52 protein-coding genes and 2 pseudogenes (1 of these 54 running past the window's edge) are annotated in these 57,671 nt (G+C 51.0%); 7 read left to right on the top strand and 47 right to left on the bottom strand.

The genetic code is table 11. The features are described from left to right. The 6 genes from EDD73_RS09115 to EDD73_RS09090 all read right to left on the bottom strand — a co-directional run. Positions 1-971, bottom strand: the 5' portion of a protein-coding gene (locus tag EDD73_RS09115) for a BaiN/RdsA family NAD(P)/FAD-dependent oxidoreductase (RefSeq protein WP_131919478.1). It extends 304 nt beyond the left edge of the window; 971 of the gene's 1,275 nt are visible here — the first part of the coding sequence; it begins with the start codon at positions 969-971; its stop codon lies beyond the left edge, outside the window. A gap of 13 nt (positions 972-984) precedes the next feature. Then, positions 985-1,578, bottom strand: coding sequence for a cob(I)yrinic acid a,c-diamide adenosyltransferase (gene cobO, locus EDD73_RS09110; RefSeq protein WP_131919477.1), 594 nt, complete (start codon positions 1,576-1,578; stop codon positions 985-987). Positions 1,579-1,590: 12 nt separating this feature from the next. Continuing rightward, positions 1,591-2,340 (bottom strand): pseudouridine synthase, encoded by a 750-nt coding sequence (locus EDD73_RS09105; protein WP_243116859.1) that lies wholly within the window; start codon positions 2,338-2,340, stop codon positions 1,591-1,593. Positions 2,341-2,501: 161 nt separating this feature from the next. Then, a complete protein-coding gene (locus EDD73_RS09100; RefSeq protein ID WP_131919476.1) occupies positions 2,502-2,768 on the bottom strand; it encodes a hypothetical protein in 267 nt (88 codons plus the stop codon). 328 nt (positions 2,769-3,096) lie between these two features. Next, a complete protein-coding gene (locus tag EDD73_RS09095; RefSeq protein ID WP_131919475.1) occupies positions 3,097-3,639 on the bottom strand; it encodes a spore maturation protein in 543 nt (180 codons plus the stop codon). Beyond that, on the bottom strand, positions 3,633-4,229 hold the full coding sequence (locus EDD73_RS09090; RefSeq protein WP_165876427.1) for a nucleoside recognition domain-containing protein: 597 nt from the start codon (positions 4,227-4,229) through the stop codon (positions 3,633-3,635). The genes EDD73_RS09095 and EDD73_RS09090 overlap by 7 nt, the downstream gene beginning before the upstream one ends. Before the next feature lie 187 nt (positions 4,230-4,416). On the opposite strand from EDD73_RS09090, the gene EDD73_RS09085 reads away from it, so the two are divergent. After that, positions 4,417-6,663 (top strand): transglycosylase domain-containing protein, encoded by a 2,247-nt coding sequence (locus EDD73_RS09085; protein WP_131919473.1) that lies wholly within the window; start codon positions 4,417-4,419, stop codon positions 6,661-6,663. A gap of 93 nt (positions 6,664-6,756) precedes the next feature. On the opposite strand, the gene EDD73_RS09080 is transcribed toward EDD73_RS09085, so the two are convergent. The 19 genes and pseudogenes from EDD73_RS09080 to lysA form a co-directional block, all read right to left on the bottom strand. After that, positions 6,757-7,161 carry a response regulator gene (locus EDD73_RS09080; RefSeq protein ID WP_131919472.1) on the bottom strand — a complete coding sequence of 135 codons (405 nt, stop codon included), beginning with the start codon at positions 7,159-7,161 and terminating at the stop codon, positions 6,757-6,759. Further along, the gene (locus EDD73_RS09075) at positions 7,155-9,119 is read right to left on the bottom strand and encodes a hybrid sensor histidine kinase/response regulator (protein WP_131919471.1); all 1,965 of its coding nucleotides are present in this window, start codon (positions 9,117-9,119) and stop codon (positions 7,155-7,157) included. The genes EDD73_RS09080 and EDD73_RS09075 overlap by 7 nt, the downstream gene beginning before the upstream one ends. Before the next feature lie 17 nt (positions 9,120-9,136). Next, positions 9,137-9,607 (bottom strand): chemotaxis protein CheD, encoded by a 471-nt coding sequence (locus EDD73_RS09070; protein ID WP_131919470.1) that lies wholly within the window; start codon positions 9,605-9,607, stop codon positions 9,137-9,139. Between the two features lie 9 nt (positions 9,608-9,616). Beyond that, positions 9,617-10,645: a protein-glutamate methylesterase/protein-glutamine glutaminase gene (locus EDD73_RS09065; RefSeq protein WP_131919469.1), complete on the bottom strand. Its 1,029-nt coding sequence runs from the start codon at positions 10,643-10,645 to the stop codon at positions 9,617-9,619. Positions 10,646-10,752: 107 nt separating this feature from the next. After that, positions 10,753-11,565 carry a CheR family methyltransferase gene (locus EDD73_RS09060; RefSeq protein WP_131919468.1) on the bottom strand — a complete coding sequence of 271 codons (813 nt, stop codon included), beginning with the start codon at positions 11,563-11,565 and terminating at the stop codon, positions 10,753-10,755. A gap of 78 nt (positions 11,566-11,643) precedes the next feature. After that, the gene (locus tag EDD73_RS09055; RefSeq protein WP_131919467.1) at positions 11,644-13,347 is read right to left on the bottom strand and encodes a methyl-accepting chemotaxis protein; all 1,704 of its coding nucleotides are present in this window, start codon (positions 13,345-13,347) and stop codon (positions 11,644-11,646) included. Between the two features lie 18 nt (positions 13,348-13,365). Next, positions 13,366-13,857, bottom strand: coding sequence for a chemotaxis protein CheW (locus EDD73_RS09050; protein WP_131919466.1), 492 nt, complete (start codon positions 13,855-13,857; stop codon positions 13,366-13,368). Between the two features lie 34 nt (positions 13,858-13,891). Then, positions 13,892-16,000 (bottom strand): chemotaxis protein CheA, encoded by a 2,109-nt coding sequence (locus tag EDD73_RS09045; protein ID WP_131919465.1) that lies wholly within the window; start codon positions 15,998-16,000, stop codon positions 13,892-13,894. A 302-nt stretch (positions 16,001-16,302) separates the two neighbouring features. Then, positions 16,303-16,740, bottom strand: coding sequence for a GerW family sporulation protein (ytfJ, locus tag EDD73_RS09040; RefSeq protein ID WP_131919464.1), 438 nt, complete (start codon positions 16,738-16,740; stop codon positions 16,303-16,305). A 139-nt stretch (positions 16,741-16,879) separates the two neighbouring features. After that, positions 16,880-17,104 (bottom strand): annotated as a pseudogene (locus EDD73_RS15460) (DUF2953 domain-containing protein); the annotation flags it as partial. Positions 17,105-17,478: 374 nt separating this feature from the next. Continuing rightward, the gene (locus EDD73_RS09030; RefSeq protein ID WP_131919462.1) at positions 17,479-18,108 is read right to left on the bottom strand and encodes a cyclodeaminase/cyclohydrolase family protein; all 630 of its coding nucleotides are present in this window, start codon (positions 18,106-18,108) and stop codon (positions 17,479-17,481) included. A gap of 59 nt (positions 18,109-18,167) precedes the next feature. Beyond that, positions 18,168-19,019 carry a bifunctional 5,10-methylenetetrahydrofolate dehydrogenase/5,10-methenyltetrahydrofolate cyclohydrolase gene (locus EDD73_RS09025; protein ID WP_131919461.1) on the bottom strand — a complete coding sequence of 284 codons (852 nt, stop codon included), beginning with the start codon at positions 19,017-19,019 and terminating at the stop codon, positions 18,168-18,170. A 24-nt stretch (positions 19,020-19,043) separates the two neighbouring features. Continuing rightward, positions 19,044-19,904 (bottom strand): alpha/beta fold hydrolase, encoded by an 861-nt coding sequence (locus tag EDD73_RS09020; RefSeq protein WP_131919460.1) that lies wholly within the window; start codon positions 19,902-19,904, stop codon positions 19,044-19,046. 6 nt (positions 19,905-19,910) lie between these two features. Then, positions 19,911-20,477, bottom strand: a complete 567-nt coding sequence (gene scpB, locus EDD73_RS09015) for an SMC-Scp complex subunit ScpB (RefSeq protein ID WP_131919459.1) — start codon at positions 20,475-20,477, stop codon at positions 19,911-19,913. 4 nt (positions 20,478-20,481) lie between these two features. Then, entirely contained in the window at positions 20,482-21,219 is a 738-nt protein-coding gene (locus EDD73_RS09010) for a segregation and condensation protein A (RefSeq protein WP_131919458.1), read from the bottom strand. A gap of 3 nt (positions 21,220-21,222) precedes the next feature. After that, positions 21,223-22,230 carry a tryptophan--tRNA ligase gene (gene trpS, locus EDD73_RS09005; protein ID WP_131919494.1) on the bottom strand — a complete coding sequence of 336 codons (1,008 nt, stop codon included), beginning with the start codon at positions 22,228-22,230 and terminating at the stop codon, positions 21,223-21,225. Between the two features lie 33 nt (positions 22,231-22,263). Next, positions 22,264-22,893, bottom strand: a complete 630-nt coding sequence (locus tag EDD73_RS09000; protein WP_131919457.1) for a site-2 protease family protein — start codon at positions 22,891-22,893, stop codon at positions 22,264-22,266. After that, positions 22,886-25,561 (bottom strand): CBS domain-containing protein, encoded by a 2,676-nt coding sequence (locus EDD73_RS08995; RefSeq protein ID WP_243116858.1) that lies wholly within the window; start codon positions 25,559-25,561, stop codon positions 22,886-22,888. Before EDD73_RS08995 ends, EDD73_RS09000 begins: the two co-directional genes overlap by 8 nt. A gap of 126 nt (positions 25,562-25,687) precedes the next feature. Beyond that, positions 25,688-27,067, bottom strand: a complete 1,380-nt coding sequence (lysA, locus tag EDD73_RS08990; protein WP_320055181.1) for a diaminopimelate decarboxylase — start codon at positions 27,065-27,067, stop codon at positions 25,688-25,690. A 198-nt stretch (positions 27,068-27,265) separates the two neighbouring features. Here lysA and EDD73_RS08985 point away from each other — a divergent pair, with 198 nt between their 5' ends. Next, complete coding sequence (locus tag EDD73_RS08985; protein WP_131919456.1) at positions 27,266-28,264, top strand: delta-lactam-biosynthetic de-N-acetylase; 999 nt, start codon at positions 27,266-27,268, stop codon at positions 28,262-28,264. A 79-nt stretch (positions 28,265-28,343) separates the two neighbouring features. On the opposite strand, the gene EDD73_RS08980 is transcribed toward EDD73_RS08985, so the two are convergent. From EDD73_RS08980 to EDD73_RS08915, 15 genes are all read right to left on the bottom strand, one after another. Further along, on the bottom strand, positions 28,344-28,637 hold the full coding sequence (locus EDD73_RS08980) for a hypothetical protein (protein ID WP_131919455.1): 294 nt from the start codon (positions 28,635-28,637) through the stop codon (positions 28,344-28,346). A gap of 21 nt (positions 28,638-28,658) precedes the next feature. Continuing rightward, positions 28,659-29,423 carry a TIGR03915 family putative DNA repair protein gene (locus tag EDD73_RS08975; RefSeq protein ID WP_131919454.1) on the bottom strand — a complete coding sequence of 255 codons (765 nt, stop codon included), beginning with the start codon at positions 29,421-29,423 and terminating at the stop codon, positions 28,659-28,661. Between the two features lie 24 nt (positions 29,424-29,447). After that, complete coding sequence (gene queC / locus EDD73_RS08970; RefSeq protein ID WP_131919453.1) at positions 29,448-30,140, bottom strand: 7-cyano-7-deazaguanine synthase QueC; 693 nt, start codon at positions 30,138-30,140, stop codon at positions 29,448-29,450. Positions 30,141-30,219: 79 nt separating this feature from the next. Beyond that, positions 30,220-30,471 carry an FmdB family zinc ribbon protein gene (locus EDD73_RS08965; protein WP_131919452.1) on the bottom strand — a complete coding sequence of 84 codons (252 nt, stop codon included), beginning with the start codon at positions 30,469-30,471 and terminating at the stop codon, positions 30,220-30,222. Between the two features lie 20 nt (positions 30,472-30,491). Further along, complete coding sequence (locus EDD73_RS08960; protein WP_131919451.1) at positions 30,492-31,802, bottom strand: glycosyltransferase family 39 protein; 1,311 nt, start codon at positions 31,800-31,802, stop codon at positions 30,492-30,494. A gap of 2 nt (positions 31,803-31,804) precedes the next feature. Beyond that, positions 31,805-34,273: a Lon protease family protein gene (locus EDD73_RS08955; protein ID WP_131919450.1), complete on the bottom strand. Its 2,469-nt coding sequence runs from the start codon at positions 34,271-34,273 to the stop codon at positions 31,805-31,807. 126 nt (positions 34,274-34,399) lie between these two features. Beyond that, positions 34,400-34,972 carry a rod-binding protein gene (locus tag EDD73_RS08950; protein WP_131919449.1) on the bottom strand — a complete coding sequence of 191 codons (573 nt, stop codon included), beginning with the start codon at positions 34,970-34,972 and terminating at the stop codon, positions 34,400-34,402. A 118-nt stretch (positions 34,973-35,090) separates the two neighbouring features. After that, positions 35,091-35,795 carry an ABC transporter ATP-binding protein gene (locus tag EDD73_RS08945; protein ID WP_131919448.1) on the bottom strand — a complete coding sequence of 235 codons (705 nt, stop codon included), beginning with the start codon at positions 35,793-35,795 and terminating at the stop codon, positions 35,091-35,093. Beyond that, the gene (locus EDD73_RS08940; RefSeq protein WP_131919447.1) at positions 35,779-36,561 is read right to left on the bottom strand and encodes an ABC transporter ATP-binding protein; all 783 of its coding nucleotides are present in this window, start codon (positions 36,559-36,561) and stop codon (positions 35,779-35,781) included. Before EDD73_RS08940 ends, EDD73_RS08945 begins: the two co-directional genes overlap by 17 nt. Continuing rightward, the gene (locus tag EDD73_RS08935) at positions 36,542-37,528 is read right to left on the bottom strand and encodes a branched-chain amino acid ABC transporter permease (RefSeq protein WP_131919446.1); all 987 of its coding nucleotides are present in this window, start codon (positions 37,526-37,528) and stop codon (positions 36,542-36,544) included. Before EDD73_RS08935 ends, EDD73_RS08940 begins: the two co-directional genes overlap by 20 nt. A gap of 10 nt (positions 37,529-37,538) precedes the next feature. Then, on the bottom strand, positions 37,539-38,420 hold the full coding sequence (locus EDD73_RS08930) for a branched-chain amino acid ABC transporter permease (protein ID WP_131919445.1): 882 nt from the start codon (positions 38,418-38,420) through the stop codon (positions 37,539-37,541). A 260-nt stretch (positions 38,421-38,680) separates the two neighbouring features. After that, positions 38,681-38,845: a hypothetical protein gene (locus tag EDD73_RS14895; RefSeq protein WP_165876426.1), complete on the bottom strand. Its 165-nt coding sequence runs from the start codon at positions 38,843-38,845 to the stop codon at positions 38,681-38,683. Beyond that, on the bottom strand, positions 38,842-40,137 hold the full coding sequence (locus tag EDD73_RS08925; RefSeq protein WP_131919444.1) for a Ger(x)C family spore germination protein: 1,296 nt from the start codon (positions 40,135-40,137) through the stop codon (positions 38,842-38,844). The genes EDD73_RS14895 and EDD73_RS08925 overlap by 4 nt, the downstream gene beginning before the upstream one ends. Further along, positions 40,124-41,227 (bottom strand): GerAB/ArcD/ProY family transporter, encoded by a 1,104-nt coding sequence (locus EDD73_RS08920; RefSeq protein WP_165876425.1) that lies wholly within the window; start codon positions 41,225-41,227, stop codon positions 40,124-40,126. The genes EDD73_RS08925 and EDD73_RS08920 overlap by 14 nt, the downstream gene beginning before the upstream one ends. Before the next feature lie 7 nt (positions 41,228-41,234). Further along, positions 41,235-42,629, bottom strand: coding sequence for a spore germination protein (locus EDD73_RS08915; RefSeq protein ID WP_243116862.1), 1,395 nt, complete (start codon positions 42,627-42,629; stop codon positions 41,235-41,237). A 12-nt stretch (positions 42,630-42,641) separates the two neighbouring features. On the opposite strand from EDD73_RS08915, the gene EDD73_RS15275 reads away from it, so the two are divergent. After that, on the top strand, positions 42,642-42,851 hold the full coding sequence (locus EDD73_RS15275; RefSeq protein WP_243116864.1) for a hypothetical protein: 210 nt from the start codon (positions 42,642-42,644) through the stop codon (positions 42,849-42,851). A gap of 453 nt (positions 42,852-43,304) precedes the next feature. Next, a complete protein-coding gene (locus tag EDD73_RS08910) occupies positions 43,305-43,853 on the top strand; it encodes a hypothetical protein (protein WP_131919441.1) in 549 nt (182 codons plus the stop codon). Between the two features lie 134 nt (positions 43,854-43,987). Here the strand turns inward: EDD73_RS08910 and EDD73_RS08905 are convergent, their stop codons facing one another. The 4 genes from EDD73_RS08905 to asnB all read right to left on the bottom strand — a co-directional run bounded on the left by EDD73_RS08905 (position 43,988) and on the right by asnB (position 49,378). Continuing rightward, positions 43,988-44,851: a pentapeptide repeat-containing protein gene (locus EDD73_RS08905; protein WP_131919440.1), complete on the bottom strand. Its 864-nt coding sequence runs from the start codon at positions 44,849-44,851 to the stop codon at positions 43,988-43,990. A gap of 357 nt (positions 44,852-45,208) precedes the next feature. After that, entirely contained in the window at positions 45,209-46,393 is a 1,185-nt protein-coding gene (locus EDD73_RS08900; RefSeq protein ID WP_131919439.1) for an ABC transporter substrate-binding protein, read from the bottom strand. A gap of 190 nt (positions 46,394-46,583) precedes the next feature. Next, positions 46,584-47,393 (bottom strand): hypothetical protein, encoded by an 810-nt coding sequence (locus EDD73_RS08895; protein ID WP_131919438.1) that lies wholly within the window; start codon positions 47,391-47,393, stop codon positions 46,584-46,586. A 137-nt stretch (positions 47,394-47,530) separates the two neighbouring features. Then, the gene (asnB, locus tag EDD73_RS08890) at positions 47,531-49,378 is read right to left on the bottom strand and encodes an asparagine synthase (glutamine-hydrolyzing) (protein WP_131919437.1); all 1,848 of its coding nucleotides are present in this window, start codon (positions 49,376-49,378) and stop codon (positions 47,531-47,533) included. 166 nt (positions 49,379-49,544) lie between these two features. Here asnB and iorA point away from each other — a divergent pair, with 166 nt between their 5' ends. The 3 genes from iorA to EDD73_RS08875 all read left to right on the top strand — a co-directional run bounded on the left by iorA (position 49,545) and on the right by EDD73_RS08875 (position 53,716). Next, entirely contained in the window at positions 49,545-51,473 is a 1,929-nt protein-coding gene (iorA, locus tag EDD73_RS08885) for an indolepyruvate ferredoxin oxidoreductase subunit alpha (protein ID WP_131919436.1), read from the top strand. Then, positions 51,474-52,121, top strand: coding sequence for an indolepyruvate oxidoreductase subunit beta (locus EDD73_RS08880; protein ID WP_131919435.1), 648 nt, complete (start codon positions 51,474-51,476; stop codon positions 52,119-52,121). A 293-nt stretch (positions 52,122-52,414) separates the two neighbouring features. Further along, a complete protein-coding gene (locus tag EDD73_RS08875; RefSeq protein ID WP_131919434.1) occupies positions 52,415-53,716 on the top strand; it encodes a phenylacetate--CoA ligase family protein in 1,302 nt (433 codons plus the stop codon). 201 nt (positions 53,717-53,917) lie between these two features. On the opposite strand, the pseudogene EDD73_RS08870 reads toward EDD73_RS08875, so the two are convergent. From EDD73_RS08870 to EDD73_RS08860, 3 genes and pseudogenes are all read right to left on the bottom strand, one after another. Further along, positions 53,918-54,244, bottom strand: a pseudogene (locus EDD73_RS08870) (IS66 family transposase); the annotation flags it as partial. A 710-nt stretch (positions 54,245-54,954) separates the two neighbouring features. Next, positions 54,955-55,509 carry a DNA-methyltransferase gene (locus tag EDD73_RS15610; RefSeq protein ID WP_423244902.1) on the bottom strand — a complete coding sequence of 185 codons (555 nt, stop codon included), beginning with the start codon at positions 55,507-55,509 and terminating at the stop codon, positions 54,955-54,957. A gap of 221 nt (positions 55,510-55,730) precedes the next feature. Further along, a complete protein-coding gene (locus EDD73_RS08860; protein WP_131919432.1) occupies positions 55,731-57,563 on the bottom strand; it encodes a Spaf_1101 family AAA-like ATPase in 1,833 nt (610 codons plus the stop codon). Between the last annotated feature and the right edge of the window lie 108 nt (positions 57,564-57,671).

The raw sequence follows: 57,671 nt of genomic DNA, 5'->3' as shown, positions 1-57,671 counted from the left end.
TCATGGATACCGGAAAGAGCGATGATTACCGGGATCATGGAACGAGGCAGCAAATCCGTCAAGGCATTCTTAAACTGCCTACGCTGGTACTCGCCAAAATCCCGTTGGATACGAGAATCCAACTGTTCCATCGTCAAGGCCGGTTTCAAATTGATCCGTAGGCGCAAGGGCTGAAGCGCCCGATCCATGCCTTGACGTTCCCATTCGTCTGTTGCCGCTTTGCTCAAACTCAAAATGATCGGCCCGGTCACACCAAAATGAGCAAAAAGCATTTCTCCAAAGTCCTCGCCCAGTTTGCGGCCGTTGGGATCAAATAAAGTAACGCGCACATTTTTAAGGGCCAGTCCCTGCAATTCCTTGACCCAAGGCTCGGCCGTGACCAGCGGCACCAGCGACGGCCGTAATGCTGTGACCTGATGGCCCACTTCCTGGGCCAGACGAAAGCCATCACCGCTGCTGCCTGTACCCGGATAGGTATTGCCGCCGGTGGCAATGATCAGCGCCCTTCCTTCCCAGCGTTCGCCGCGATCCGAACGGACCTGCCAACAGGGTGCCTCATAAGTGATGCGCGAAACGCGGCACCCCGTACGTACCGTCACTTTAAGCCGCTTGAGTTCGCCGATCAGCCCGTCGACGACGTCCATGGCCCGATCACTTTGCGGAAAAACCCGTGCTCCTCGTTCCACCTTCAGCGGTACGCCTAATTCCTCTTCGAAAAAGTGCATTACCGCCGAAGCATCAAAGCGCCGCAACGCCGTATGCAAAAACCGGCCATTGCCCGGCAAGTTGCGAATGATCTCCTGCAGATCACCGGCGTTGGTCACATTGCACCGGCCTTTACCGGTAATCAACAGCTTTTTACCCAAGCGATCATTCCGCTCCAACAACAAGACCTTGGCTCCGGCCCGTGCCGCCATAATGGCCGCCATCAAACCGGCGGCACCGCCACCGACTACGATTACTTGTTCCATCTAAACGCGTCTCCTAATATTCAATCCCCCGCCGGCTCGGTACACCGATCTGGTAGGGATGCTTGATTTCCCGCATCTCCGTCACCAGATGAGCCGCATCTTGAATTTCTTGCGGTGCATTCCGTCCGGTGATGATCAATTCGACTTTTTCCGGTTTCGACCTAATCAAGTCCAGCGCTTCCTCTAAGGTGATTAATTCGAAATAAAGAGCATTCGATAATTCATCAAGAATCACCAAGTCAAATTCACCGCTGGCCATCACCTCGCGGGCACGTTGCATGGCAAACTGAGCACCGGCACGGTCCTGCTCGGTAGCTTCCCCTTTGCGAACAAAACAATGACCGCAGCCAGTGCACGTCATCTCGCCCTGGCGGATCATCGAATCAAACTGGCAATTGCGGCCATACTGGGCAATTTGGATCTCCGGGTACAGCCGTTGTACCGAAAAAAGCTCTCCATAATAAGTGCTGCCCTTCATAAACTGAATGATATAGACACGAAAGCCATGGCCAATCGCCCGAAGCGCCAAGCCCAGTGACGCTGTGGTTTTGCCTTTGCTATTCCCCGTGTAGACCTGTACCAGCCCCTGTGTCAGTTGTGGTCGCATTGGATTCACTCCTTATGATTCTTCCTGCCTTACTTCCGTACGCTTTGGTGCACCGGTCAGACCGGCCGCTTGTTGTAACTGTTTCACTTCCTGCGTACTTAACGCACGGTATTGCCCGGGCAGCAATGACCCCAGCCCGATCGGCCCAAAAGCCAATCGTCGCAAACTGATCACCGGATGACCAACGACACCGAGCATGCGGCGCACCTGCCGGTTACGGCCTTCATGGATGGTCAGTTCCAGTTCTGTCCGATTCTCTTCTTGCCGCATCCGCTGTACTTTCGCCGGCGCGGTGACGCCGTCTTCCAAAAACACGCCTCGAGCCAGATCTTGAAGGGTTCCCTCGGACACCACGCCGCGCACCAGTGCTCGATAACGTTTTTGGACACCATAACGGGGATGGGTCAACCGATAAGCCAGATCACCGTCATTGGTTAACAACAGCACACCTGTTGTATCTTGATCCAAGCGCCCTACCGGATAAATCCGTTCCCGTACAGGCACCAGTTCAATCACCGTCGGCCGTCCTTGCGGATCGCGCACTGTCGTAACCACGCCGATCGGTTTATGCAGCACATAATAAACAAAGTGCTCCCGGCTCTCCAACACTCGCCCATCGACCTCAATAAGATCCACTTCCGGCGACACACGACGGCCCAGTTCCGTCACCACTTGACCATTGACGCGAACACGGCCGTCTAAGATCATTCCTTCTGCCTCACGCCGTGAGGCCACACCATAGGAAGCCAGTACTTTTTGCAAACGAATTCCTTGCGTTCTCGTTCCCTCCCGCTCCGTAGCTTATCACTATTCACTATACCATGATTAAGGGCAACCGCCAAATACCAACACAAAACAGACCTGATCGGCAAAAACTTGCCATTCAGGTCTGTTGTATCCCCCCATAACCGCTTAGCGATTCCTTACGCAGTCGTCCGCTTCTTAGGCGCCACCGGTGGTTTTTTACTTAGACGAAAGGATTCTCCTTCTGTCTTGCTTTTCGGCACTTCATCGTGATGGCGAACTTCGTCTAATTCATAAGCATACTCTCCGGACATGTCATCAATACGTACCAGCAGAAAATCAATACCATGATCATCCCAGACCACATCGACTACCGTACCGTGCCGTTCATTGTAGGTAATCACGCGATCGCCCGGATGAAAAATTTGTGTAACAATCAGCGCCATAGCAAGCCTCCTTTCTCACTTGTCTCTCGTGGTTTGTGGTTCATAGCTTACCAGTTACCCCTCATCATCGTTATTCGAGGTGCTGTGTTCGTTATCCAGTATCAGGTATACTTCTCTGTTCATGCAGTTGCAGACAGGTAAAAGACAAACTTTGCAATCAACCTGGATAAAATTTCTTTTTTCTGAATTAACAAACAATTCATTACCTTACCTGTATTCTACCACAAAACCCTTGTTCTTAAAAGTACTTTGTTTCTGAATCTTCGCTATCTTAACAAAATTCATCAAAAAATGAAACAAGCTGCCCCTACCGGTGGGACAGCTTGCCTTACGCCGCTCCGAACCATAAGTTACAAAAATAAACCGATGCCAAAAAACTCGTCACATCAGCCAGCAGTCCCGTAAACAAACTATAACGATAGCGTTGCACACCTACGGCGCCAAAATAGATGGTCAAGACAAAAAAAGTCGTATCCGTCGTGCCCTGCATCGTCGAAGCTAGTCGGCCGATCATCGAGTCCGGTCCAAAGGTGTTAATCAGTTCCGTCGCAACTCCCAGTGCGCCGCTGCCGGATAAAGGCCGCATGATCGCCAGCGGCAAAATCTCCGACGGGATCCCCATCAGGTTCGTTACCGGTCTAATGGCGCCCATGACCAAATCCATCGCACCGCTCTCACGAAATATCCCCAAGGCAACCAGCATGGCCACCAGATAGGGGATCAATTGAATAGCGATCGTAAAACCTTCCTTCGCACCGGACACAAACGCTTCATACACTTTGATGCGCCGCCAGGCCCCCGCCAATAAAATCACCAAAAACAACAGCGGTACCATCCAGCGCGAAAGGGGATCCAAGATTCCTACTAGCATACCCTGCCACCTCGCCGCCGAAAATATCTACGTAACAACCAATCGGCCGTTACCGCCACCGACATACCTACCGTCGTCGCGGCGATCGTCGGCCCGACGATTTCTGTCGGTGCCGTTGAGCCGGCGGCCAAGCGAACCGCAATGATGGTCGCCGGTACCAGCGTGATACAAGAGGTGTTCAGTGCTAAAAACGTACACATGGCTTCCGAGGCTTCACTGCGGTTGCCATTGAGCGCTTGCATTTCCTTCATCGCCTTCATGCCAAAAGGTGTGGCTGCACTGCCTAGCCCCAGCACATTGGCGCTTAAGTTCAAGATGATTTGTCCCAATGCCGGGTGCCCCGGTGGAATCGATGGAAACAAGCGAACCATCAAGGGCCGTGTTATGCGAGCTAACAGATGAATCAATCCCGCTTCCTGGGCAATGCGCATCATGCCCAGCCAGAGGGCCATGGCGCCGATCAAACCTAGAGCGACTTCCACCGCCAGTTCGGCCCCTTTCAGCGCCCCCTGGGTGATCGTTCCCACATCGCCGCGCACCATCGCCACACCCATACCGCTAAGCAGAAAAAAAAGCCAGATCACATTCATCTTGGTAACCCCTTCCTGCTCCCCTGATTCCCCCATACCGGATGATCACTGCTATTGCCAATCTTATGAAGCGCTCGGACAGGCCAGAACCAAGAAAAATCAACCCTATGTAATATATTGGGAGGATATATTGCCATGGATCGAGAATAGAAAAAGACATAGCCAAGAAAGGAGTCAATAGGGAGCGATGACGGAAACCACGGAACAAACGGAACAACGGCCTCCTGCGCCGAAACCAAAGCCATCCTGGTTGTTTAAGCTTGTCTATGCTCTTCTCATCACCCTGTCAATGCTGGTCATTGCCGGCAGCGCCTCCGTTTTTTATCTCCTGCGCGATTTGCCGAAGTTTGATGCCACGACTCTTGGTTCCCTTGCAGCTACATCCCAAGTGTATGACCGTAACGGCGCCGTAGTCACAACGCTGCATGGCCATCAAAATCGCTTGCCCATCCCCCTCGAGCAAGTACCCGAGACCATGAAAAACGCGATCCTGGCTGCCGAAGACTTGCGTTTTTATGATCATCAAGGCATCGATGTCCGCGCCATCTTTCGTGCCCTGGTCACCAACCTTCAAGATGGACGGTACTCACAAGGAGCCAGCACCATTACGCAGCAACTGATCAAAAATGCTTTTCTTACCAATGAAAAAACCTTACGCCGTAAAGCCCATGAAGCAATGCTCTCGATTCGGGTAGAAAGCATGTTCACCAAAGATCAAATCCTGGAAATGTATCTGAACCGCATTTACTTTGGTAACGGTGCTTACGGCATCCAAGCAGCATCCCAGCTCTACTTCGGTAAAGATGCCAAAGACTTGAATGCCGCTGAATCGGCCTTGCTCGCGGCCATCCCTCGCCGTCCCAGCTATTACACACCGAATAACAACCCCGAGAACGCCCGGGAGCGGCGTAACACGATTTTAAGCGTCATGGCCAAAAACAACATGATCAGCGAATTTCAGTATGAAAAAGCCAAGCGAGAGCCATTACCAGAGCAGTTGCACACGTCGGCCGCCGACAAAACCTACGCAGCCTACATCGACTATGTCATTGATGAACTGGTCCATCGCCACAACTTCCCGGAGGATCAAGTCTATCAAGGCGGCTTGAAAATCTACACCGCCATGGATCCCCTGATCCAGCAAACCACAGAACAAACCTTAGCTGACACCAACCACTTCCCCCCCGGTCCGGAAGATCAATTGATTCAAGCGGCTGTGGCCGTCGTTGATCATCGTTCCGGCGAGATTCGCGGGCTTGGCGGTGGCCGCAGCTATGAGGGCAACCGCAGCTTTAACCGGGCCAGCCAATTGCGCCGCCAACCCGGTTCCGTCATTAAGCCGATTCTCGTGTATGCCCCGGCGATGGAACAAGGCTTTTCTCCCGATGACACGATCACGGACATGCCGATGGACTACAGCGGCTATGCACCAGTCAACTATGACGGACAGTTTCGCGGCCCCGTTACCCTACGGCAAGCCGTTGCCTATTCCATCAACTTACCGGCCGTTTATCTTTACAAGCTCATCGGCCCAGCCAACGGTGTGAAATTTGCCAACAGTGTCGGCCTTAACCTGAATCCCAATGAGGTTTATCTTTCTCTTGCCCTCGGCGGTTTAAGTAACGGCGTATCACCGCTGCAGATGGCCGGCGCTTACGCCGCCATCGCCAACCGCGGCAATTACATTGAACCTCGTGCCGTTACCAAAGTGGTCGATGCAGCCGGCAAGACCTACTCCTTTGATTCCACACCGCAGCAAGTGCTTTCACCGGCAGCAGCCTATCGCATGACCGAGATGCTGACGGCCACCGTAGAATGGGGTACCGGTTCACGAGCACGGCTGGGACGCCCGGTTGCCGGTAAGACCGGCACGACCGAACTCCCTCCGGTAGCGGAATTCCAAAATGTCACTAAAAAAGGCAACAAAGATGCTTGGTTTGTAGGCTACACACCGGAACTGACCTGTGCCGTTTGGATGGGGTACGATCGCACCGATGCCCGCCACTATCTCAACCAGATCTACGGCGGTTCCTATCCGGCAGAGATTTTTCAAGCCATTCTCTCCACAGCATTGAAAGACGCCCCGGTACAATCCTTTGACCCGCCCGAGAATTACACCTCTCCCCGTCCTTCCCGTTTTCTCGGGCCGGGAAGTTGGTCGCCAAAACCAAAATCAACACCATCATCACCGCCGGCAACAACCTTGCCCATGCCGGCACCAGGGTCCCAGCCCGCCACACCGCTACCACCTTCCTCCCCCCCAGGGGAAACACCTTCGGTGACCATATTAGCGCCTACTCCGGTTGTCCCTGTGGAAACCCCACCGACTACCCCATCGACTCCAACACCTCCGGCAACATCTGCTGCACCGTCTTCATCTTCTTCGCCGTCCCCCTCTTCAACACCGGCATCGCCTGAACCGTTAACCCCATAAGTCAGTTCCATTCGCTCGTAAAAGAAAGACGCCGTCCATCGCCCCCCCTAGGGAGCATCGCTGGACGGCGTCTTCTCATTTTTCGCTTTCCCCTCAGCTATTCAAGGAAAAACCTAATTTGCTCATGACCTCCACTAATTTCGCTACATCGATCGGCTTGGCTGCATAAGCCTGACAACCATCCGCAAAAGCCTTTTGGACATAAGACTCATCAGATAGTGCCGTCGTCATAATGATTTTGGCGCGATCTTCCGTTGCCACTTTATGTTGCGTTTCCAGATCACGAATCGCCTTCAAGACTTTGAGACCGTCGGCTTTGGGCATCATAATGTCCAAGCAAATCAAGTCATAGGGTTCTTTTTCTCGCATGGCCATCATATAGGCGTCGACCGCTTCCAAACCATCGAAGACAGTATCCACTTCACCATACTGAGAAAAAATTTTGGCCAAAAACTTCCTGCTGACAAAATCATCTTCGGCAATTAAAATTTTCAGCATGTTTTCACCTCCCCACAATACAAACCATTTTGATACGCTTCAAATTCACATTCCAGCATCGTCACTTGTTCCAAAGCCTTCGGCAGATCGCCGCGCCGGGCCATCAGCTGAATCTTAAAAGCAAGGCCTTTAAGCACTTCCGCGTCGATAAGGTTGGCCAATTCTTTGATTTGATGGGCCGCTTCTTCAACGGCGAGTACATCATCACTGGCAATGATGTCCCGTAATTCCCGGATCCACCGGACCATTTCCCTGATCACCGGGACCAGTTCCTCCCGGCTTCGGCATCCCTGGGACTCGCCAAAAGTAATCTCACCGTTCGCATCAATTCTGGCGCTTGCATTCAAAGAAAGTTCCGGCTTATCTTTGCTATCGGTAACCCATTCCAAAAGGTGCGTCAATCTTTCTAGATCGACAGGCTTGGCAATATATTCATCCATTCCGCTGGCCAGAAAGCGCTCACGATCGCTTTGTATGGCATGGGCCGTCAACGCAATGATCGGCGTGTGCCGATTTTTTCCTTCCATCTCCCGAATGCACTGGGTTGCCTCTACACCATTCATCTCCGGCATTTGGATATCCATTAAAATCACATCATAGGCGTGGGTTGCGGCCATTTTCACACCTTCCAGGCCATTGAACGCCAAATCCACTTTATGGCCTATTGCCGTAAGCACTTGCGAAATCACCATTTGGTTTACCCGGTTATCCTCAACCAGCAGTAGATACAAGGGCTTGCTGGTTTTTTTCGCTATGCTCAGCGGTGATGTCTTCGCGGCAGGCCGGTTGCCGATCGTATAGGGCAACAAGAAGGAAAAGGTACTACCCTTGCCAAGCTCGCTTTGCACGCGCATCGAACCGCCCATGATCTCCACAAGCTGCTTGGAAATGACCAACCCTAACCCAGTACCGCCAAATTTGCGTGTAATCGAACCATCGACTTGGCTAAAATTCTTAAAGAGCTTTTCTTGATCTTTTTGCGTAATACCAATCCCCGTGTCGGTGATGGAAAATTGGATTTCCACCTCTTCGTCATCTCGCTTAGTTACCTCGCCAACAACCGTGATCGTTCCTTGCTCCGTAAATTTGATCGCATTGTTGATCAGGTTGTTGAGTACCTGCTGCAATCGTATCGGATCGCCCTTGAGAAAGCGCGGAATATGCGGCGACAAGTGACTGGCAATGGCCAGATTTTTTTTGCGAGTTGTGCCCAAGTGTGCTTTGATGATTTCTTCAAATAACTTTTCAATATCGAAGTCGATCTTTTCGACGGTTAACTTACCGGCCTCCATTTTAGAAAAATCCAAAATGTCATTGATCACCGTAAGCAGTGAGATCGCACACCCTTTGGCTACATTCAGATTTTCCCGCTGTTCCGCCGATAAATCCGTCATAAGCGTCAGATCGACCATGCCAACAATACCATTTAACGGTGTTCGAATCTCATGGCTCATATTCGCCAAAAATTCACTTTTTACTTTATTAGCCGCTTCCGCTTCTTCCTTAAGTACTTGTAATTTATTGCGTTCTGCCCATAATTCTTTTTCCATTTTTTTGATACGTGTAATGTCACGAAAAACAACAATAAATCCAGCGAAAACGCCGTCTGTATCTTTGATCGACGAGCAACTTGCCGATACGTAATATTTGGATCCATTTTTGGCGACCAGCGTTGCATCTTTTTGAAGACCTACCGCTTCCCCTGTTTGCAAGGATTCAGCCAGCGGACCGATCATCGGTTCCCCGGTCTGGTAGTGGATGATTTGGAATACATCATCAAAATGCCGGCCCAAAGCAGTGTTATCAGACCAACCGGTGATCTGCTCAGCCGATGCGTTCATGTACTCAACGATGCCTTGCACATCGGTGATGATCACGCCGTCACCAATGCAACGTAACGCTGCAGCCATGCGCTCCTTCGCATGGTCTTGATCTTCGTAGTTCAAAATCTCTTTCATCGCCGACACCTGTCTTTCTAGATCGACAACGGTTGGGTCGTTACTTGGACTTTGCCTGTTGCTACTTCCATCAATAACGTTCGGCTACATGTTCCACCGACCTCGGCGTGGTGAATCATCAGGTTCAACTCGGCCAAGGTACTTCTTGCCGCCTCGACATTTCTCATACCAATACGAAATTGATCATCCTGACGAATAGAATCAGCCCCACCATACATATGGATTTTCAATTCATCCTTGCTGCAACCATAAATGTTGTATAACCGTTCAAACAACAAAGGAATGCCGGTGGTGGCGAAATAGGCCAAGCCTAATTTGTGCAGGTTTTTTTCGCCGGGCATGGGCAGCGCTACATGAATCATGCCGGCGACTTTTTTTTTCGAACTATAGACCGTAATGGCTACACAAGAAGCCAAGGCATAGGTTCGAATCGTATCGTTAACTTGGTTGGATATGCCGAATTCACCGATACCGATAACCTTTTCCATCGAATCCACCTACTTTAGAAGCGCCAATAACATTTCGGGAAGGTTGGACAACGCACCTTGCTTCTCCACAGCACCGATATCAAAGGCTACTTTAGGCATCCCATACACTACCGCTGAGCGTTCATCTTGCCCCAGCGTTCGTGCGCCTTTCCTGCGCATCGTTAGTAATCCTCGGGCACCATCATAGCCCATGCCGGTCAAAATCATGCCAATGGCCTGATTGCCGGCTTCCTTGGCTACCGATTCAAAAAGAACATCCACCGATGGGCAATGACCATTGATCTTATCTCCTGGAAAAACTTCTACTTTATAACGATCTGCCACTCTCCGAATGCGCATGTGCTGATCTCCGGGAGCGATGAGCACCTTTCCGGACTCGACAATATCACCGGATTGTGCTTCTTTAACGGTAAACGCGGTCTGGTTATTCAGTCGATCAGCGAACATCCTGGAAAAAGCCGGTGGTATATGTTGAACAATCACCATCCCCGGCATATTGTTACTGGGCAACGATTTGAGCAGATGAGCGATCGCTTCCGTTCCACCGGTGGACGCGCCAATCGCGATAATCTTTTTGCTACGATCAACGGTACCACTGAGCACTTCTGTACTTACCAGACGCAATGGCTCCGGTGCCACCTTGGCTTGGGCGGCCACCTTAATCTTGCTGATCAAGTCCCGCATAAACTCCTTCACACTTTGAGGAGAGTTCACATTCGGCTTCGTGACAAAGTCAACAGCCCCGGCATTCATGGCATCAAAAACGGCTTCACTCACGGAACTGACCACAATGGTGGGCAAATGATACTGTGGTAAAAGCCGCCGGATAAATTCTACACCATTCATTTTGGGCATTTCGACATCACAAGTCATTACATCCGGCTCAAAAGCGAGGATTTTATCTCGTGCATCAAAGGGATCGATCGCTCTGGCTACAACTTCAATAGCTGGATCAGAAGAGATCCCCATCGATAAGACTTCACGAAACAGCAGACTATCGTCAACGACAAGCACTCGAATTTTCCTGTTTTCACCCATACGATTCCCTCACTTGCGCGGCGACGATTGCTACTTGTAACGCCAATTGTCTTGCGTTCATTATTTGACTGTAACAATTGTCACTTTTTCTTAGGTAACAACCATCGCTACTCTTTGCGGTAAACCGACGGCATTATATATTTAAACTGAGTTGTTTCTCGATTTACGGATTCTGATAGTCCAACAAACAAGTATCCGCCATGTTCCAACGAGTTATAGAATTTTCGAATTAATGCTTCTTTGGTTGGCGTGTCGAAATAAATCATCACATTGCGACAGAAGATGACATGGAAATTCTTGCGAAAAGGGAAGGTATCCATAAGATTGAATTTCCGGTAAATCACTTCGCGCTTGATCGCTTCGATAACGGCGGAATTTTCTTGATTAATCTTCGTGAAGTACTTGATTTTCCATGATAATGGCAACGGTGCGATACGGTCATTGCTGTAAATTCCTTGCCGGGCGATCGTCAGTACTTTATCGGATATGTCCGTCGCTAAGATTTTGGCGTCCCAGTTTGGTTTGTCTTTATCTAGAAACTCATCAATCAGCATCGCTAAGGTGTAGGACTCTTCACCGGAAGAACAGGCAGCACTCCAAATGCGCAAATCTTTGCTTTTCACAGTACTGGACAAAAAGGGCAACACTTTATCGCGAAAGAAATAAAAGTGTTCGGCTTCACGCATAAAAAAAGTGTGGTTCGTCGTAATTTTATTAAGCAATGTCTCGACAGCTTCACCGGTCTTGTCTGCCAAAATATACTCATAATATTCCCCAAGACTGTTAAGTTTTTTGCTTTCTAAGATCTGATGGAGCCGGCCATGGACAAGGGTTTTTTTCTCGTCTTTGAGGTGAATTCCATAATTATTTTTTATGTACTCCGTAAGTTGCCGAAACCCTTTTCCGGTAATGTCGGGCATTTTGTCACCTACCTTTGAGTAGGGAGAGAGCTAACGGCCCTCTCCCTACGAATCGACAGCGAAGGTGGTCACAACGCGTCAGTATTTACCGAACTCGCGATCACTCAAGATGATTTTTTTCGAATTGGTTGTCCGCTCCTGACCATCATTGGCCGGGCGCTGATTGCCCATTTGTTCAAGCACCCGGAGCACATCGGGATTCAGATCTTCCATGCGGCGGTAAGAGCCGTTACCGGTTGTTCTCCGTAAGCGAAAACGAGCAACTTGTTGGCTAAGCATTTCTGCTTGGCTGGCCAATTCTTCGCTGGCAGCGGCGCTTTCTTCGGAGGTTGCCGAGTTCGCTTGCACCACTTGCGATACTTGCATGATCCCTTGATTGATCTGGGCAATGCCGGAAGCCTGTTCATTGGAAGCTACGGCGATGTTGCTGACCAGTTCGGCTACGTGGGCAACACCTTCCACGATTTGATTGAGTGCCTCAGCCGTATGGTTGGCGATTTTGGTCCCTTCTTCAACCTTTTTGATCGAGCCTTCGATCATGGCTGTTGTTTCTTTCGCGGCATTGGCCGAACGAGCAGCTAAGTTGCGAACTTCTTCGGCAACGACAGCAAAACCTTTGCCGTGCTGTCCGGCGCGGGCCGCTTCGACGGCCGCATTCAGCGCCAATATGTTCGTTTGGAAGGCAATTTCATCGATGACTTTGATGATCTTGGAAATATTGCTGGAGGAATCGTTGATGTCATCCATGGCCTGGAGCATATGTTTCATCTGTTCATTGCCTTGCGCCGCATTGTCTTTGGCTTTTTCGGCCAGGCTGTTGGCTTCGCTGGCACTGTCGGCATTCATCCGGGTTTGCGACGAGATTTCTTCCAGCGAAGCGGTCAATTCTTCGATCGAACTGGCTTGCTCTGTTGTTCCTTGGGACAGGGACATGCTGGAGTCCGATACTTGCTTGGCGCCTGCCGATACCTGCTCGGAAGCGGTGCTGATATTAGACATGACTTCATTTAAGTTATTGGTCATTTGCCGGAAGGCGACGGCCAAGATACCAATCTCATCTTTGGTATCGACGGTTACATCCACATCGAGATTGCCATCAGCGATTTTTTCCGCCACACCAACCATTTCTTTAATGGGATTGCTGATCATGCGGGAAAGCACGAAGCCAAGAGCGATAGCGATGATGACGGCAATGACTACGATAATGATCATCGTCGTTATGGTTGAACTTGACTCTTCGGAGTACACGACCACTTGCGCTTTACCGCCGTTATCTTTGAGCTCAAATAAGGTGTTAATGCCATTGTTTACTTCGTCAGCCAGATGTTTTCCTTCACCCAAAACTGCTAATGCTTGTTCTTCTTGACCGGCTAACGCTAAATCAATAACTTTCTGTTGCAACGGCGCATAATTTTCAACAGCGGCCTTTAATTTGGCAAATTCTTTTTTCGCTTCGTCTGTTTGCAACGATTTTTCGAATCTTGCCAAGCTTTCTTCTTTTTTCTTATCTAAGTCTTTAATGGTATTTACATAGATTTGTCGATCTTGCCCTTTATGCAATAATAAATCCCGTAAATTCACCCGTATCCGTTGATAATCGAGCGACGCATCAGCGATGTCGGTCAGGGCAATCCCGTAGTTTGTATATAAATCGCTGTAGTTCTTATCGATCTTATTGATATTTAAGACCCCAATGATGCCGACCACCCCGGCAATCATGGCCACAATGATAAAACTGACGATCAATTTCACACCGATTTTCAGGTTTTTAAACCATTTCATTTTCACTACCCCCATTCATTATCGATGGTTAATTTCTTCGGCTTCCTGTTCATTGAGCAGCTTATCGCAATCCAAGATCAGCTTAACCTCTTGCCCGACTTTGCCGACCCCTTTGATGTATTCGCGGTTTCCTTTGCTCATTTCCGGAGGAGTCACAATTTCTGTATCCGGTATGGACAAGACTTCCGTTACCCGATCGACGATCAACCCGATGGATGTGTCTTTCACATCAATCACGACAATGCATGTCCGATCATTGTATTCTTGAAAAGCTTTGTGAAAGCGCAACCGTACATCCATGACAGGAATAATTTTGCCGCGCAGGTTGATAATTCCCTTGATGTATTCAGGCATTTCCGGGACTTCGGTGATCGGCTGCACACCGATAATTTCGGTGACAAACTTAATCTCGACTCCGTAGGATTCATTGCCTAAGGTAAACGTCAGATATTTATCTTTTTGCGTATCTTCGATGATTTCGTCCATATCGGCAACAAGTAAATCGCTCATGGTCAGGTCTCCTTTCTTGAGGCGTTCCGGTGAGTTACGTACGCCTATGTAGCAGTCCCGCGATGTCCAGAATCAAACTGATGCTACCGTCACCAAGCAACGTACAGCCGGCTAACCCTCCAATCTTTTTGGTTTTCTTGATGTAGTTGGGGAGTGCTTTTACAACAACTTGCTGCTGCCCTAAGAGCTCATCGGCAAAAATACAAACGTATTTTTCATCTTGGCTAACCATAATTAAAATACCTTGGGTAATGTCCGTTTCGGCATTTTCCACATGATAGTGTTCATGTAAGCGTAAGATAGGATAGCACTGGCCCCGCACCATGATCATTTCGTTACCATTGGGGTCGGTGATCAGTTCCCCAACGCTCGGTCGAAAAGATTCCATGATCGCCGTTGTCGGAATGGTGTAACGGGCTGTGCCCACCCGTACATTCATGCCGTCGATGATCGCCAGGGTCAGCGGAATCTTTAAGGTTATCGTGGTGCCGCTCCCTTCGGCACTCATCACCGATACGGAGCCACCGACGGTCTCGATATTTTTAGTCACTACGTCCATACCGACACCGCGTCCGGAAAATTCCGTGACTTGATCTTTCGTCGATAAACCGGGAAGCAGGATCAAGTTGTAAATATCTCTATCGGTCATTTCCGCTTCAGGCCGGGTCAGTTGATTGTTTTTCCTTGCTTTTTCCAGAATCTTCGCTTTGTTTAGTCCTTTGCCGTCATCTTTGATGGTCACCAGCACATCACTGCCGGCATTTTGCGCTTCCAAGAACACGGTGCCTTTAGCTGGCTTGCCTTTGTCAATCCGTTCTACAGCACTTTCAATCCCATGATCAACAGCATTGCGCACAAGATGCATCAAGGGGTCCGATATGTGCTCAATGATATTTTTATCGACTTCGGTCTGTTCACCGTTGATCTTCAGTTCCACTTCCTTATTCAATTTCTTGGACATATCGCGAACAATGCGGTGCATTTTTTGAAACGTATTGGCAAGAGGGACCATGCGAATCGACATGACGATATCTTGTATTTCCGTCGTAATTTTATGAAGTTGTCGCGCTGCTTTGTGAAAGTTAACGAGTGTTAATCCGTCAAGGTCGGGGTTCTGCGATACCATGGCCTCAGCAATGACCATCTCACCGACTAAGTCCATCAGTTTATCCAGTTTCTGCACATTGACGCTGATAATGCTTTGTCCAACCGCTTCTTTTTCGCCCTTTTTATCCGGAAGGGCTGGGACGATCACGGGGCTTTCAGCGACCAGTACCGTTTGTGGTGTTTCAACCGGGAAAACATCACCATTGTCGGGAAGCTCAATTAATTGCAAGTCTTTCAGGAAGATCGTTTGCATGAAATGCTCATGGATTTCCGCATAGGTCTTGCTAACCCGCGTATAAATCGTAAATCCTTGTTCACGAATCACTTGGATACTTTGTTCATCATTGATAATATCTGCCGGCAGATGAATGATATCATGGGTCAATTCTTTCAGATGGTGAATCATCGTATAGGCCCGGATATTTTCCATTTCACAGCCTTCATCAAAAAAGACTGTTGCTTTAAATACTTTCTGTTGTCCGGCCAGCGATGCTTGATCGGGCGGTATGTAGAACTGTTGGCTTGGCGTACTTACCGTTTCTGTTTTGCTTACTGTTTCTGTTTTGCTGTTACCGGACACCGTAGCGTTTATCATACTAGGAGCCGTTGGCACTGAATTTTCATTGATCTGTTTTAACTGTGCCAGAAAATCATTGATCTTATCGAGAAGAGAGTCCACTTCGCCATCGGGTCGATCACCGGCCTTGATCTTTTCAATCTCGACTTTAATAAAATCGACACCTTCGAAAACGAGATCGGAAAGACTCGAACAGTCCACATGCTCCGGTTTTTGTTCACGTAAGTAAAAAAACAGATCTTCCAGCTTGTGAGCAACCGAAGAGATGTTCGTAAAAAACATCATGGAAGAGGATCCTTTAATGGTGTGCATAATTCGGAAAATTTCATTGATTGCTTCGGAGGTATAACAACTTGATTTCTCATTCTCCATGATCACTACTTCAAGCTGCTCAATCAGTTGTGACGCTTCAAAAATGTATACTTCGAGCATCGTATCGGTATACTCTTGATTAGACATCCGCATCGCCCCCCTTAGCGTTTTTTCTTTTAACACGATAAAAATCTATTTTCAGGAGCTAAAAAATCATTTACTGTTAGATCTATTTTTTTTTATGATGAACAGATCCCTCCTATGTGATAACTATAATTATCTTTTTTCTATTTGTCAATAAATTATTAAACTATTAGGAGAATCCATCTAAACACTATAATAATAGAGTTAAAAATATCATTATAATTATCTTTTTAAACATAGCCATACTGTCCATAAAGGCCGTAACTTCCTTTTGAAGTCAGGAAGTTACGGCCTTTATTCCACGATCAATACGTTGGCGCTGCCGGTTCTTCGTGATGCTCACAGTGATGGACAGTCACCGTTGGCTCATCATCGCGCAAGACCAAATCACGCAAGCGATCCATCATCTGCGGAGCCAAGTCCACCAGGCGATCCACAACAGCGCTGCCATCTACCGGCAACATGCGCACCTGTCCTTGGTTGACAACCAAAAAGCCGACCGGTTGCACCGAAACGCCGGCACCGCTACCGCCGCCAAAGCCCAGACCGATTTCGGCGGTTGTCTGGTTCTCCGGCTCGAATTCCGTTCCCCCGACGCCGAACCCGCAGGCCACGCGGGAAACGGGAATAATCAAACTCCCGTCGGGTGCGTGGACCGCGTCCCCCACGACGGTATTCACGTCGACCATCTCTTTGATACTCTCCATTGCGGTACGCATCAGACCTTCGATTGGATGATTCATTCGCAACGTCACTCCCTTTTCGTTCCATGCCTCGACGATGAGACACATGCCATAATCCAGCATGGATAATATAGCCGATGCGGAAGGTTGCTATACAATCCACTTCCATCTGCCAGCGCAGGCCCGCAAAATCCGGTTTGATCTGAAAATTTACATCCCCTTGATGAGCATCACAGCGCGAGCGTGCCACCCGCCAGAGATTGAGTACAACGGTCCAGGCCGCACCGATCGCCAGTGCTGTCTCCATCGCATCACGACCGCCGATGTGTATCTTCCAGTGTAACCGCTGTACCCGGATCGCTTGGCGATGGGCGCCCAGATACCCCCAAAAACTACGCAGCCACGGTGTAACCAGCCGATACATTCGCCGCCCACTCATGCGCATCCTTCCACTTTCTTGATCAGGCCGCCATGAGCGGATACGCATCATCACTTTGCTCCACGGCAAGGCACTTTCTTCCCCGGGACGGGCACCCCAGATCGAGATGATCCGTCCGGCAATCGATCCGGTCAGCCGCCCGCCTTCCTGTGAATTGTAGGTCAGATGAAACCGAATCGGTATCCATAAAAAAAAAGCTACTGCTGCCAGAAGCAAACCTCCGGCAGTCAGCAGCCACATCCCCACTTCTTTCACGGTTCCCGCCACCCTCTCGCTTCAGAAGGATAGTATTCCCGGAAAACCGTCACTTTAACCTTTATCGCAGTCGTTTCCTTCCAGAAACATCAGTAGCGCCTGTGCTACATCCGCTCACGCACTATCGATACAGCCGATGCTTGCAGCTTGGCTGCTTCCGCGACGAGTTGCGTCATCTTGTCCCGTATCCCCGCTACATAGGCAGCATCATCGATGGCGGGTAAATTGATCTCGACGCTTAGCAGCGCTGCTTTTAGTGCTGCTTCACCAAGGTAAGCGCCTACACCGACATCGGAGATAGCCAGTTTGCTGCCGATGGGTGCCAGAGCCTCAGCGATACGTAAGCCTTCCAGACAAGCAGCGGCAATCGCCAGCGGTACTTCCGTTGCGTTCACTGCTGCTGCCTTCATGGCCGCTTGCCGATGACAACGCTCCGCATCGGTGCATTTGGGCATACGAATGGCTGCCATATAACCGGCAAAGGCATGCATATCTTCCTGCACCAGCCGTTCCAAATCAGCACTGACGGCCAGCGCCTGTGCTCGCAATGCTTCGATTTGGGCTTCTACATCTTTGTACTTATCCTTGCCGATCGTTAAATTCGCGACCATGGAGACCATCGATGTCGCAAACATCCCGGCAAGCGCCGCCACCGATCCACCGCCCGGCGTTGGTTCCGCCGAAGATGCCACCGCCAGCACATCACGTAAGGACAAATCAAAAAGAGTACTCATCCAACAGCCTCCCTACCGTTTCCTTCGCATTCGATTCGCTCAATGAATTGGGTTCGTGCTTACAACCCATGCTGCATTTTCAGGCCGCGCAACACATTGTGAAATAACAACACCGTTGTGCAGGAACCAACACCACCGGGCACCGGTGAAAGCATGCCAGCCGCTTCCGCTACATCTGGCGCAACGTCACCGGTAATACCGCCTTCCGGCGTTTCGTTAATCCCTGCGTCGATTACGATGGCTCCCGGTGCCACCATGTCCTTGGTGATCAAGCCCGCTTTGCCGGCAGCAGCAATGACAATCTCACCACGGCGCACTTCGGCGGCCATATCACGCGTCCGCGTATGACAGACCGTCACTGTGGCGTTGCGCTTCAATAAGAGGAAAAACAACGGTTTGCCTACCGTTTCTCCCCGGCCAACTAACACAACGCGCTTACCGTTCAGATCCACACCGGCATGATCGAGCAAAGCAATGCAGCTCAGCGGCGTCGCTGCCACCAGGGCCGGTGCATCGCTAAGCAGCGCACCGCGATTGGCCGGATGCATTCCATCGACATCTTTCAGGGGATCAACGGCCGCCATCACCCGCTGTTTATCCATACCTTTCGGCAGCGGTAATTCCACTAAGATGCCGTGAACCGTCTTATCCTGATTAAGCTGAGCTACCAGGGCCAGCACATCCGCTTCCGCAGTTGTTCCCGGTAAGTGATGCAATTCATAAGCGATCCCTACTTTGGCTGCCGCCTTCTCCTTACTCCGTGCATACACCACCGATGCCGGATCATCACCGACCAAAACAACAGCCAATTTCGGCACAATTCCCTGCGCCGTTACCTCAGCGACTTCACGGATCAACGCCTCCCGCAACGAAGCTGCTACCTGCTTACCATCAATCAAAACTGCGCCCATCGTTCATACCGCCTTTTTCTGTGATTACGCCTGCTTTACTTGTTTCATTAAAAAAGCATCGACGGCTTGATAAAAAGCCGCATGCTCCACCAGGTAGGGCCAGTGATTACCTGGCACCATGGCTACCGTCAAATTTTTCAAGAACTGGTGGTACGGCTTCATTTGCCAAGTCATGCGATTCACGCCTTGCTCCGGACGCACAAAAAGCGTCGGCATCGTCAGGGGCACCGTCAGTCCCGGCACTTTCATCACATCTTCGAAGATCTGATTGCGCGCTGCCACCACGAACTTACTGCCCCAGCGACCATCCGGTTTTTGCTCCATGCCCTGGCGAAAGACCTGCTCTTGCAAAGGGCTCCAGCCTTGATACTGCCGAAGCGTGCGGGCTAATGCTTCCGCTTCCTCATACGTAGCAAACGGCCCCATCCCTTTCATGCTGTCCAGCACACGATAAAGAATGGGAAAGATCACCTTCATCACGGCCGGCATTTTTACAATAAAGATCGGGTCGACCAAGATCATGCTGGCAAAGCGCCCTGGATGCATCCGCGCCCAGATCGGTGCCAGCTTGCCTGCCCAGGAATGACCAAGAATGTGCGCTTTCGCCCAACCCAGATGATCCAGCAAAGCTTCCAAGTCGCCAATGACTTCCGGAAAGGTATAGCCACGGTCCAGCTTGCTGCTCTCACCATGCCCATGCATGTCCGGCGCAATCACATGAAAACGATCGGCCCATCGCTCAGCCAAATCCGACCAGACCAGCGCGTGATCGCCTAACCCATGTAACAGCAAAAGGGGCGGACGTTCAACCCCATCGGACGGCCGCCACTCCAGATAAGATAACTTCATATGTGGTAACGTCAATGTCTGGCGAACTGGCACCATGACCGATCACTCCTTCTCATCCCCTACCGGTTGCTCCGCAAATAAAGGTATCTCTTCTTGCACAAAAACTTCATCAAGTTTCGGTAATTCTTCAGTCTGGCGCAAGCCAAAATGGCGCAAAAACTCTTCCGTCGTACCGTATAAGATCGGCCGACCCAGCGTTTCCTTGCGCCCGACCTCACAGATCAAGTTCTTGCCCAACAAATTCGCCAGGGAGTGATCGGCTTTCACACCGCGAATCTGCTCAATTTCCAAGCGCGTCACCGGCTGGCGATAGGCAATGATCGCCAGCGTTTCCAAGGCAGCATGGGACAAGCCCGCCTTGGGATGCTGCAATAACTGCTCAATATAGGGCGCGTACTCCGGGCAGGTTACCAGGCGATACCCGCCGGCCACTTCTTCCAGCCGCCACCCGCGCTTTTGTCCGGCATATTCCTCAGCCATCCCTGCCAGCAACTCAGCCAGTTCACCGGCTTCGATCCCGGTGATCTTAGCCAGCGTCTCCAGCGGCAGCGGCTCCCCCGACACAAACAAAAGCGCTTCCACGGCGCCTTTCATCTCCTGGGCAAACATAACCTCACTCCCTGAGCAATACGTAAATCGCTCCCAGTGTTTCCCGCTGCAAAAGACGGATGCGGCGCAAACGCACCAACTCCAAGAGCGCTAAAAAAGTGACGATCAACTCATCACGATAGTGATTGCCCGTGAAAAAACGTTCCAACGGAGCCGGTTCAGCCGGTGTTTGTTGCAGATTCGCCAAGACCTCATTCATGCGCTGCTGCACCGACACTTCTTCCCGCGGCACATCAGCGACCATCTCGTCACGGCGCTGGCGGCGCAGTGCTTTTTGCAGCGCCGCCAGCAGATCGCCCATCATCACGCCTTCCAAGGGGTTAACTTCCCGAAATAAATGGGCCAGCGATGCTGGATCGACGACGCGCGGATAGACTTGCGCCGCGATGCCTTCCTGCGCCTTGAGCACCTCGGCGACGGCCTTGAACTTGCGGTATTCCAGCAAACGCTCCACCAACTCTGCCCGCGGATCGACCGGTTCCGGTTCACCGCCGCTATCACCTTCCATGGTTGGCGCCGGCAAAAGCATCCTCGCTTTGATCGACAACAGTTGCGCCGCCATCACCACAAACGAACTGGCTACTTCCAGATCCAGTTCGTCCATCTGGCGCAAGTAGGCCAGATACTCCTCGGCGATCTGCGCAATCGGAATATCGTAAATATCCACTTCATGCTTTTCAATCAAGTGGTAGAGCAGATCAAAAGGTCCTTCAAAAACCGGCAAATTGACCTGGTATGCCATCCCCTAATCCAAGACACCACGTACACCCATGGCTTCACGGGTCAAATTCATCGTCACGGCTGCCTTTTGCCGTGCCTGGCGCGAACCTTCCGCTAAGATTTCATCGATGCGCCCGGGATGAGCCAAAAGTGCTTCCCGGCGCTCCCGGATCGGCCCAAGCATGTTTTCCAACTTGGCTGCCAACGCTTGTTTGCAAGCGACGCAACCGATCGTGGCGTTGCGGCAACCTTCTTCAATCTCGGCCACTTCTTCCGCCGTACTGTAGATCTTGTGATAGGTGTGGACGATGCAAACCTCGGGATTTCCCGGATCGGTTTTGCGTACCCGCGCCGGATCGGTGACCATAAGGCGCACTTTTTCCTTCAATTCCGCTGCCGATGCCGACAGGGCAATGTCATTGCCGTAGGACTTGCTCATCTTCAGACCGTCGATGCCCGGCAGCAAGGGCACTTCTGACAAGATCGCCTGTGGTTCCGGGAAAAGCTCCACTTGGTAGAGGAAGTTAAAGCGCCGTGCCACTTCCCGGGAGATCTCAATATGCGGCAGTTGATCTTGACCTACCGGCACATGATCCGCCAGGTACAGCAAAATGTCGGCCGTCATCAACATGGGATAGCCCAAGAAGCCGTACATATTGATCTCTTTGCCCTTGAGGCCAAATTGCTGCAACTGATCCTTATAGGTCGGACAGCGTTCCAACCAGCTGACCGGCGTCATCATCGAAAACAGCAAGTGCAGTTCCGCATGCTCTTTGACTTGCGATTGGACGCTGATCGGGCTGATTTCCGGGTCCAGGCCGGCGGAAAGCCAATCCAGGGCAATCTCACGGATATTCGTCTGCATGGCCTGTACATCTTCAAAGGATGTGGTTAAGGCATGCCAATCGACAATGGAAAAAACACAGTCGTAATCCTGCTGCAAGCGAATCCAGTTTTGCAGCACACTTAAATGACCGATATGCAGTCGCCCTGTTGGCCGCATGCCGCTGAAAATCTTACCCTTTGGCACCATTGCACCCACGTATAAAAACCCCTCTCACATTATTTAAAAAATCAGTGTTCCAATCGCTCGCCCGACCGGCGCGACAAAACCATACAAAAGCAGCTTCATGGCCGGTCCAATCACCCACTCGGCGACACCCGTCATAATCGCCAACAACAGAATCAGCGACCCGTACTGCTCGAGAGGCCCCAGGAATTGCCCATAGCGATCGGGCAGTAACCCGGCCAATACCTTTGAGCCATCGAGCGGCGGAATCGGCAGCAAGTTAAAGACAGCCAGGGAGAGGTTGATGATCAGCATATACTGCAAGATCAACTCCAGTTCCGGCCCTCCTACCAGACCGTAAAACAATACCGCACTGGCCAAGGCGAGCAACACATTCATAGCCGGCCCGGCAGCGGCCACCAACATCATCGATGTTTTGATCGATCCGCGCATCAGATAAGGATTGACATTGACCGGCTTGGCCCAGCCGATCGGTGCAATCAAGAGCATCAGCGTACCAATCGGGTCAAGATGCTTCAGTGGGTTAATGGTCAACCGTCCTTCCCGCGCCGGGGTAGGGTCGCCTAAGAGCGACGCTGCCTTGCCGTGGGCATATTCGTGGAGCGCCAGCCCAATTAAAATCGCCGGAACTCGTGCCACGATGCCCTCTACGCTAAAGTCAAACATGGGTACCTCCTGGCTTTTTTTTGCTTGCCTGTTCCGCCAACCACTGCTTCACCAGTGCCCACTCATCATCGCGATCATGCACCTGCCCGTCGAGGCGGGCCTTGCGTAACTGCTGTAAGATCCGAGCAAATTCCGGTCCCGGCCGGAGCCCCAGCGTCTGCAAATCCTGACCGTTCAGCAAGGGACGCACTGCCTGCACCTGCTGCCAAGCCCGGACGATCGCAATCGCCTCGGCCGGTGGGCGCCCAACCAGCAGCGCAATGGTTGCTTCCAGGATCCAACCGGACAACAGCGACTCCAACTGGCTCGGTGACGGTGCTTCCAGCCACTGGCTCAAGCATTCATCAACGGCATCGCCCATTTCCGCCAGCGTCTGCATGGCCTGGCGCAAACGCTGGCGCAAGGGATAGCGTGTCCCGACGGCTTCGATGCTTTCCCTGCGCAAGCGCCGTGTCAACACCAGCAAATAAACCATCCAGGGGCGTGCGGGAAGGCCCAGACCAGCCGTATCCATCGCTGCCAACAGGGGCGGTACCGCCAGTAACTCAGACTCGACCCGCTCGGTCCAGACCAGTTCCGGCATCAAGTACTGCCAGATCCCCAGTTCCGTGATCCGCCGCAACGCCGGTGCCGGATTGGCTTCCGAGAGAATCAACACCAGTTCAGCGAACAGGCGATCATAAGACAATTCTTTGATCATCTGCCGCGCAATCGCCTCCCGGGCAAAGAGCAACGTTTCCGGCTCAATCTGAAAACCATAGCGCTGTTCAAAACGAATGGCCCGCAAGATCCGCGTCGGATCCTCCACAAAACTCAGGTTATAGAGCACCCGGATGAATCCTTGCTCCAGATCGCGCTGGCCACAGAAAAAGTCGATCAGTTCGCCAAAACGCCTTTGATTGAGGCAGATGGCCAGCGCATTGATCGTAAAATCACGGCGATAAAGATCTTGACGCAAATTGGACGCTTCCACCTGCGGCAGCGCCGCCGGGTATTGATAAAATTCGCGCCGTGCCGTGGCCACATCGATCTTTTGCTGGCCCCAGACAACGACGGCCGTCCCGAATTTCTCGTGCGTTTTCACCCGCCCGCCCAGTTGCACCGCCAAAGCCGTAGCAAAAGCGATCCCGTCGCCTTCCACAACCAAGTCAATATCTAAATTATTGACCTTCAGCAGCAGATCGCGCACAAAGCCACCGACTACATAAACACCGCAGTTCATGCGCTCCGCCAGTTCACTTACATCTTGTAAGAGTTGCCAGAGCGCCGGCGGCAACCGTTCTTCCAGTTGGGCTCGCAACGATCCTTCCGGCCGAAGAGCATTGGCTCCGCCGCCGGGCACAGAACAGAAATTAGCTCGGTATTGAACCGGCGTGCTTTCACCATGAAGCATGCGCAATACATCGGTGCGGGAAACAATCCCCACCAGCTTGCCTTGTTCCATGACCGGTAACCGACCGATATCATGTTCGATCATCAGCCGTTGAATCTCCGCCAGCGTAGTTTCGGGAGGGATGGAGATCACTTTACGGGACATGAACCCTTTGACCGGCGCGTGACGCAGTCCATGCAATCCGGCTTTATCCAGGTCGCGCCGGCTGATTACACCGACGAGCTTTTCACCATCCAGCACGGGCATCCCGGAATGGCCATAGCGCAACAACACTTTGCCGGCTTCATCGACCGTTGTTGCCGGTGTCACCGTCTTGACCGGCGACGACATGATCTCACGAGCACCCATGAGTGGATGGATCGTGTGTTGCAGTTGCTGTACGATCTGGTTGAGGATCTGCTTGACGTTCCCCCCTTTGATGGTGGCTGCCGCCGCCGCACTGTGCCCACCGCCGCCAAAGGGGCGCAATAATTCGTGGACATGCACCTCTTCCACACGACTGCGTCCCACCACATAAACCCGGCCTTCCATGCGCACCACAGCGATAAAAACGTCACTGCCTTCAATCTCTACCTGCCGATGCACCAACAGCGCTAACCCTTCCACATACTCATCCAGTTCGGCTGACGTCACCACGACGCGGACACCGCCAACAGTCAGCGTCATCGCCCGATCACCGATGGCCCGCAGCAGCGCCTTTTGCTCCGGGCACAAGGGCCGATCGATAAAATGAGCAACCACCGCCAGATTGGCCCCTTTTTCTAACAAATAGGCTGCCGCTAATACATCACGGACTGTCGTCGTGGAAAACATTAAGCTCCCTGTATCTTCATAAATGCCCAGCGCCAATACGGTTGCTTCAAAGGAAGAAAGGGGCAGATGGCGGCGGCGGATGATCTCGACCAAGAGCGTTGTCGTTGCCCCGACATCTTCTCGTACCAGGTGATTGGCCTGCACATCATCATCACCTACCGGATGATGATCATACACATAGGTTTCCACTTTCGGATTCGCCAAAAGCGCCCCTAACGGACCTACCCGCGACGCTACTTTGGTATCGACCATGATGATGCGCCGCACTTTGCCGGCTACCACTTCTTTGGCCGGAATAAAGCCGAGGCTGTCTTTATGCAGCGCCATAAATTCCTGCACATTGGCACCCATCTTATGGGGCAACACCGGACGGGCCCGGGGAAATAACTTATGAGCGGCTACGACCGAAGCCAGACCATCAAAATCAGTATTGATATGGGTCAGGATAATATCCAAAGCCATCCGTCCTCATCATCATTCATCGGGCAAATTATAGCACGTTTTCCTTTTCGATAAAAAGAAAATGCAGTTCACCGCGATGAACTGCTTAATTTGCTGACAACATCAGCGCTTATGTCTTATCTTTGGTTACCGCAGCATGGACGCCGGGATTTGATCGTTACGCACCAAGTCTTCCCAAGTCTCGCGCTTAACCACAACAGATCCTTCGCCGTCACGGACAAAGACAACGGCGGGGCGACCAATGCGGTTATAATTCATCGACATGGCATAGTTATAAGCGCCGGTACAAGTTACGGCCAGGATATCGCCGCTTTCCACCTTCGGCAGCGACAGATCCCAGATCAGCATATCGCCGGACTCACAGCACTTGCCGGTAATCGTCACCACTTCTTCGTTAGGCTGGTTCGCTTTGTTGGCCAACAGTGCTTCATACTTAGAACCATAGAGGGCCGGACGGGGATTGTCGGTCATGCCGCCGTCGACAGCGACATACTTACGCACACCGGTGATCTCTTTGATCGAGCCCACCGTGTAGAGCGTCGTGCCGGCCGTAGCCACGATCGAACGGCCCGGTTCCACCACCAGTTTCGGTACAGGCATGTTGCGTTTTTGCGCTTCTTGCTGTACCGCTTCGATAACGAGGCGAGCATAATCGGCCACATCAGCAGGATCATCTTTTTCCGTATAACGAATGCCAAAACCGCCACCCAAGTTAAGCACACGAATCGTGCAGCCAAACTTCGCCCGCAACTCATCAGCAAAGCCCATCATCACTTCAGCGGCATATTGGAAAGAAGCCAGTTCAAAGATTTGCGAACCGATATGGCAGTGTACACCGAGGAAGTCCAGGTTCTCGCAAGCCAGCACCGCACCAACCGCTTCGGCTGCTTGACCGGTCGGTAAGGTAAAACCAAACTTGGAGTCGATTTGACCGGTACGGACAAAATCATGCGTATGGCAATCGATACCGGGCGTGATGCGCAGCAAAACGGGCACTTTGACGCCGCGCTCACCGGCCAGCTTATCGAGGCGTTTCATTTCAAAATGGTTGTCAACGACGATGCAGCCAATGCCGTAGTCGAGGGCCAGCGCCAATTCTTCGTCAGTTTTGTTATTGCCGTGGAAATAGACGCGCTCCATCGGGAACCCGGCTTGCTTCGCCGTATAAAGTTCGCCGCCGGATACCACGTCGAGGCCCAAGCCTTCGCTTTCAATCAAACGGCACATGGCCATCGTCATAAACGCTTTGGAAGCATAGATCACTTCACCGGCGCCGGACGCCACAAAACCTTGATAGTAGGCTTGGCAATTAGCCCGGATCGCTGCTTCATCCATGACATAAAGCGGGCTGCCGAATTGCTTGACCAATTCGGTCGCTTCGACGCCGCCGATGCAAAGTTGACCTTGCTCGTTTACTTGACTTGTTCCATGCAGTTTCATTCCGCCATCCCCTTTTTTTTGCTCCTGACCATAAGGAAAACCGCCGAGTTCGCGCCCAGCGGTCATGATCAACCCTATCGTAAACCCCTACGTGCTGACCCTACGCTGCCAGCATCATCGCTGCACAGTGACGTAATTTCGCTAATAATCCTATCATGGGTATTAACGGTGCGTCAACCGCCTGCACAACGCAAAAGCATGATGTCGAAATTTGCGGAAATAAGGTAGAATGAAGGCAGATGATGATGCAAGGAGCAATCGAAAATGTGTACCGCTCGCCGTAGCCCGTTCCTCCTACTGCCGCTGCTGCTGGCTATCCCGCTGCAGTTGGCAGGCTGCTCTCCCGATCATCCCAAGGCTGTTGATGCTGGACAAAATCAACAGGCCCCTTGGGTGCAACCGGCCAAACCATCCGGCACGACCGGTAGTGCCGCCGCGGTGAGCCCTACTTCCCTGGAAAGGCCTGCACCGCCAGCGGCAACCCCCGTCGTTCCGACGACGACGCCTAAGGCCGTCGCGGTTACCGCCACCGCAGACTCGGCAGTTCCCGGACCGGCCCTCCCGGCTCAAGATGTGCCGGTCACAGCCGGCAAAGACTGGTGGATCCCTAGTCACCGCACCGGTGTGGCTCCCCTTTGGCCCCGCGACATGGTCGATCCCTTACGGCCTTATCAAGCACTTTATCACATTCCCGACAGTGGCACTGCGCTTTACTTGACCTTCGACGAAGGCTACGAAAACGGCTTTACACCGCAGATCTTAGATACCTTATCATCGATGAATGTGCCGGCCACTTTTTTTGTCACCGGTCAGTTCGTCAATGAACATCCCGATCTGGTACGGCGCATGGCTGAATTAGGTTTCGCTGTCGGCAACCACAGTTACGACCACCCGGATATGACGACATTAGATGATGAAAAACAAAAAGCCCAATTCAATAAACTAAGTGAAAAAGTCGCCCAATTGACGGGACGAGCCCCCCGCCACTACCGGCCGCCGATGGGCCGCTATAACCTGCACAACGTCGCTCTCGCCCATGATCTGGGAATGCAAACGGTTTTTTGGAGCATCGCTTACAAGGATTGGGAAGTGGATCGTCAAGTCGGTGCCACCGCCGCCTTACCAAAAGTCCTGAAGCAGCTTCATCCCGGTGCGGTGATCTTGCTCCATGCCGTTTCCGAGGATAATGCGATGATGCTGCCCCAATTGATCAATGAATGCCGCGCCCAGGGCTACACCTTCCAATCATTGCCCGTGCAGTAGTTTATGATTTGGACCAATTATTGGTACATGAAAAGACCTCGCCAAAGGAAAGGGCGAGGTCTTTTCATCTTTTCGTCGATTATTTTAATTTTTCTAATTCTCCTCGAACGACGGAGATGATCTCGTCTAACCGTTCTTCATTGATTCTTGTGTTTACATCGCGGATTTTTACACGCACATCATGGATCCGATCATGCATATCTTTGATAATTTTTGGCTTCGTATGCGCATTGTAATACGTAGCTTCTAATACAGACAAACGAAATTCCAAGTCTTCTTCTTCTTTTTTCAATTCCATTTTCTTAGCCAAAAACGGATGGGACTCCAGTTCCATTAGCCATTCTTCGAGCTTTTTCTTGCGGATCATGGGCATTGCCTGCCTTTCTCATGATTTTCACGAGTTAACCTTTTCAATCAAGTAAGGCCAATAACGTTTGGGCATGCAACGCCGCTGCAATTTGCGGTTCGTTCGGCCTTCAACAGCAATGTTCGTAAAATAACCTTGCCAAAGTTGCTGAAAAAGCGCTTCATCTTCAGCGACCACCTGTACCGACAGATCGGCACCACCCCAAGGTGTACCGCCAATATCCGTCACGATCCACTTCCTGGCCGTATACATCACCGCCAGCCCGCGCTTGAGATCATGAATCACCCAGCGTTGATCAGCCAGCCGTTCGGCAAAATGCGGCGCCAGCAACGCAACCACCTGATGATCCGGGGAAACCGGTGCATAGTAAACGTCACCAGGCAGGAGACGAAAGCGAATCAACCCCAGCAAGCGATGGCGCTCATGACGCACTTTGGCACTCAACCGATGGACTTCGGCCACGGCATCTTCAGTAAGACAAGCATCAACGGCCGAGCCCACTTGCCAACCTAAGCGCAAATAACCCAAAACCGCATCTTCACGGCCCGGCAGTTCCGAAAGAAAAGCATAGGTCACATGGTGCAGCGCCTGCGGCGAGATGCGTTCACCGATCGAACGGTACACGCGTTCCGCTTTGGCCGGATCAGTGGTGATCACCACCGGTTCTGTGAATAACCCCAGCGAAGCTTCCTCTTCGGAACAGATCTGTTCAGGAAATTCACGGCGCCGATACGCTTCAAACACGGCCGTTAACAAACCTTCAAAACTGCCGTCGTAGCGGTACTGCAACAATGCCCTCACCCTCCCCTGCGCCGGTCAGTCCAACATCGGCCGGAAGGACAGGGGATCCACCTTGCCGGCTTCGGCAAAGCCGGCTTTACGCAAGCGGCAACTGTCACAGACACCGCAAGGCGGTTCGGCATTTTGATAGCACGTATGCGTTAATCCCAAGGGCGCTTTTAACTCGATACCCCATTGTATGATCTCTTTTTTGGTCATTTGCATCAGTGGTGCACATATCTGAATCGCCCGACCGTTCAACCCGGCTTCCGTTCCCACTTCAATCATCTGTTGAAAAGCCTCGATAAAGGCCGGTCGGCAATCAGGGTATCCCGTGTAATCAGTGGCATTAACACCGATATAGATTTGCTCCGCACCGACATTTTCCGCCCAAGCCAAGCCATAACTGAGAAAAAGAATATTGCGGGCCGGTACATAGGTGGCAGGAATTCCTGCCCGTATCTCGCCGCTCACTTCCAACTTGTTCAATTCCTTCGTCAAGGCATTACTGGCAAAAATATCGGGTAATGACACCACCGTATGTTCCACGCCATAGTGACGAGCCACCGCCGCTGCCGCCTTAAGTTCCCGGCGGTGACGTTGCCCATAATCGAAGGTCAGGCCATACACCTTCAAGCCCACACTGACGGCTGCTGCCATGCAGACCGTGGAATCAAGCCCGCCCGACAAAATAACGACCGCTTTACGTTCTCGCGCTGCATTTCGCATCGGTTGACTCCTTCTCCCATTCATTCCGTGATTCTTCGCGTCAATGTTCGACAATCAGTGGGCCTTTCCCTGCCTTAGGTCAGTGACAACCGCCGAATCCGCAGGCACCGGTGCTGCAGGAGCCGAAATCACAGGCGCCGCTGGCGCAATCACCGCTGGCACAGGAGCCGCCCGATGCCTTGACGCTGACCATACCGATACTGCTCATCAATCGCTTTAACTGATCCGATTGACAGTGGGGGCAAAGGGCTTGATCATCCCGCTGCTGGTATGAACGTAGCAATGAAAACACCTTTCCACAGTCCAAACAACGATACTCATAAATGGGCATATTCTCTTGTCCTCCTCTGATCAAGGCCTATCCATCATCCAGTCATAAAGAGAGACCCAGGCATAGGCCGTAAATAAAAAAACAATCGGTAATAAAGGAATATGGTAACGGGGAAAAGCAAAATAAGCAATATACACTACTGAATAATAGCCCAGCAGGGACAACCAAAGCAAGGGCATTTGCAGTTGTCCGGCACCGCTCCAAGGGTCACCGGCGATGCGGTCCCTTCCGCTCCTGCCCGGCACGGGGGCGCGTACCAGGCGTACCAGTGCCCACCCAATGCCCAGTACGGCTCCGGCCATCAAAAACAGATGGACCATTTCGACATAAGGATAGATCGCCATCCAGATCGGCGGCCACATAAACGCATGGCCCCACATGGCCGCGAACTTGCCCCAAGTATACCACCAAAGGTACCGCCCCGGTTCCTCCGGCACCAGCGTGCGCAATCGTTCCATCGCCAGCACCTTGTACTTTTGCTGCGTATCGATCTCATCGGTACCGGCAGGCCAGCCCAGCGATGCCGGATCATCCAGGCCTTCCATTTCCACATAAGTGCCCATCAGCAACGGTTCGCCGGCACCGGAAGAAAAGAGGATCACCTGATCAAACTGCACGTAATTGCGCACCCACCAAGGGGCCATCACCAAACTAAAGGCCAAGGCGAAAACCGCGGCCCCCTGCAAACAGCGCCGCAACGTCCAGCGCCGTACCCACCAGAGATACAGCACAAACAGGATCGGGTACAGCGCCGCCGTCGCTCGCGTCAGCGCTAACAGCGCCGTATAAACCCCGAAGATGCCCCAGCGCAGCCAAAAGGATAAGTCGGCAAAACCATCATCTTCGACAATCCGTACAAGCAAAAAAAGCCCACCGAGCAGCAACAACGTAAACAAGGTCTCCGTCAAAATCAGGCCGTTGACCAAAATATTCGGTGGATAGAGCGCCATGACCAGCGCGGCGAGTAAGGCCGTACGCTGATCGGCAACAGCGCAGCCCAGGCGGTAGGTAAGATAGACGATCGCCGTACCCATCAACACCTGTACGTAACGGATGGCCTGCACCCCGCTGTCATCACCGCCGAAAACAGCCAAAAGCACGGCCAAAAAACCTGGGAAAAGCGGCCCCACAAAAGCTGTCGGCCGCTCCGAGCCAAAGGTCATCGTCCCCGTTTCCAGCCAGCGCAAGGCACACTGCAGATAGGCTTGATCATCACTGTGTAACGTCAGCGTCGGCCCTTGAAAAAAACCCACGGTCAAGCGCAGAATCAAGGCGATCAAAAGTACCACGATAATCGGTCGTTCTTGACGATCATGGATTGGTAGCAACAAAATTATCCATCCTTACGTTGTCCGCTTCCTTTGATCCGGTTCGTTCGTCGCACATCCTGCCAAGCTTGATGCATACGCTCCAGCGCATCGCTCACAGCCCGGTTAAAAGACCCTTCGCTCCACTGCCCATTTTTGCCGGTTTTCCCCGGTGGCAGTCCGGTGAGCAGGGCCATCGCTTGATCGGCCGTTGTCACTGAGAACACATGAAACGTTCCTTGCCTGACCGCATCGATCACCTCCCGGCTCAACATCAAATGCGGTTGATTCAACGCCGGGATGATTACGCCCTGCTGCCCTGTCAACCCACGAGCTTGGCAAATACGGAAAAAGCCTTCGATTTTTTCATTGACGCCGCCAATCGGCTGTACTTCACCATGTTGATTGACGGAGCCGGTAACGGCGAGATCCTGGCGCAGGGGAAGCTCCCCAATGGCCGACATAAGTGCGCAAAGCTCAGCCACCGACGCCGAGTCTCCGTCGATCCCGCCATAAAGTTGTTCAAAGGTGATCGTCGCGGCAAAGGCGACGGGACGCTCCCGGGCAAAGCGTGCTGCGAAGAAAGACGCAAGCGTCAAGATACCTTTATCGTGGCTTTGTCCACTCATCTGGGTTTCCCGTTCAATATGGATGACGCCCTCACGACCCAGGTAGGAACGGGCGGTGATCCGTGACGGTTTACCAAAACGATAGTCATTCAGATCCAAAACGGCTAACCCGTTGACCTGGCCGATCACCTGTCCCTCCGTGGCGATCATCAACGTGCCGCGCAAGGTTTCCTCCCGTATCCGCCGTTCACTGCTGTCATGACGATACCGGCGCTCCCAGATCGCCTGGTCCACATGGGCCGCATCAACTAAGGCACCAGGCGGTGCCCAGTGGGCGGCTTCCAGCACCCAGCCCTTGATCACGTCAAAGTGGGCCGACAGCTTGGTTTGATCGGCGACCATCCGGCTCGACTCATCGATAATGCGCGCCACCCCCCTAGCCGTAAAAGCCGGCAACCCTTCGCGCTCCGCGAGGGAACGGATAAAACCCGCGTACTGCGCCATCGTCTCTTGATTGCGCTCCATCACTTCATCAAAGTCGACACGTACCTTAAAATATTTGCGAAAATCTTCATCTAATGCATACAGCAAATGATAAATGCGGGCCGAACCGTGCAGAATCACTTTGACATTGACCGGCACCGGTTCCGGTTTGAGCGATGCCGACAAGGACAACCCCAGATGATCGCTTAAATTCTCGATGCGGATTTCCCCCGATTTGAGGATCCGTTTCAGTCCGTCCCAGGCACCCGGTTCCGAGAGCAGCGCCAGGGCCGGTACGATCAGATAGCCGCCGTTAGCCAGATGAACAGCGCCAGGCTTGAGCATCGTGAAATCAGTGACCCAATTGCCGAATAAGGAACGATAATCAACCTTGCCGAAGAGATGCGGATAGGTCGGGTTGTTTTCGACGATCACCGGGGCACCCTTATCCGGCACCGTCGCCACCAGCACATTGACATCATAGCGTACCCTTGATGCTTTTTGCGCCTTCGTCAACAACGCCAGCGGCGTCGCTCCTTCATCACTTTCCCCTTCTTCGATCACTTTAAAGTCGTCAAGATGCTCAATCACATCATCTCGCAACGCTTGCAGATATTCCATCACCTGCGGCGCTTCGGCATACTTCTCCAACAGTCCCTGAAGTTGTTGATCGATCGTATCCGTCGCTGCTTGACGCTCGAACCCGCGCAACCATTGACCTGCTACGGCTTGCAATTGGCGGGAACGGCGCGCGATATCAGTCAACAGCCCCTCCAGGCGCGACTCCTTCATTTGAATGTGTTTTTGCGTCGCTTCGTCAAGCGCCTCGAATTCCTCTTTTGTCAAGCCCTTGCCGTCTTGGCCCATCGGTACGGGAAAAAAGCCGTTCGCCCCTTTTTTTAAGAGAAATCCTTCACCGGCAGCAATCTCTTCCATTTCCTGCAACAGTTCATTCATTTGCTCTTCGATCCGGCGCAGGTACTCGATCCGCTTGGCTTCATAGTCCTTACTGCCAAGTACCTTGCGCAGCCCATCCTGATAATCCTGGATCAGCTTTTTTACTTCGTTCCGGAACAGGGTCCCCTGACCGGCCGCAAAATGAAGTACCCGCGGTTGATCAGGCTTGGCAAAATGATTGACATAGCAAATATCCTGTGGTGCCGGCTCATGCTCAGCGACCTGGCGCGCAACGGCTTGGGCAAAGGTCATTTTCCCTGTGCCGCTGGGACCGGAGATAAAAATATGATACCCGGAATGCTTAGCAGCAAGACCAAACTCCATCGCCCGCAATGCACGTGGTTGTCCGATGATCCCCGTGCCCAGCGGCTCAATTTCATCGGTCGTGGTAAACGCAAAATCAGCAGGATCACAATAGGCTTGCAATTGGGTTGGTTGCAACCGTTGTGCTTCCTCCGGAAGCTTGCCCTTTGATTTTTTACTCAAGATCCATGCCTCCTTTTGGCTCGGCTCTACCGATTGTATTTCGTTCTCACAGGACTTTGTTCCTGCATAGTGGAAAAGAGCGCAAAAAAAGACTGCTCTCCCGCGAGAACAGTCTGCTGATTGGCTTTATGTTTCCGAATCCTTTTTGCTTGCTTCAACGGGTCCGGTTGCCGCTGTGGCCGGCGGGGCAGTGGTTCCCTCTAGGGTACGGCTTAATTGGTTGTAAAGTAGCGTCGACAATCCCACTTGATTGCTCTTGGCCATCGTCTTGGCATATTCTTCATCGCGCATACTTTCCCAAATGTCACGGCCCGGCGATTCTGGAACGAGATCCGATTTCATGACCGTGTTGCGCATCCCTTTAAGCATCTGCTGCAGAAACACCGCTTCAAACTCCTGGCACATCGCTTTCAAGCGTGCTTTTTGTTTTTCCATATCCGGGTTTCCCGCTACCGACCCTGTGCCTGCTGCCGGAGATTGCTCCCCCGTTGCTTGCGTTCCACCCCCAGGCTGAGCGGTTTGCGCACCATTCGTGCCTCCTTGGGTTCGCTCCAGTTCCGCTTTCGCCGCCTGCTGCAGGCGATCCATCAGCACATTGTCAAAACTGGCACCGGCACTGCCGACGCCTTTGCCCACCGTTGTCGAAGCCAGTCGATCCACATTGTTTCCCAATCCATTAGTACGATCGATCGTCACCATCCTTGCCGCCTCCTTGCAACAAGTTCATGCACTTCCAACAAGTACCGATTCACTTCATCGTCACTGCCATCAAGTGCAATCGTCACCGACCACTACGCAAGCCCGTTACACCGTTTCGTTATCCACCGAGATAGGCCTTTTGCACTTCTTCACTTTGGGCCAGTTCGTTGGCCGGACCGGAAAGTACGATTTTACCGGTCTCCATCACATAGGCCTTTTGGGCGATCGATAAGGCCATGTGGGCATTTTGCTCAATCAGCAAAATCGTCGTGCCGGCCGCATTGATCTCCTTGATGATCGAAAAGATCTCCTTGACCAACAGCGGTGCCAAGCCCATGGAAGGCTCGTCTAACAGCAGCAACTTCGGCCGGGACATCAAGGCCCGTCCCATCGCCAGCATCTGCTGCTCCCCGCCGGAAAGCGTTCCGGCCAGTTGCTTGATCCGCTCTTGCAGTCGAGGAAAGCGTACAAAGACTTTCTCCATATCTTCTTTAATCCCCGCTGCGTCTTTGCGTAAAAAAGCACCCAATTCCAGGTTCTCCAGGACGGTCATATTGGCAAAAACACGGCGCCCTTCCGGCACTTGCGATAGGCCGAGGGCGACGATCTTTTGGGCGGCCATGCCAGCAATGTTTTGACCTTGAAAGAGAATCTCTCCTTCTCTTGGTTTTAAAAGGCCCGAAAGCGTATGGAGCGTCGTTGTCTTGCCGGCACCGTTAGCGCCGATCAGGGTAACGATTTCACCTTCTTCCACCTGAAGGGAAACGCCTTTTAAGGCGTGAATCGCCCCGTAATAGACATGGAGATTACGAACCGTGAGCATGGCTGATGTCCTCCCCGAGATAGGCTTCGATCACCTTGCGATTGCTCTTGATCTCCGCCGGTGTTCCCTCGGCAATGATCTGACCGTAATCGAGCACATAGATCCGTTCGCAGATGCCCATGACCAGCGCCATGTCATGCTCGATCAAGAGTATGGTCATGTCAAAATTTTGTCGTACCCAGCGGATCATATCCATCAACTCGGCCGTTTCCTGAGGGTTCATGCCGGCCGCCGGTTCGTCCAAGAGCAACAGTTGCGGCTGAGCGGCCATGGCCCGAGCGATCTCCAAGCGGCGCTGCTCCCCATAAGGCAAATTCTTGGCCAGCTCATCTTTTTTATGCTCGAGCTTGAAAATCTTGAGCAGTTCAATGCCCTTTTGGCTCATATCGTCTTCGCCCTTGTAAAAACCAGGCAAGCGCAAAATCGCCGAAGCGATGCCATAACTGGCGTGCTGGTGATAAGCGATTTTCACGTTTTCCAGAACCGTAAGGTTATTGAACAAGCGGATATTTTGGAAAGTGCGGGCAATTCCTCTTTGGTTGATCTGCCAGGGCTTGAGGCCAACGATCGATTGCCGGCGCAGGGCGATATCACCTTCCGTCGGCTGGTAGACCCCGGTCAGCAAGTTAAAAACAGTCGTCTTGCCGGCGCCGTTGGGGCCGATGAGCCCGACCAACTCGCCCATACGCAGTTCCATATTGACGGCTGATACCGCTTTTAAGCCACCAAAGGATTTACTTAAATGATTAACCGACAGCAGTATCATTGCCGGGCCCCCTTCCCTTGCCGCTCAAGCGATCGTACAACTTCGCCACGCCGCGATAGGAAAACTCCGCTGTCCCCATCAAGCCTTGCGGCCGTACGAGCATGACGATAATCAGAAGAAGTGAATAGATCACCATGCGCAGTTCAGCATAGTCCTGCAAAAATGCCGAAAGCACGGTCAGTCCAATCGCCGACAAGATCGAGCCCGTCAGCGATCCCAGCCCGCCGAGCACCACAAAGACGAGAATATCAAAAGACTTCATAAAGCCAAAGGTGGTCGGTTGAATCGTATAAAAATAATGGGCATGGAGCGCACCGGCCAGCCCGGCAAAAAAAGCGCCGATCGTAAAGGCGATGACTTTATAGCGCGTAATGTCAACACCCATCGTCTCAGCAGCGATTTCATTTTCGCGGATAGCGATGCACGCACGGCCGTGCGTCGAGGTCATGAAGTTCTTGATCACCAGTACCGTGGCGACAGTCAAGAAAAAGATCCAGTGCCAGTTGGTGTACTGGGCAATTCCGTTCAGGCCGGCAGCACCGCCGACATACTCGATGTTGAGAATGATCACCCGGATGATCTCGCCGAAGCCAAGTGTAGCGATGGCCAGGTAGTCGCCTTTTAAGCGCAGCGTCGGAATGCCGACAATCAGTCCCGCCAAGGCCGCACCAACAGCACCGACGATCAAAGCAGCACCAAAGGGGAATCCCAGCTTCATGGTCATGACCGCCGAACCATAAGCACCGATCGCCATAAACCCAGCGTGGCCAATGGAGAATTGACCGGTCATGCCGTTGATTACGTTCAGGGAAACAGCCAAGATGATGTTGATGCAGATCAAAAACAAGTTTAGCTTATAGTAGTCATCAATCCAGCCTTGCTCCAGTCCTGCATAAGTGAGCCCGTAAAAAGCCAGCAGCAAAAGGGCCATCAAAAGATTCGGCAGGGAAAAGAACATTTTTTTCATCAACAGTCACCTACACTTTCTCGCGGGCGTTGCTGCCAAAAAGCCCAGACGGTTTGACGATCAAGATGATGATCAACAAAGCGAAAGCAACAGCATCGCGCCAGAGCGAACTGCCGTAGCCACTGACGAGCGCTTCGATGACACCGAGCGACAATCCGCCGACAAAAGCACCGGGAATCACGCCGATACCGCCGACAACGGCGGCTACAAAGGCTTTTAGACCCGGCATGATGCCCATATAGGGGTTGATCGCATTGTAGTAGACGCCGACAAGCACACCGGCGGCGGCAGCCAAGGCGGAACCGATGGCGAATGTGGCTGAAACAGTATTGTTCACATTGATACCCATGAGCATGGCCGCCTGGGCGTCATGGGACACTGCCCGCATGGCTTTGCCGATTTTCGTGCGATGAACTATGTATTGTAAGAGCAGCATCAGCAGGACGGTGACGACCATGATCACCAGTTGACGGTTAGTCACCACGATGGCACCGTTAAACAACTGGAATTTCACTTCCGGAAACACATTGGGGAACGTCCGCACTTTGGCCCCCACGGCCAGGACACCAGTACTTTCCAGAAAAAAGGATACGCCAATGGCCGTGATCAGCACGGCGATCCTCGGCGCTTCCCGCAGGCGTTTGTAAGCCAGGCGTTCAATCACCATCCCCAAAACAGCGCAGACGACCATCGATAATAGCAAGGCCGGGAGAAAGCCCCATCCCTGCGTCGTCGCCCAAAAGCCCACATAAGCCCCCACCATGTACACATCACCATGGGCAAAATTAATCAAACGAATAATGCCGTAGACCATGGTATAACCCAGGGCAATGAGCGCGTAAATACTGCCCAGCGAAAGGCCATTGATCAATTGTTGAAAGAAAACTTCCATCGTCCCCCGTTCCCCTCCTTCCTAAAATAAAAAGGGGCCGGACCATCAAGTCTGCACAACGTGGCGAACTTCACTGTCCGACCCCAACATCGCTTTTGCGGTATGTATTGGATGGTTTTTTTAGGCACCAGTTTCTTGGTTCCTGTAAAAATTATACCGTCTGTTGTTTTCATGTGTCAATTGTGAATGATTAATTAGCAATACAAAGGCAACGTGTACGGTAGCACGTTGCCATTTGTGCGGTTATCGGTTGTTCCCTGCTATTTAATAGCCCAGATGCCCAGGATCGGAATACCTGCCGTCAGGATCGCCAAAAGAATCGCGCCGGCTGTAGCCGAGCGATTCTTTTGCTTCCAAGCATAGCGGGCATAGTCCAGCGTGTAATAAACAATCAAGGCAATAACGGCGGCAAGGAAAATGATCATTCTTTCTCTCCCGCTTCTTGGACAGGCGTTGACTTCAGAATCGTACCGGTTCTGCGTACGATAAAGGATACTTCCGTCGTGACCTGCGCTTCAGTAAACTTCTTGAGCCATTCATACTGCTCCCATTCACCGATCGTCGAAAAGTGTGTCACCGCTTCCGTGCCAAAGCGGAAGATATCAGCCTTGTACTCGTGCTGGCATTTTTTGATCAATTGATCAAGCAGATCTTTTATATTTTGAGCGAAGGCTTCTTCCACTACCGGTTTTAGCTCGGAGCTTTCATAATTGATGCCGCTCTGAATGGACAGGAAATCACCTTCCAGCGTGACCCGTACATGAATCACCGGCGGATCTTGACGGACATCGACGGTGATCTTTGGTTTGTCATTCAGCCGGACATCAAGTGCAATCGAGTGCTTTTCCTTTTGTGGGTCAAGCATGGTAAAAAAGCCTTGTTTAAAGTCACCGCGCACCATCGACAGCACCCGTGTCTCATCACCGTTCAGTTCCCCGACCATGTGGGCACCGCGAAAAACGGCCGTACCGAAAAATTCCCGCCGCTGTCCTCCTCTTCGGGGCAACTCCCCGGCCACATAGCGACCTCCGCTGGAAGCTGCCGGTTGCTCTCCTGTCCCTGGTTCCTGCATGTTTTCATAGCGATTCATACTACCCAAAGGAATAATCGCATCTTCCATATTAGATTTTGTCGCAATATAAAAATCCATAAGTTTGGTCACAGGAAAAAATCCTGTTCGTTGGCCCTCGAGATTAAGAATCATATGGGTCACTTTGGAAACCTCACCGGTCAAGACGACTACATTGGCTTTCAGAAACTCTTCCGCATTACCTTTGACGACCACTACATTGCTGATTTTACGAATTTCACGGTAACGAACCATCGACTTCAAGTATTTTTTTAATATCCCGCTTTTGGCGATTTCTTCTGAGAAGATGATCATTTTGGCATGCTCCAAATTCAACTGCTTCGAAGAAAACGTATTGATTTGGTTCAGTCCGGTATACAAACTGGGCGCATCGATGGTGTACACCGCGTTGGTTGCTTCCGCTTGAATTGGGTTACCGGCACCTTTTTGTCCTGCACCGCCCTGGGCTTGCGCTCCGCCGCCGCCGGAAAGTTGAAAGGAAAGACGCACCCCATCGTTAACGCCGATGTCGACGCCAATGGCAATCACATAAGCCATGTCCTCCACTTCCCGACGGTCATAGCAACCACTGACGGCTGCGCACAAGCAAAGAAGCATGATGACCATGATGATTTTATTTCTTCGCATTGTACCTTTTTCCACGCTTTCGCCCTATCCACGCCACACCAAGTGCCGCCAAGGGAATGCCGAAATAGACGAACCAGCCATAGGTTCGTAAGCCATGGATATGCACCGTCGTTAATTGGTCCAAGTCCCGGGGATAAAGAGCAACAAAATTCAGTATCAGCGCCAACGGCAAGATCATGACCTTATGGTCATCGATGCGAAAGACTTTGCCGTAAATGCTGGCGGCCATGTAGAGATTGATTGCCACCATCAGCACACAACTGATGCTCCAGATAAACAAAAAAATTGTCTCAAACCGTTGAAAAAAACGGCCAAACTCGATCCCACGGGCCATGATTAACAGCGGTACCGTATTCTCCTTCGCTGTAATATAGGAATAGTTCAAACTGTAACACATCAGCCCCATAGCGACAAAGAAACCGGCAATCGCTACGCCGGCTATCCCGGACTTTCGCAAGTGAACGAGTCCTTGCAAGGACGGTGCAATCACGGCCAGGGAAATGACATCGCCATAGACGGAATTACGCATCAGCCCGGTCATGATCGTTTTGTCAAGGCCATAACCGAACAGGGGAAAAAGATAAGCTAACTGGTAATTCGGTATGGCCAGCACAAAGATCAGCACCACGCCCCAAAGAACGGGAGCCATAAAAAAACCGGCCGTCCGGCTTAAGGATTCAAAGCCAAAGTAAAGCAAGGCGGCCACGGCCAAGCTGATCAACAGCAGGATAAACTCCGGCGGACTGAGGGGCAGAAAAAATGTCTTTAACAGCGCCTCCAGTTCCCGTGCCGTCATGGCCCCGTTATAGAAGAAGGTGGCGGCCATCACCAGGGCCAGCAGTCCGCCGAGCCAACGTCCAAATATATTTTCTAAAATCGCGATAAAATGCTCCCCAGGAAACCATTTGAATAAATGCGATACGAACCAAAATAACAGCAGTGCCGTAGCTACCGCGATCAGTGTCATGAGCCAGGTGGCCGAACCGACCATCTCGGCAACATCGCTCGGACTGGTCAACATGAGCTTAGGCACGATCATAAATAATACCCAAGCGGTCGCATCGCGGACTCCGATCTTGCCTTCACGCACCGTGCCTTCACTCCTTGTAGCCCTTAGGCGGACTGCCTTTGACCCAGCCGCGGGAGATTTTCGGCTGTCTTTGTCGCTGCAACGGATTAACATAATCGGGCCGCTTTTCCTGCTTCCAGAGTAAGCCCCGGACAAGTAAGTCTCGATCACTGGCGGCTTTAGGCCAAAGGGGCGCCATAAAGGGAATGCCAAAGCTTTTGATGCGGGCTGTCCCGGCCATGACGATGAGCATCCCGATGGAAATACCGAAAAACCCGGCTATCGAGGCCATGATCAGGAAGAAAAAGCGCAGCAGGCGCAGGGCAAAAGCAAAGTTGTAATTGGGGATGGCGAAGTTGCCCAACCCCGTTACGGCCACAATGATCACCATGATGGGACTGACAATTTTCGCTGCTACCGCCGCCTGTCCTAAGATCAACGCCCCGATAATCCCCAGCGTCGAGCCGATGACGCCGGGAACACGAATGCCGGCTTCACGGATCAATTCCCAAGATACTTCCAGGAGAATGATCTCCACCAGTGTCGGGAAGGGAACGCCTTCGCGGTCACGGCCGATGGCGATGATTAAGTCCGTCGGCAACAGTTCCTGATGATAGTTCGTTGCTCCTAAATAAAAAGCCGGTAAAAACGTGGCCAATAAGTAGGCAATCAGCCGGATCAGCCGTAGCGGCGTCGCATAAGGCCAGCGCAATTGATATTCTTCCGCTGTCTGAAACATGGAAACGAACGAGACCGGCACGATCAGCGCAAAGGGACTGCCCTCGGTAAGAATCGCTACCTTGCCTTCGAGAATATTAAAGGCGGTGCGGTCGGGTCGCTCGGTGGTGAGAATTTGGGGGAAAAGCATCATCGGATGGTCTTCGATCAATTGCTCGGTAAAGCCATTGCCACCAAGTGCATCGGTTTTGATGCTTTGCAGTCGCCGCTTGACTTCCCTCACCACGGCTGGGTTGGCAATATTTTTGAGATACAAGATCGATACGGCAGTGGGGCTCGTTCTGCCGATGGTCATCGTTTCGTGAATTAACTGCTTGTTTTTGACGAGCCGGCGTATCTGGGTGACATTGGTACTTACGGTTTCCGTAAACCCCTCGAAGGAGCCGCGCAAAGTGGCTTCTGTGGAAGGTTTCTCAATTTCTCTTTTGGCGTAGCCTTGCGTTTCGATAAGCAGGGCGCTGTTACTGCCGTCGACAAACAGGGCCGTCTTCCCGGTTAAGACCGCATTGATCACATGGCTGTATTTGCAGGTTGCACTGGTGCTATGGGCGGTCAAGATGTCAGCGGCGAGATTGTCTACGGTGATCGTGCGGGCAGACTGTTTGGTAAACCGGGCCGTGCGGATGGGGCGTAATATGGCGCTTTGGATATATTTGCGATCGGCCATGTTGCCAATAAAGACCAGGAAGGCATCAACTTGGTTGTTGATTTTGAATTGTTGGATGATTATATCGGAATTAATGGAAATGTCAAATTCGGCGTAGATTCTTTGAAAATTGTCAGTGATAGCGGGGGATATGTCTGTGCTGGGGGGAGCTATTGGAGCGCGGTTCCCGCCTGCCGGTGTATTCGGGGGGCATGGACCTTCTTGGGACTGCTGGGGTTGCTGGTACTGTCGGGATTGTGACGTAGCAGCGCTTGGAAGTATGTTTTTCCCCTCTGGTTCCTTTTTTGAGTTCTGTGGGTGCCATTGCCGGTTGAGCTTTTTTGGTTTCTGCGGGTGCCATCGCCGATTGAGCTTTTTTTTTCCTGAGCTTGGCTCATTCTCCGGCAAAACGAAATTGTTTTTGTTGGGTGGATGATACGAAATCAGGGAAAGCAACTTTGAAAAGAGGCTGTTATCGGAGTTCCCCATCAAACCATCCCCCCTGTGGTGTACGAGAGAGTCATGGCAATTCTGGTTCTATTTTGGCATTTCTTCAAGATGGTTATACGAGGGGAAGTGCCTGCTGGGCTTGATTTCACCTTCTTGTTTCCCCTTCTCGTCGTTGGTTGGGATTCCCACCCTCATTGACTTATAGCGATTTTGCATCTGCCCACAATAGAGAGGGACCCTGATTAACAAAGGAGGCAAACAATAATGGCTCAAAAAGGGAATAAAGGAAACTTTCAATCAGAGGCGAACAAAGGAATGAACCCCAATGCGTCGGCCAGCATGAACAATAACGTGGGGAACTTTACTTCCGAAGCGACCAACTATGGTTCCCAAGCCAACCTGGAAAACAACATGAACTCCTCCTTGAACGCCAACCTGGACAATGCTGCGAACACGGCCAGCTTTGGCAATAATGCCTATGCCAACCCGGCAGGCTCGACGAACCAAGCCAACTACTACGGTGACACGGCCGGTACTTCCTACGGCATGACCTCTGGTGCTGCTTTTGATACCAATCTCAGTAACTACGCTAGCAATCCCACCAACTCATCTTTCAACAACAACTTCAACAACTATGCTGGCAGCAGCTATACCGGCAACAGCTATGGCAGCGATGCTTCCGCTTCCAATCTGGACTCGAATCAAGACAGCTCTTTTGTCTCCACGCCGAATCCTAATTTCCTGAACAACGCCGTTAGCCCGGCCAAAAGCCCCAACAAAACGACGGCACCGCTCAACAACAACAACGGTTAATCCGTTACCATTTGTTGCGAAACGTTACCAAACAAAACACCGGCTCAGGGCGCATACAACGTGCCCGGAGCCGGTGTTTTGCTATGCAAAGCAATATAGGAAAAATGCATAGCATTTTGATTCTATTCCTTTGATCAGCTCCAGTGCCTAGGACGGGCGACAAATGGAGGTAATTTGGTGGTAACATCCCCCTTTGCTACGTTAAGCTGGGCTTGGGTAAGAAAGATACTCTTACTAAGGTCAGCACCTCGAATATCTGCATCTCGGAAATCGGCCCCAATGAAATCGGTTCCATTTAGATCGGCCCCTCTGAGATCAGCAGCAATAAGATAAGCCCCTCTCAAGTTAGCCCCTCTGAGGTCAATACTTCTAAGGTCGGCAGCAATAAGGTCAGCTCCTCGACTGAAGGTTTTCTTACGTCTTTGATGACTCTTCTGCTCTTGAAGAACTTGATTTCTTACAAGTTCACTCGTTTTTATAAGAAGAGTATTAACCTTTGCCCGATTCTCTGCCACATCTAGTTCCATTAGTAAATTAGGGCTAAGATAAGTGAGACGTTCTATCTCTTCGATCATCAAGCTAAGGTCATTATGTATAGGGGTAGTCTGTTTTAGAGACAACGCTTCTGCGAGATACCACAGTAGTTCATGGAGTTGCCTCATGATTAAGAACACTTCAAACATTTGTTTAGAGGTTGCTGGTACTTTCCGCCAGTCCTGTCTAACAAAACTCACTTGAGCAACCTTTTGACCTGCACCAAAGCACTCAAAAGCAATACAACCTTTAAGTCCATTTTCTAAAAGGCTATTATGAACACAACAACGAAAGTCCTGTTTCAGGTTTGGGCAAGGTTGACCTGCGTCTTTGTTGATTGGGAACCCTTCTGAAGCTGAAAAGTAGAGTGCAACACAGCATAAACCAAAACAGTTTTCACAGTCGGAATGCAGATTACTGCGTTTTTTCTTAGAGAAAGATGCGTCTGTTTTGTTCTCGGACAATTTTTGTTCCTCCTTATCAACTTCAAGAAATAAACATTCTTACTACACATAATCGTTAAGCAAGCAATGGCCACCACAATTACACCGGTCTTTTAACTGCTCATCCTTCACGAACAGAACGCTCGATATTATTGATGGATCGATTTTGCCATGTTTTGTGGTTGCCGACAAGCCCTGCATCAGCTCTTCCCGCCTACGTTAACTTGGTGTAAAGCTCGTTTTTCACCGTTGGGTTTTTGATTGGGTTCTGAGTGGCTAGCATAAAAAAAGCGCCCCCCTTTATCCATTGGATAAAAGAGGCGCTTCCCCATGGCATTCAGCGTTTTTTATTGCTCTCTACCGGCATCACTGCCTTTTTTACAAACCCGTCAGCTTTTCAGCCACAATTTGCTTACCGTCTTTGAGCTCAATCACGACAATGGCCTTGATCGGATCATGAGTCTCATTGAGGCTGAATTTACCGGTCACAGCCGGGAAATCTTTGGTCGCGGCCAAAGCTTGCTTAATCGCTTCCGGCTCAGTGGAACCTGCACGGGTGATCGCATCCGCCACAAGGCGGGCACCGTCATAAGCGAGCGCCGCTAACGCATCGGGAGTTTGACCTTCAAACTTCGCTTGATACGCCTTCACAAAAGCTTGTACCGCCGGATCAGGATCTTGCGGCGTGTAGTGGTTCGTGAAGAAACAGTTGCTCAAATTTTCCACACCGGCCACTTCCGCCAATTTCGGCGAATCCCAACCATCGCTGCCGATAAAGGGCACCGTGATGCCGAGGCCACGGGCTTGTTTCACAATCTTGCCGACAGCTTCATAGTAGGCCGGCAGGTAGATCACATCGGGATTTTCGGCGCGTACTTTCGTCAAGATAGCCATATAGTCATTGTCATCTGGATTAAAGGCTTCTTCCGCAACAATCGTGCCACCTTTGGCCTTGAAGGTCTCACCGAAGTACTTGCCCAGACCTTTGGAATATTCATCGGACTGACTGATCAAAATCGCTGCTTTTTGGCCTTTCTTCATGGCAAATTCCGCAGCCGCCCGGCCTTGGAACGAATCCAAGAAGCAAGCACGGAAGAGATAGTCATTGACTTTTTTCGTATTGGGATCGACAGTGACGTCGGGCGATGTGGCCGTCGGCGTTACCACCGGAACCTTATGCTGTGTGGCTACAGGAATTACCGACAACGTGCTTCCTGACGTTACCGGTCCGACCAGCACCGATACGCGATCTTGCGTGATCAACTTGGTCGCTACGTTCGCCGATTCCGTCTTGTCCGATTTATTGTCATACTTGATCAGCTTGATCGGTTTGCCCAGGACACCGCCTTTGGCATTGATCTCATCGAAGGCTAGCACGGTGGCATTATAGGTCGATTGGCCATAGGTCGCTACCGGCCCTGACAGTTCAAAATTGGCACCAACCAAGATTTCGTTACCTTGCGCACCGCTGGGGGCCTTTGCCCCGCCGCCACCGCAGCCGGCCAACAAAGACATACTTAACAGCAATCCCAAGCCTTGCAACCACATCCGTTTTTTGCGCATCCGTTCAGCTCTCCTTTTTCCTTTGTAATTGTTGCCATAGGATCCAGCAACCTATGCTCATTATAGGGCTATGCAGAAAAGTTCGTCAACGCCCTGCTATATAAAAGATCTATCGATCATTGGCACGTACTCACAACAAAAACCACGAATCACCGGTGCATCCACCTTGTGTTCGTGGTTTCCATATCGCTTACCGAAACTCAGTCCCTGCAAAAATACTGGTTTCCGTTTCTAATTGCAGCAACGGACGTTCATTCGTTTCCATGGCCGCTACATTTTCACTGCGCGCCGCCAAATCAAAAGCCGGCATGATCGGCAATGTTGGATTAGGCGAAGCACTTACACTATCGCTGATCGGTGCCGGTTGTGGTAATTCAGCAATGCGTGACATGACGGTCACCGGCTCTTTCGCTTCTTTTGCTTCTTTGCTGTCTTGCCCATCATTCGGCGCTTGCGCCATACGATATTCTTCGATTAGATCACCGATTCCACAAAACAGTGCCCGTTCACCATAGACATAACGCATCATACTTGGTACTTCGGTTTTGATCGTAGTGATCGTAATCTCCTTGCCCCGCTTTTCCAGCAATTGCAATTGTTCAAAAACGGTCTGCCGGATTTCTTCTTCGGTTGTGCCCCAACGAATACGGGCATTGCGCTCTTTGTCCGGTGTATCAATCGTCTTGCGCCGCCCCCGGCCGCGCGCAGGTGCGCTGTGCGTGGTGACCGGTTCTTGCCCGGTGGCCTCACTCAACCCTTGCCCGTCATGTTCTCCGCCTGTGATCGTCTCGATCGTGGCCCGTTCTTCCATCTTCGCATGTACTGACATCAACTGCTCACGCATCGCTTGCATTTCCGTGCGCATCGGCTCTAAGGCTTGACGCAACATCTCTTCGGCCAACGTAAACGCGGCTTCCAATGCCTGCCGGTAGCGTCGATGTTCCTCATCCAAGCGCATGAGCGCCTTTTCTTTTGATGCTAATGCTTCCAACGAAACCATGGTTTCAGCAACTCCCTTCACTCCAACAGCAATTGGGCGTAATTGTATTTCCATTTATAGTATATGAGGTTTTGCAATATTCAATACACTATCCAAAAAAAAAACTGCTTGGTGCGAACACCAAACAGTTTTTACCATCAAATGAGCCGTATCTTGTAGGTACGCATCCAATCGTCCATCTGTATCAAATAAGCAAAAAGTTGCGGCAAACTCATTAACTGTCCAAACCAAGGGTCACCGACGCCAGCCAAAGGATCGCTGACCATCAGTTGATTGATCACCGGACGATTCAACAAAGGGAGCAATGGCGATGATCCATCCAACAGCCGTTCCCGCAGCAAGTCACGGACAGCCATGAAGTAGGCAGGGTGATGCGTTTTCGGATAGGGGCTTTTCTTGCGCCAGATCACATCTTCCGGTAAAAGTCCTTGCAACGCCAGACGCAGGACACCTTTTTCCCGGCCATTATACATCTTCATCGACCAAGGGATGTTCCAGACATACTCCAAAAGGTGGTGATCGCAAAAAGGTACCCGCACTTCCAAGCCGGTGGCCATGCTCATGCGATCTTTGCGATCCAGCAAATTCGCCATGAACCACTGGATGTTCAAATAGAACATTTCTCGCCGCCGCGCTTCTACCGGGTCTTCACCGGGCAACCGTGGCACTTCGGCGATCGTTTCCTCATAACGCCGGGCCATATAAGCTTCCGGCTGCAACGTCTGGCGCAGTTCCGACGAAAAGCAGCGGAGCTTATTGTCGGCCGTTCGCGCCCACGGGAAAGCGGCTGCTTCTAAAGCTTGCCGCTGATGAAACCAGGGATAACCGCCGAAGATCTCATCAGCACACTCGCCCGATAAGGCGACGGTGGCGTGTTTTTTGATTTCACGGCAAAAGAGCAATAAGGATGCATCCACATCGGCCATGCCCGGCAAATCGCGGCCCTGCATGGCCGGGAGCAGCGCTTCCACCAACTGCGGCGTATCGATCATCACATGCTGATGTTCCGTGCCCAGATAGGCTGACACATGTTGAATCCAGGGAGCATCAGCGTTCGGCTGAAAGAGACTTGTTTGAAAGTATCGATCGTTATCGCGATAATCAACGGAAAAGGTCGGCACCGTGCCGCGCCCCTCGCGGCGATAGGTTTGCACCGTCAAGGCCGTCAGCGCGCTGGAATCCAGTCCGCCTGAAAGCAAGGTACACACCGGCACATCAGAAACCAGTTGCCGTTCCACCGCTTCGCCGAGAAGATTGCGCACGTTGGCAACGGTGGTAATCAAATCGTCTTCATGGGGACGACTTTGTACCTGCCAGTAGGGCAGTGTTTGCAACCCCAGCCGTGTGTAGGTTAGGCAATAGCCGGCTCGCACTTCATGAATATGGTGAAATACACCGTGGCCCGGTGTACGTGCCGGTCCCAAGGCCACCACTTCGGCCAAACCTTCCGGATCGATCACCGGCTCAATATCCCGGTGGGCCAGCAAGCTTTTGAGTTCGGAAGCAAAAAGCAGGCGTCCCCGCTGTTGGGTGTAGAAAAGCGGCTTCACACCCAGGCGATCACGGGCCATAAATAACGTTTGGGCGGTCTCATCCCAGATGGCAAAGGCGAAAATGCCATTGAGCCGTTCCAGGCAGTCCGGCCCCCACTCCATAAAGGCCGTCAGCAACACTTCCGTATCGGAATAAGCGCGAAAAGAGTAGCCACGGGCCAGAAGATCCTGACGGATCGCTTCGGTATTGTAGAGTTCGCCGTTATAAACAATCACACAGCGCCGGTTTCCTTGCTGCCGGGTCATCGGTTGCTGACCTCCGGAAGGATCCACAACAATTAAACGCCGATGACCGAGCAGCGTTTCCTTGGAGACATAATACCCTTCGGCATCGGGTCCCCGGTGGGTCAACGCTTCGGTCATCGCCTGGATCTCCTGCTTTTGGCCCGTGAGATCCTGATGCCAGTCTACCCATCCGGCAATACCACACATCGCCTTCACCCCTTTGATACGGACTCTGTCACGTCTGCTTCGGGGCAGTATATGTGGAATGTCCGGAAAATGTGCAACGGCTCCTGATGCAAAACGGCAATGAATGATTGATCTTTATCGCTGTTTATGTAAAGATCATAGTAGTTTGCTTGAAAGGACGTACATAATGCAATCATCAAATCTTACAAAGGCGCGACGCTTGCTGATGGGCAATGAAGCGATTGCCTGGGGGGCCATCGCCGCCGGTGTGCGTGTTGTCGCTTCCTATCCGGGCACCCCGTCGACAGAAGTTACAGAAACGATCCTTCGTCATGCGAAGGACTATCAGATCTATGCCGAATGGTCGGTCAATGAAAAAGTTGCTCTTGAAACAGCCATCGCTGCTTCTTGGTCCGGTGCTCGGGCTATGACCTGCATGAAGCAGGTCGGCTTAAATGTCGCTTCGGACCCGTTGATGACGTTAGCTTATCTGGGGGTCAAAGGCGGTTTAGTGCTGGTCGTGGCCGATGACCCGGGACCGCACTCTTCCCAAACCGAACAAGACACACGGCTTTTTGCCCGTTTTGCGAAGCTGCCGGTTTTTGATCCGGCTACCCCTGCCGAAGCGCTGGCTTTGACGCAAGCTGCTTTTGAACTTTCAGAAACACTGCAAGTGCCGGTCATCCTGCGCCCGACCACACGGGTGTGCCATGTCTGTCAAGATGTGGCCTTTACACCACCGGCCCGGCCGACAGAGCCGCGCCCAGCGACTTACTTTGAAAAAGATCCGAAATGGGTCATCCTGCCGGCTTTATCAGCGAAAAAACACCGCTGGCTCAATGCACAGCAAGAGGCCATGCGCCAATGGGTTAATGAGCGTCAGTTCAACCGGCTGATCACGGCGGAACCGGGCCAAGGCGCAGCAACGCCGCTTGAAGGTAACCATGATGCCCCGCTGGCCATCATCACCGGCGGTGTCTCCTTGAACTATATCCGCGAAACTTTGGCCCTGCTTGGCCTTTCGCTGCCGGTCTATCACGTCAGCGCCCCGGTCCCCCTGGATGTGGCGCCTATCCTAGCCTACTTGCAAGGCAAACAAGCGCTTTTGGTTGTGGAAGAGCAAGAACCGGTGATCGAAGAGCAGATCATCGTCGCTTTACAACGCGCCGGCAACCCCCTGCCGGTCTACGGCAAACACTCGGGCGATCTGCCGCGGGAAGGCGAATTCTCCCTGGATCTGCTTTTGCCGCGCCTGCAACAGCGCTTACAAGCGGCCGGGCTGTTGGCTTCGCCGGATCAGGCCGGTATAGCCGTCGAGTCCGTCACGTCGGCTGCTTTGCCGCCGCTCCCGCTACGCACACCGATCCTTTGCGCCGGTTGCGGCCACCGTTCGGTTTTTTACGCTTTTAGCCGGGCCACCCGTAGCAAAAAAAGTGTATTTACCGGCGATATCGGCTGCTACACCCTTGGCGCTATGCCGCCGCTCAACGCCACCGACACCTGCCTCTGCATGGGTGCGGCCCCAGCGATGGCGGCCGGTTTTTCCCATGTGGAACCGGATCGGCCGCACGTGGCCTTTCTCGGTGATTCGACCTTCTTTCACTCCGGTATCCCGCCCCTGATCAATGCGGTCTACAACCGGGCCAAGATGACCTTGGTGATCCTCGACAACCGGACTACGGCCATGACGGGCCATCAACCGCATCCGGGCCTGGGCATTACGGCGATGGCCGAACCAACCTTTTTACCGGACATTGAGCAAATCGTCCGTGCCTGCGGAGTACAATGGGTACGCACCGTTGACGCTTATGATCTGGCGGCAACCATGGCGGCAGCCAAAGAGGCGATCGCTCATGACGGCGTTTCCGTCGTCATCGCTCGCCGGGAATGCGTCGCTATCGTTCGCCGGCTTGGTACCTACCGTATCGATCAAGAAGCTTGCCGCCTCTGCGGTATTTGCCTGAAAAAATACGGCTGTCCGGCCATCGTCGCCGATGACAGCGCCGAAGCAACGGATACCAACCCACCGGTACGTATCGTTCCGGAAAAATGCTTTGGTTGTGGCACCTGCGCCCAAGCTTGTCCGTTCGGGGCCATCGTCCGGGAGGAAATATAGATGAATAAAAACGGCAACAGTCTACAGACAGAAAACGTAACGCCATCGAACTGGGCGATCATCATCACCGGTGTCGGCGGTCAAGGCGGTGTATTGGCATCGCGCATCATGGCCGAAGCAGCGATCATCGCTGGCTATGAAGTGCGTACTTCCGAGACCATCGGCATGGCCCAGCGCGAAGGCGTTGTTGTCAGCCATATCAAAATCGGCCGCGATCTGGGTGGCCCCTTGATTGGCGACGGTACAGCGCAGATCTTGCTGAGCCTGGAGTTAGCCGAAAGCTTGCGCGGTTGGCCTAAGCTCCACCCTGCCGGTCAAGCCCTGATCAATTGCCGGCCGATCATCCCGCCCGGCGTGGCCAGCGGCATGACGCAATACAATCAAGCAGCCATTATGGACTTTTTGCAACAGCAAGGATCACGGGCCTGCCTCTTTGATGCCACGGCGGCGGCGATCGAAGCCGGCAGCAGCAAAGCAACAAACATGGTCATGCTTGGCGCGTTCTCCACACTTCCGAACCTGCCTTTTACGGCTGAACAACTCTGGCAAGGCGCCACCACCGTGTTGCCACCCAAGCTTCACGCCGTCAATCAATCAGCTTTTGCTGCCGGACAGGCGCTGATGACAACGGCGCCGTCTTGTGGCTGATCACCGCCATCGTTGAGCGCTGTCATCGATAATCACTACATCGTTGGATCACCGCCATCGTTGATCACTGCCATCGATATCGCGGCTTGAAGCTTCAGCAGAAAGGGAAACAAAAAAGACTTGTTCCCCATTCCCGCCTTTGATATCCTAAAAGTCAAACAATGTTGACCTGCCGGGATTCATCATCCCGCCAAGCATCAACAAATAGCACGGCCATGAGCCGAGCGGAGCTTATTTTACAGAAGTGCTTTGTTGCATAAAGCACTGCCGAGTGTAAGAGGAGACGATATTCAATGGCCGTTCCCCAACTGACCAACACTGTATCCCCTGAACATACCCCGATCGATTTTTCATCCCTTACGGCTCAACAACTGCCGCAGTTACGCATCACCATGGATCGGGCCTTTCATGGCAGCCCTTTTTATCGCCAGCGCCTGACCGAAGCCGGCATTACTCCCAGCGATATCCGTACGCTTGCCGATTTTTCCCGGCTTCCTTTTACGACCAAGCAAGATCTCCGCGACGGCTATCCTCTGGGGTTGATGGCTGTTCCGGAAGAAGAGGTTGTACGTATTCACTCGTCGTCGGGAACAACGGGCAAACCGGTCATCGTACCGTACACGCAAAAAGATGTAGACGACTGGGCCATCATGATGGCCCGTTGCCTGGAGACTGTCGGCGTGAAGCGCCGCGACCGGGTGCAAGTGACGCCTGGCTATGGCTTATGGACGGCCGGCATTGGTTTTCAAGCCGGTGTGGAAAAACTCGGCGCCATGACGATTCCTACCGGCCCCGGCAACACCGATAAGCAGTTGGAAATGATGACAGACCTGCAAACGTCGGTGCTTATCGGCACTTCTTCTTACGGCCTTTTGCTGGCCGAAGAAGCGGAGCGCCGCGGCATTCTTGAGCAAATCAAACTGCGCATCGGTGTTTTTGGTTCCGAGCGCTGGGGCGACAAATTGCGTCACCGCATCGAAACACTGCTGGGCATTGAAACTTTTGATATCTACGGCTTAACGGAGATCTACGGCCCCGGCATCGCCATTGACTGTCCCGAGCATCAAGGCATGCACCTCTGGACGGACTATCTCTACGCCGAGATCATCGATCCCGAGACGGGTGCTGTGCTCCCGCCCGGCCAAGAAGGTGAACTGGTCTTGACGACGCTGGTCAAAGAAGGCATGCCGCTGATCCGTTACCGGACGCGGGACATCACTACGCTTCTTCCCCATCAGTGCCGTTGTGGCAGCCCTTACCCGATGATCGCCCGCGTGCTTGGCCGCACCGATGATATGATCAAGATCAAAGGGGTCAACATCTACCCTGGCCAGATCGACCATGTGCTGCGTCACACCGCCGGCGCCAGTTCAGAATATCAGATCATCTTGGAACACCGCGACAACAAAGATCAGATTCTCATTCGTGTTGAAGCCAATGCCCATCACGACTTGGAGACAGTAAGTAAAAATTGCCGGAAAAATATCAAATCGACGATTGGTATCTTGGCTGATGTGGAAGCTGTTCCGCATGGCAGCTTGCCGCGCAGCGAGAAAAAGACAAAGCGGGTTTTTGACCGGCGTTACGAGGATTAGAAGATTAAAATAAGACAATAAAAAGCCCTTGTTCATCTCGATGGGATCGGGAGGAACAGGGGCTTTTGGCGTTTCTGCTGTTGTTATTTGGGTCTAGGGTTTAAGAGCTTCCTTCGTAAGCGCTTAATCTTCCGGTGCATTGCAAAACAAATCCCGGTACGAACTCGATGTTTCGTACCAGGATTTTACATGTACATTAACCTATTTTACTTTCCGGCAGTAATCCGGGAGCTTTTCCGACCATGGCATAAAATCTGCAAGCAGCGAGGGATCAGCATTAAAATCAACACCTGGCAATTGGCTCAGAAGATGTACCAGGTACATAAATACATTCAGGTTGTTGGCCTTTGCCGTTTCCACAATGCTGTACACCACGGCGCTCGCGGTGGCCCCTTTCGTCGTGTCGGCGAAGAGCCAGCCTTTACGGCCAATGACAAAGGGGCGGATCGCATTTTCAGCACGATTATTCGACAATTCAATGCGCCCATCTTCCAAAAATGTGCTCAATGGTAAGCGCTGATTGGCCGCATCGATATATCGCTGTTCAATATCGAACGCGATGAACCGTCGGCCCAGTTGCTTCGCTGCATAATTCTTATTAAAAGAAGCTATATACTAACATTATTATATTCTATATCGCATATCATTTTTATGATCTTATGAGTTCATTAAAATGAAGCGAGGCTGATTAGATGATTTTAGAACACATATTCCCAGTGTTCATAAAAACAATTAGGCCGTCCGTTTTATTTAATAGACTCATAATCTCAGTGTTCCCTTTTTGGTTGTTACATCACTACGATTACGAAACTTTCGCTCAATTAAAATCACTTATACCGTTAAATCACCTCCCCGGCAATACCCCAAATATTATTTTTTATTTCGTTAAATTCTTTGTGTTTTTTTCTTTTATATGCGTTTATTGTTTATTGTTCCTGTTTGCAACTTGGTTAATCCAGAAGACATTTTGCACAATAATAAATTATTTTACCACAGCACAGCTAATCACAGTATTCAATTATAGAAGAGCAATTAGAGACCAGTTAATTAAAATCATTATGAATTCTGCAATTATAATGTTTTCTCTGGCTAAATTCTCCGAGCTTTTCTTAGAAGAGGGCTTTATAATTGATTATCTCATGAACACAAGTGCGAAATACGTCTCAATTTACCCATTATGGTTTATCGTTATATTATTCCTTCTATATCTTATTCTTCCTTTTGAAAACTAGTACGATTTAAGCTACTAACTCTACTCTCTTAATTGCGGCATCGATATATCTCTGTTCCACATCGAACGCGATGAACCGTCGGCCTAGTTTCTTCGCGGCCACGCAGTCACTGCCACTCCCACAGAAAGGGATTAACACTGTGTCTCCGGGGTTCGAGGACTTCGCAATAATCGTCTCCGCGAGTTTCACCGGCTTCTGCGTGGGGTGCACATGATGAGCAGCGGCATCACGGGCTACCGGCCACACGTCGCTGATGCGCTTGCCGTTCAAAATGTGTCGACCTTTCGTAGTGAAGATTAGAAATTCATGTGACGGACTGTACTGGCCGCGAAGATCACCCATTCCCCCGCCGTTCTTTGACCAGATGATGCAGTTTTTAACGGTGAACAGTTGGGCGATACGCTGATGCCACTGTGGGTACACATCCCACCGCGTATAGCAGTAGAGAGCGCCACCGGGTTTCAATACGCGATAGGCGTCGGGCAACCAGTCAGCGAAGATCACGTCGTCATTCTGGATTGCGGTGAACTTCTTTTGACGGCTGCTACTGCGATAACGGATGCCGTATGGCGGATCGGCGATGATGAGATCGATGCTGGTGTCGGGCAGACGGTGAAGTCCGTCGTGAACGTCAATATTGTGAATACGGTCTAACGTGAGGTCGCTTTGGTTTTCGATGATGGAACACCGCCCTTCGCAAAATAAAAAGTAGTCCAGCGGTAATGCTGAACTGCCTCTTTATTCAATAAATGGGGTGTGGGGCGTTAAGTACAAGATATTATTTACAATTCCTCGACATATACTTTATATTTATCCATTTTGTTTCTAAATGATTTCACCCCACCTTCGAGATAGTTAATTATATGCTTAACTATTGTTTCTCTCGATGGGTATTCCTTAGCATCAACCCATCCAATTCTATTGTCAGAATCCATAACAATGACTTGTTCAGCATCGGCATTAGTAACGATAGTCGAACTATGTGTTACCACGATAACTTGTCTTTGATTTTTTATTGCACGTAATTGTCCTGTAAGATTTTTGAATATATATTGATTATCTAAATTATCTTCCGGTTGGTCAATAACTAAGGGTGTATTATCTCCAGTATGAAAACCAAAAGAAAAAACGAAGTAAAGAATAGCAGCAACTCTTTGACCAAGTGACAATGCGTCTAACTCTTTGAAAATTGGTGAGTTATTACGAACGGATTCCTTATTATTAATATTGAAATGCAAAGAAAAATCATCGATTACATTTACCCAATTTTCAATACTACGAATCAAAATATCTTTATCTGAAATTATCATGTTTCTAATTTCTTCGTATACAGACTTAATGTTTTCCTTTTCCAATTCACTAATACCTAAGTTGATTAAATCTATAGTTAGTTTTTCAGTGATAAATTTATCAACAGGTAAGTGTTTGTGTATGTGATTATACTTTTTACCAACAAACAATTCTAACGTTTCAAGGAACCCAAATGTGTCTACTAACTGAAGAAAATACGCCTCAACATTATTCCATGTCAGAGTAGTATAAGCTACATATCCCCTAGTTGGTATTTTTTCAATTATTTCAGATAGATATCTACTGGTTTCTGCTATCTGGGGAGAATACTTAATTATTATAAAATTCTGCGAATTATTGTAACTCGAAATTTTATTGTGCACTATTTCTTTCTGTTCATTCATCGTCTTTATTATTGACGATATGTTATCTTGCAAAAATTTGTTAACACTTCTTTTCGGGGTCTCAATCAACATTTTAATATAATCATTTAATTTTTGGTAGTTAATTCCGTACATCACAGTATCCCTAATAAAACTGCCTATTTTTCCTTTTTCTATTTTATTTACTAATTTGTTGACAGAATAACCTCTTCGATATATTTTATGAAGTATTTCTCTAGCTTCATCATGAGGTACAGGGATATATTTCAAAGCTTCTATATCATCTATTATTTTATAGAGTGTAAACCATTGATCGCTTAAATAAATTGTACCGTCATCGAAACTTCGTTTTTTATTAAATGCTTTAGGCAAATAATAATTATTTTTATCTACCTGAGGAACGAACGAATAGATATAATTACAGTTATCGCAATGAAAAACTATGTAAATCAATTCATGTTTTGAAATAAACTCTAAAGTTTTCTTGTTGTCACATTGTAATGTTAATATAGTTTCTATAATATTGAGCAATGTACTTTTTCCAGTACCTCTTCCTCCGATAATGCAATTTAGATCTTTAGAGAAGTCTACTACGAAATCATGAATGTCTTTTTTTACCAACTTATTATTTATTTTGTTAGGATTCGCTTGTAAAAATCCATTTTCCCCTGGGCAAATCACGATTCCTTTTATGTATTTATCCTCTCTTTTTGGCTTTTCAGTGTATACAGAAATTTCATGATCCTTAAAAGCTCCTACCAAGGAATAAAAGTCGATGTTATTAAATTTTATCCAGATATTCTTTTTTCCAATAGAATCTATACTATGACTATCACCATCGGTTATGAAACAAAATTGCGATTCAACATCTATATTGAATTCTTTAATATGATTGATTTTCTTCTCTTTATTTTTAATATTCGAAAGGCCAATTATTTTCAAATGATGATTATTAGAGTCTGTCTAAAAACCCCCGCATCCCAAGGGGTGATTCAAAAAACGCATTATTCGATGGTATTTTGCACCATTTAAAGGTATTTTGACTTCGCA

This window comes from Heliophilum fasciatum (genome assembly GCF_004341395.1).
Taxonomy (GTDB): domain Bacteria; phylum Bacillota; class Desulfitobacteriia; order Heliobacteriales; family Heliobacteriaceae; genus Heliophilum; species Heliophilum fasciatum.
This window is presented reverse-complemented; position numbering and strand designations above follow the sequence as displayed.

Bases quoted from the DNA above. Each gene is read 5' to 3' on its own strand.
- cobO (WP_131919477.1), bottom strand. From the start codon at position 1,578: ATGCGACCACAACTGACACAGGGGCTGGTACAGGTCTACACGGGGAAT.
- EDD73_RS09100 (WP_131919476.1), bottom strand. From the start codon at position 2,768: ATGGCGCTGATTGTTACACAAATTTTTCATCCGGGCGATCGCGTGATT.
- EDD73_RS09095 (WP_131919475.1), bottom strand. From the start codon at position 3,639: ATGCTAGTAGGAATCTTGGATCCCCTTTCGCGCTGGATGGTACCGCTG.
- EDD73_RS09090 (WP_165876427.1), bottom strand. From the start codon at position 4,229: ATGAATGTGATCTGGCTTTTTTTTCTGCTTAGCGGTATGGGTGTGGCG.
- EDD73_RS09085 (WP_131919473.1), top strand. From the start codon at position 4,417: ATGACGGAAACCACGGAACAAACGGAACAACGGCCTCCTGCGCCGAAA.
- EDD73_RS09080 (WP_131919472.1), bottom strand. From the start codon at position 7,161: ATGCTGAAAATTTTAATTGCCGAAGATGATTTTGTCAGCAGGAAGTTT.
- EDD73_RS09075 (WP_131919471.1), bottom strand. From the start codon at position 9,119: ATGAAAGAGATTTTGAACTACGAAGATCAAGACCATGCGAAGGAGCGC.
- EDD73_RS09070 (WP_131919470.1), bottom strand. From the start codon at position 9,607: ATGGAAAAGGTTATCGGTATCGGTGAATTCGGCATATCCAACCAAGTT.
- EDD73_RS09065 (WP_131919469.1), bottom strand. From the start codon at position 10,645: ATGGGTGAAAACAGGAAAATTCGAGTGCTTGTCGTTGACGATAGTCTG.
- EDD73_RS09060 (WP_131919468.1), bottom strand. From the start codon at position 11,565: ATGCCCGACATTACCGGAAAAGGGTTTCGGCAACTTACGGAGTACATA.
- EDD73_RS09055 (WP_131919467.1), bottom strand. From the start codon at position 13,347: ATGAAATGGTTTAAAAACCTGAAAATCGGTGTGAAATTGATCGTCAGT.
- EDD73_RS09050 (WP_131919466.1), bottom strand. From the start codon at position 13,857: ATGAGCGATTTACTTGTTGCCGATATGGACGAAATCATCGAAGATACG.
- EDD73_RS09045 (WP_131919465.1), bottom strand. From the start codon at position 16,000: ATGTCTAATCAAGAGTATACCGATACGATGCTCGAAGTATACATTTTT.
- ytfJ (WP_131919464.1), bottom strand. From the start codon at position 16,740: ATGAATCATCCAATCGAAGGTCTGATGCGTACCGCAATGGAGAGTATC.
- EDD73_RS09030 (WP_131919462.1), bottom strand. From the start codon at position 18,108: ATGAGTACTCTTTTTGATTTGTCCTTACGTGATGTGCTGGCGGTGGCA.
- EDD73_RS09025 (WP_131919461.1), bottom strand. From the start codon at position 19,019: ATGGGCGCAGTTTTGATTGATGGTAAGCAGGTAGCAGCTTCGTTGCGG.
- EDD73_RS09020 (WP_131919460.1), bottom strand. From the start codon at position 19,904: ATGGTGCCAGTTCGCCAGACATTGACGTTACCACATATGAAGTTATCT.
- scpB (WP_131919459.1), bottom strand. From the start codon at position 20,477: ATGTTTGCCCAGGAGATGAAAGGCGCCGTGGAAGCGCTTTTGTTTGTG.
- EDD73_RS09010 (WP_131919458.1), bottom strand. From the start codon at position 21,219: ATGGCATACCAGGTCAATTTGCCGGTTTTTGAAGGACCTTTTGATCTG.
- trpS (WP_131919494.1), bottom strand. From the start codon at position 22,230: ATGGTGCCAAAGGGTAAGATTTTCAGCGGCATGCGGCCAACAGGGCGA.
- EDD73_RS09000 (WP_131919457.1), bottom strand. From the start codon at position 22,893: ATGTTTGACTTTAGCGTAGAGGGCATCGTGGCACGAGTTCCGGCGATT.
- EDD73_RS08995 (WP_243116858.1), bottom strand. From the start codon at position 25,561: ATGGCTTTGGATATTATCCTGACCCATATCAATACTGATTTTGATGGT.
- lysA (WP_320055181.1), bottom strand. From the start codon at position 27,067: ATGACCGCTGGGCGCGAACTCGGCGGTTTTCCTTATGGTCAGGAGCAA.
- EDD73_RS08985 (WP_131919456.1), top strand. From the start codon at position 27,266: ATGTGTACCGCTCGCCGTAGCCCGTTCCTCCTACTGCCGCTGCTGCTG.
- EDD73_RS08980 (WP_131919455.1), bottom strand. From the start codon at position 28,637: ATGCCCATGATCCGCAAGAAAAAGCTCGAAGAATGGCTAATGGAACTG.
- queC (WP_131919453.1), bottom strand. From the start codon at position 30,140: ATGCGAAATGCAGCGCGAGAACGTAAAGCGGTCGTTATTTTGTCGGGC.
- EDD73_RS08965 (WP_131919452.1), bottom strand. From the start codon at position 30,471: ATGCCCATTTATGAGTATCGTTGTTTGGACTGTGGAAAGGTGTTTTCA.
- EDD73_RS08950 (WP_131919449.1), bottom strand. From the start codon at position 34,972: ATGGTGACGATCGATCGTACTAATGGATTGGGAAACAATGTGGATCGA.
- EDD73_RS08945 (WP_131919448.1), bottom strand. From the start codon at position 35,795: ATGCTCACGGTTCGTAATCTCCATGTCTATTACGGGGCGATTCACGCC.
- EDD73_RS08940 (WP_131919447.1), bottom strand. From the start codon at position 36,561: ATGATACTGCTGTCGGTTAATCATTTAAGTAAATCCTTTGGTGGCTTA.
- EDD73_RS08935 (WP_131919446.1), bottom strand. From the start codon at position 37,528: ATGAAAAAAATGTTCTTTTCCCTGCCGAATCTTTTGATGGCCCTTTTG.
- EDD73_RS08930 (WP_131919445.1), bottom strand. From the start codon at position 38,420: ATGGAAGTTTTCTTTCAACAATTGATCAATGGCCTTTCGCTGGGCAGT.
- EDD73_RS14895 (WP_165876426.1), bottom strand. From the start codon at position 38,845: ATGATCATTTTCCTTGCCGCCGTTATTGCCTTGATTGTTTATTACACG.
- EDD73_RS08925 (WP_131919444.1), bottom strand. From the start codon at position 40,137: ATGCGAAGAAATAAAATCATCATGGTCATCATGCTTCTTTGCTTGTGC.
- EDD73_RS08910 (WP_131919441.1), top strand. From the start codon at position 43,305: ATGGCTCAAAAAGGGAATAAAGGAAACTTTCAATCAGAGGCGAACAAA.
- EDD73_RS08900 (WP_131919439.1), bottom strand. From the start codon at position 46,393: ATGCGCAAAAAACGGATGTGGTTGCAAGGCTTGGGATTGCTGTTAAGT.
- EDD73_RS08895 (WP_131919438.1), bottom strand. From the start codon at position 47,393: ATGGTTTCGTTGGAAGCATTAGCATCAAAAGAAAAGGCGCTCATGCGC.
- asnB (WP_131919437.1), bottom strand. From the start codon at position 49,378: ATGTGTGGTATTGCCGGATGGGTAGACTGGCATCAGGATCTCACGGGC.
- iorA (WP_131919436.1), top strand. From the start codon at position 49,545: ATGCAATCATCAAATCTTACAAAGGCGCGACGCTTGCTGATGGGCAAT.
- EDD73_RS08880 (WP_131919435.1), top strand. From the start codon at position 51,474: ATGAATAAAAACGGCAACAGTCTACAGACAGAAAACGTAACGCCATCG.
- EDD73_RS08875 (WP_131919434.1), top strand. From the start codon at position 52,415: ATGGCCGTTCCCCAACTGACCAACACTGTATCCCCTGAACATACCCCG.